Source organism: Streptomyces shaanxiensis, from assembly GCF_039537145.1.
GTDB lineage: Bacteria > Actinomycetota > Actinomycetes > Streptomycetales > Streptomycetaceae > Streptomyces > Streptomyces shaanxiensis.
In genome coordinates this window covers 187,560-243,004 of sequence record NZ_BAAAZY010000001.1, presented here as the reverse complement: position 1 = coordinate 243,004, position 55,445 = coordinate 187,560, and the positions used below count along the sequence as shown (strand labels likewise).

At 71.2% G+C, this 55,445-nt stretch carries 54 protein-coding genes and 5 tRNA genes (1 of these 59 only partly in view); 40 read left to right on the top strand and 19 right to left on the bottom strand.

The annotated features are described in order from the left end of the window. From ABD932_RS01105 to ABD932_RS01050, 12 genes are all read left to right on the top strand, one after another. Positions 1 to 2,442, top strand: partial view of an alpha-L-arabinofuranosidase C-terminal domain-containing protein gene (locus ABD932_RS01105; RefSeq protein WP_345008115.1) — the 3' portion only. It extends 36 nt beyond the left edge of the window; the window shows 2,442 of its 2,478 coding nt (coding positions 37-2,478); its start codon lies beyond the left edge, outside the window; it ends in the stop codon at positions 2,440 to 2,442. A gap of 193 nt (positions 2,443 to 2,635) precedes the next feature. Beyond that, positions 2,636 to 3,565, top strand: coding sequence for an ABC transporter ATP-binding protein (locus ABD932_RS01100; protein ID WP_345008113.1), 930 nt, complete (start codon positions 2,636 to 2,638; stop codon positions 3,563 to 3,565). Next, on the top strand, positions 3,565 to 4,401 hold the full coding sequence (locus ABD932_RS01095) for an ABC transporter permease (RefSeq protein ID WP_345008111.1): 837 nt from the start codon (positions 3,565 to 3,567) through the stop codon (positions 4,399 to 4,401). Before ABD932_RS01100 ends, ABD932_RS01095 begins: the two co-directional genes overlap by 1 nt. A gap of 25 nt (positions 4,402 to 4,426) precedes the next feature. Then, positions 4,427 to 5,773, top strand: a complete 1,347-nt coding sequence (locus tag ABD932_RS01090) for a sensor histidine kinase (RefSeq protein WP_345008109.1) — start codon at positions 4,427 to 4,429, stop codon at positions 5,771 to 5,773. Further along, positions 5,770 to 6,438: a response regulator gene (locus ABD932_RS01085; RefSeq protein WP_345008107.1), complete on the top strand. Its 669-nt coding sequence runs from the start codon at positions 5,770 to 5,772 to the stop codon at positions 6,436 to 6,438. The genes ABD932_RS01090 and ABD932_RS01085 overlap by 4 nt, the downstream gene beginning before the upstream one ends. Positions 6,439 to 6,539: 101 nt before the next feature. After that, positions 6,540 to 7,238 (top strand): LuxR C-terminal-related transcriptional regulator, encoded by a 699-nt coding sequence (locus tag ABD932_RS01080; protein ID WP_345008105.1) that lies wholly within the window; start codon positions 6,540 to 6,542, stop codon positions 7,236 to 7,238. Between the two features lie 117 nt (positions 7,239 to 7,355). After that, positions 7,356 to 8,900, top strand: coding sequence for a hypothetical protein (locus tag ABD932_RS01075; RefSeq protein ID WP_345008103.1), 1,545 nt, complete (start codon positions 7,356 to 7,358; stop codon positions 8,898 to 8,900). A 25-nt stretch (positions 8,901 to 8,925) separates the two neighbouring features. Continuing rightward, positions 8,926 to 9,954: an N-acetyl-gamma-glutamyl-phosphate reductase gene (gene argC / locus ABD932_RS01070; protein WP_345008101.1), complete on the top strand. Its 1,029-nt coding sequence runs from the start codon at positions 8,926 to 8,928 to the stop codon at positions 9,952 to 9,954. Then, positions 9,951 to 11,102 (top strand): bifunctional glutamate N-acetyltransferase/amino-acid acetyltransferase ArgJ, encoded by a 1,152-nt coding sequence (gene argJ, locus ABD932_RS01065; RefSeq protein WP_345008099.1) that lies wholly within the window; start codon positions 9,951 to 9,953, stop codon positions 11,100 to 11,102. Before argC ends, argJ begins: the two co-directional genes overlap by 4 nt. Beyond that, on the top strand, positions 11,099 to 12,013 hold the full coding sequence (gene argB, locus ABD932_RS01060; protein ID WP_345008097.1) for an acetylglutamate kinase: 915 nt from the start codon (positions 11,099 to 11,101) through the stop codon (positions 12,011 to 12,013). The genes argJ and argB overlap by 4 nt, the downstream gene beginning before the upstream one ends. After that, complete coding sequence (locus ABD932_RS01055) at positions 12,010 to 13,206, top strand: acetylornithine transaminase (RefSeq protein WP_345008095.1); 1,197 nt, start codon at positions 12,010 to 12,012, stop codon at positions 13,204 to 13,206. The genes argB and ABD932_RS01055 overlap by 4 nt, the downstream gene beginning before the upstream one ends. Before the next feature lie 19 nt (positions 13,207 to 13,225). Continuing rightward, positions 13,226 to 13,780, top strand: coding sequence for an arginine repressor (locus ABD932_RS01050; protein WP_126390278.1), 555 nt, complete (start codon positions 13,226 to 13,228; stop codon positions 13,778 to 13,780). A gap of 106 nt (positions 13,781 to 13,886) precedes the next feature. Here the strand turns inward: ABD932_RS01050 and ABD932_RS01045 are convergent, their stop codons facing one another. The 6 genes from ABD932_RS01045 to ABD932_RS01020 all read right to left on the bottom strand — a co-directional run bounded on the left by ABD932_RS01045 (position 13,887) and on the right by ABD932_RS01020 (position 19,597). Beyond that, a complete protein-coding gene (locus tag ABD932_RS01045) occupies positions 13,887 to 14,690 on the bottom strand; it encodes an FAD:protein FMN transferase (protein WP_345008093.1) in 804 nt (267 codons plus the stop codon). After that, entirely contained in the window at positions 14,683 to 15,774 is a 1,092-nt protein-coding gene (locus ABD932_RS01040; protein WP_345008091.1) for an FMN-binding protein, read from the bottom strand. Before ABD932_RS01040 ends, ABD932_RS01045 begins: the two co-directional genes overlap by 8 nt. 45 nt (positions 15,775 to 15,819) lie before the next feature. Continuing rightward, positions 15,820 to 17,202 carry a ferredoxin reductase family protein gene (locus ABD932_RS01035; protein WP_345008089.1) on the bottom strand — a complete coding sequence of 461 codons (1,383 nt, stop codon included), beginning with the start codon at positions 17,200 to 17,202 and terminating at the stop codon, positions 15,820 to 15,822. A gap of 120 nt (positions 17,203 to 17,322) precedes the next feature. Then, entirely contained in the window at positions 17,323 to 18,024 is a 702-nt protein-coding gene (locus ABD932_RS01030) for a L,D-transpeptidase family protein (RefSeq protein WP_345008087.1), read from the bottom strand. 3 nt (positions 18,025 to 18,027) lie between these two features. Next, positions 18,028 to 18,615 carry a pyridoxamine 5'-phosphate oxidase family protein gene (locus ABD932_RS01025; RefSeq protein WP_345008085.1) on the bottom strand — a complete coding sequence of 196 codons (588 nt, stop codon included), beginning with the start codon at positions 18,613 to 18,615 and terminating at the stop codon, positions 18,028 to 18,030. 115 nt (positions 18,616 to 18,730) lie between these two features. Next, positions 18,731 to 19,597 carry a hypothetical protein gene (locus ABD932_RS01020; protein ID WP_345008083.1) on the bottom strand — a complete coding sequence of 289 codons (867 nt, stop codon included), beginning with the start codon at positions 19,595 to 19,597 and terminating at the stop codon, positions 18,731 to 18,733. A 275-nt stretch (positions 19,598 to 19,872) separates the two neighbouring features. Between ABD932_RS01020 and argH the strand changes: the two genes are divergently transcribed. The 4 genes from argH (at position 19,873) to ABD932_RS01000 (ending at position 24,609) form a co-directional block, all read left to right on the top strand. After that, a complete protein-coding gene (argH, locus tag ABD932_RS01015; protein WP_345008082.1) occupies positions 19,873 to 21,303 on the top strand; it encodes an argininosuccinate lyase in 1,431 nt (476 codons plus the stop codon). A gap of 161 nt (positions 21,304 to 21,464) precedes the next feature. Then, on the top strand, positions 21,465 to 22,436 hold the full coding sequence (locus tag ABD932_RS01010) for an aldo/keto reductase (RefSeq protein WP_345008080.1): 972 nt from the start codon (positions 21,465 to 21,467) through the stop codon (positions 22,434 to 22,436). A gap of 83 nt (positions 22,437 to 22,519) precedes the next feature. Then, entirely contained in the window at positions 22,520 to 23,086 is a 567-nt protein-coding gene (locus tag ABD932_RS01005; RefSeq protein ID WP_345008078.1) for a TetR/AcrR family transcriptional regulator, read from the top strand. Further along, the gene (locus ABD932_RS01000) at positions 23,083 to 24,609 is read left to right on the top strand and encodes an MFS transporter (RefSeq protein ID WP_345008076.1); all 1,527 of its coding nucleotides are present in this window, start codon (positions 23,083 to 23,085) and stop codon (positions 24,607 to 24,609) included. The genes ABD932_RS01005 and ABD932_RS01000 overlap by 4 nt, the downstream gene beginning before the upstream one ends. Positions 24,610 to 24,814: 205 nt before the next feature. On the opposite strand, the gene ABD932_RS00995 is transcribed toward ABD932_RS01000, so the two are convergent. Next, complete coding sequence (locus tag ABD932_RS00995) at positions 24,815 to 25,489, bottom strand: lysophospholipid acyltransferase family protein (RefSeq protein WP_274237642.1); 675 nt, start codon at positions 25,487 to 25,489, stop codon at positions 24,815 to 24,817. 399 nt (positions 25,490 to 25,888) lie between these two features. Here ABD932_RS00995 and ABD932_RS00990 point away from each other — a divergent pair, with 399 nt between their 5' ends. The 3 genes from ABD932_RS00990 (at position 25,889) to ABD932_RS00980 (ending at position 28,176) form a co-directional block, all read left to right on the top strand. Further along, complete coding sequence (locus ABD932_RS00990; RefSeq protein ID WP_345008073.1) at positions 25,889 to 27,052, top strand: glycerophosphodiester phosphodiesterase; 1,164 nt, start codon at positions 25,889 to 25,891, stop codon at positions 27,050 to 27,052. A gap of 74 nt (positions 27,053 to 27,126) precedes the next feature. After that, positions 27,127 to 27,633, top strand: a complete 507-nt coding sequence (locus ABD932_RS00985; RefSeq protein WP_345008071.1) for a sigma-70 family RNA polymerase sigma factor — start codon at positions 27,127 to 27,129, stop codon at positions 27,631 to 27,633. Between the two features lie 45 nt (positions 27,634 to 27,678). Next, positions 27,679 to 28,176, top strand: coding sequence for a GNAT family N-acetyltransferase (locus tag ABD932_RS00980; RefSeq protein WP_345008330.1), 498 nt, complete (start codon positions 27,679 to 27,681; stop codon positions 28,174 to 28,176). Between the two features lie 5 nt (positions 28,177 to 28,181). Here the strand turns inward: ABD932_RS00980 and ABD932_RS00975 are convergent, their stop codons facing one another. The 3 genes from ABD932_RS00975 to ABD932_RS00965 are packed head-to-tail and all read right to left on the bottom strand — an operon-like array spanning position 28,182 to position 29,327. Beyond that, complete coding sequence (locus ABD932_RS00975) at positions 28,182 to 28,619, bottom strand: hypothetical protein (RefSeq protein WP_425587395.1); 438 nt, start codon at positions 28,617 to 28,619, stop codon at positions 28,182 to 28,184. Beyond that, positions 28,600 to 28,959, bottom strand: a complete 360-nt coding sequence (locus ABD932_RS00970) for a hypothetical protein (protein WP_345008067.1) — start codon at positions 28,957 to 28,959, stop codon at positions 28,600 to 28,602. Before ABD932_RS00970 ends, ABD932_RS00975 begins: the two co-directional genes overlap by 20 nt. A 50-nt stretch (positions 28,960 to 29,009) precedes the next feature. After that, positions 29,010 to 29,327, bottom strand: a complete 318-nt coding sequence (locus tag ABD932_RS00965) for a hypothetical protein (protein ID WP_345008065.1) — start codon at positions 29,325 to 29,327, stop codon at positions 29,010 to 29,012. A 64-nt stretch (positions 29,328 to 29,391) separates the two neighbouring features. On the opposite strand from ABD932_RS00965, the gene ABD932_RS00960 reads away from it, so the two are divergent. The 11 genes from ABD932_RS00960 (at position 29,392) to ABD932_RS00910 (ending at position 43,719) form a co-directional block, all read left to right on the top strand. Next, positions 29,392 to 30,042 (top strand): HAD-IA family hydrolase, encoded by a 651-nt coding sequence (locus ABD932_RS00960; protein ID WP_345008063.1) that lies wholly within the window; start codon positions 29,392 to 29,394, stop codon positions 30,040 to 30,042. A gap of 389 nt (positions 30,043 to 30,431) precedes the next feature. Beyond that, the gene (locus tag ABD932_RS00955) at positions 30,432 to 31,463 is read left to right on the top strand and encodes a methionine ABC transporter ATP-binding protein (RefSeq protein ID WP_345008061.1); all 1,032 of its coding nucleotides are present in this window, start codon (positions 30,432 to 30,434) and stop codon (positions 31,461 to 31,463) included. Next, positions 31,460 to 32,185, top strand: a complete 726-nt coding sequence (locus tag ABD932_RS00950; protein ID WP_345008059.1) for a methionine ABC transporter permease — start codon at positions 31,460 to 31,462, stop codon at positions 32,183 to 32,185. The genes ABD932_RS00955 and ABD932_RS00950 overlap by 4 nt, the downstream gene beginning before the upstream one ends. A gap of 68 nt (positions 32,186 to 32,253) precedes the next feature. Continuing rightward, positions 32,254 to 33,087 carry a MetQ/NlpA family ABC transporter substrate-binding protein gene (locus tag ABD932_RS00945; protein ID WP_345008057.1) on the top strand — a complete coding sequence of 278 codons (834 nt, stop codon included), beginning with the start codon at positions 32,254 to 32,256 and terminating at the stop codon, positions 33,085 to 33,087. 5 nt (positions 33,088 to 33,092) lie between these two features. Then, positions 33,093 to 33,914 carry a MetQ/NlpA family ABC transporter substrate-binding protein gene (locus tag ABD932_RS00940; RefSeq protein ID WP_345008055.1) on the top strand — a complete coding sequence of 274 codons (822 nt, stop codon included), beginning with the start codon at positions 33,093 to 33,095 and terminating at the stop codon, positions 33,912 to 33,914. Positions 33,915 to 34,055: 141 nt separating this feature from the next. Further along, positions 34,056 to 34,694, top strand: coding sequence for a GNAT family N-acetyltransferase (locus tag ABD932_RS00935; RefSeq protein WP_345008053.1), 639 nt, complete (start codon positions 34,056 to 34,058; stop codon positions 34,692 to 34,694). 114 nt (positions 34,695 to 34,808) lie between these two features. Then, positions 34,809 to 36,020: a precorrin-6y C5,15-methyltransferase (decarboxylating) subunit CbiE gene (gene cbiE, locus ABD932_RS00930; RefSeq protein WP_345008051.1), complete on the top strand. Its 1,212-nt coding sequence runs from the start codon at positions 34,809 to 34,811 to the stop codon at positions 36,018 to 36,020. A gap of 368 nt (positions 36,021 to 36,388) precedes the next feature. Further along, complete coding sequence (cobT, locus tag ABD932_RS00925) at positions 36,389 to 40,978, top strand: nicotinate-nucleotide--dimethylbenzimidazole phosphoribosyltransferase (protein ID WP_345008049.1); 4,590 nt, start codon at positions 36,389 to 36,391, stop codon at positions 40,976 to 40,978. Positions 40,979 to 41,173: 195 nt separating this feature from the next. Further along, positions 41,174 to 42,406, top strand: a complete 1,233-nt coding sequence (cobA, locus tag ABD932_RS00920) for a uroporphyrinogen-III C-methyltransferase (protein ID WP_345008047.1) — start codon at positions 41,174 to 41,176, stop codon at positions 42,404 to 42,406. A gap of 90 nt (positions 42,407 to 42,496) precedes the next feature. After that, positions 42,497 to 43,315, top strand: a complete 819-nt coding sequence (locus ABD932_RS00915; RefSeq protein WP_345008045.1) for a TrmH family RNA methyltransferase — start codon at positions 42,497 to 42,499, stop codon at positions 43,313 to 43,315. 11 nt (positions 43,316 to 43,326) lie between these two features. Beyond that, on the top strand, positions 43,327 to 43,719 hold the full coding sequence (locus tag ABD932_RS00910) for an NUDIX domain-containing protein (RefSeq protein ID WP_345008043.1): 393 nt from the start codon (positions 43,327 to 43,329) through the stop codon (positions 43,717 to 43,719). A 16-nt stretch (positions 43,720 to 43,735) separates the two neighbouring features. On the opposite strand, the gene ABD932_RS00905 is transcribed toward ABD932_RS00910, so the two are convergent. After that, positions 43,736 to 45,154, bottom strand: coding sequence for a protein kinase domain-containing protein (locus tag ABD932_RS00905; RefSeq protein WP_345008329.1), 1,419 nt, complete (start codon positions 45,152 to 45,154; stop codon positions 43,736 to 43,738). Positions 45,155 to 45,350: 196 nt separating this feature from the next. Between ABD932_RS00905 and ABD932_RS00900 the strand changes: the two genes are divergently transcribed. From ABD932_RS00900 to ABD932_RS00885, 4 genes are all read left to right on the top strand, one after another. Further along, positions 45,351 to 45,593, top strand: coding sequence for a hypothetical protein (locus ABD932_RS00900; protein ID WP_126390226.1), 243 nt, complete (start codon positions 45,351 to 45,353; stop codon positions 45,591 to 45,593). A gap of 268 nt (positions 45,594 to 45,861) precedes the next feature. Further along, positions 45,862 to 46,059 (top strand): hypothetical protein, encoded by a 198-nt coding sequence (locus tag ABD932_RS00895; protein ID WP_126390224.1) that lies wholly within the window; start codon positions 45,862 to 45,864, stop codon positions 46,057 to 46,059. An 802-nt stretch (positions 46,060 to 46,861) separates the two neighbouring features. Further along, positions 46,862 to 47,899 (top strand): phosphotransferase, encoded by a 1,038-nt coding sequence (locus ABD932_RS00890; RefSeq protein WP_345008039.1) that lies wholly within the window; start codon positions 46,862 to 46,864, stop codon positions 47,897 to 47,899. An 80-nt stretch (positions 47,900 to 47,979) separates the two neighbouring features. Continuing rightward, entirely contained in the window at positions 47,980 to 48,276 is a 297-nt protein-coding gene (locus tag ABD932_RS00885) for a TFIIB-type zinc ribbon-containing protein (protein ID WP_345008037.1), read from the top strand. A gap of 49 nt (positions 48,277 to 48,325) precedes the next feature. Here the strand turns inward: ABD932_RS00885 and ABD932_RS00880 are convergent. The 5 genes from ABD932_RS00880 to ABD932_RS00860 form a co-directional block, all read right to left on the bottom strand. Then, positions 48,326 to 48,397, bottom strand: a tRNA-Val gene (locus ABD932_RS00880). 46 nt (positions 48,398 to 48,443) lie between these two features. Further along, positions 48,444 to 48,515 (bottom strand) — tRNA-Val (locus tag ABD932_RS00875). A gap of 19 nt (positions 48,516 to 48,534) precedes the next feature. Further along, positions 48,535 to 48,606 (bottom strand) — tRNA-Val (locus ABD932_RS00870). 1 nt (position 48,607) lies between these two features. Continuing rightward, positions 48,608 to 48,681 (bottom strand) — tRNA-Cys (locus ABD932_RS00865). A gap of 40 nt (positions 48,682 to 48,721) precedes the next feature. Next, positions 48,722 to 48,794, bottom strand: a tRNA-Gly gene (locus ABD932_RS00860). A 178-nt stretch (positions 48,795 to 48,972) separates the two neighbouring features. On the opposite strand from ABD932_RS00860, the gene ABD932_RS00855 reads away from it, so the two are divergent. Genes ABD932_RS00855 through ABD932_RS00845 form a run of 3 tightly spaced genes read left to right on the top strand, consistent with a single transcriptional unit; the run spans position 48,973 to position 51,789 of the window. After that, positions 48,973 to 50,097, top strand: coding sequence for a chorismate-binding protein (locus ABD932_RS00855; protein ID WP_345008035.1), 1,125 nt, complete (start codon positions 48,973 to 48,975; stop codon positions 50,095 to 50,097). Further along, on the top strand, positions 50,094 to 50,915 hold the full coding sequence (locus ABD932_RS00850) for an aminotransferase class IV (protein WP_345008034.1): 822 nt from the start codon (positions 50,094 to 50,096) through the stop codon (positions 50,913 to 50,915). The genes ABD932_RS00855 and ABD932_RS00850 overlap by 4 nt, the downstream gene beginning before the upstream one ends. Positions 50,916 to 50,967: 52 nt before the next feature. Beyond that, positions 50,968 to 51,789, top strand: coding sequence for a GNAT family N-acetyltransferase (locus ABD932_RS00845; RefSeq protein ID WP_345008032.1), 822 nt, complete (start codon positions 50,968 to 50,970; stop codon positions 51,787 to 51,789). Between the two features lie 3 nt (positions 51,790 to 51,792). On the opposite strand, the gene ABD932_RS00840 is transcribed toward ABD932_RS00845, so the two are convergent. Beyond that, positions 51,793 to 52,314: a DsbA family protein gene (locus ABD932_RS00840; RefSeq protein ID WP_345008030.1), complete on the bottom strand. Its 522-nt coding sequence runs from the start codon at positions 52,312 to 52,314 to the stop codon at positions 51,793 to 51,795. Positions 52,315 to 52,548: 234 nt separating this feature from the next. Between ABD932_RS00840 and ABD932_RS00835 the strand changes: the two genes are divergently transcribed. Together ABD932_RS00835 and ABD932_RS00830 are read left to right on the top strand one after the other, a co-directional pair. After that, entirely contained in the window at positions 52,549 to 52,992 is a 444-nt protein-coding gene (locus ABD932_RS00835) for a hypothetical protein (protein WP_345008028.1), read from the top strand. A gap of 154 nt (positions 52,993 to 53,146) precedes the next feature. Beyond that, positions 53,147 to 53,299, top strand: coding sequence for a hypothetical protein (locus ABD932_RS00830; RefSeq protein ID WP_004002639.1), 153 nt, complete (start codon positions 53,147 to 53,149; stop codon positions 53,297 to 53,299). 80 nt (positions 53,300 to 53,379) lie between these two features. On the opposite strand, the gene ABD932_RS00825 is transcribed toward ABD932_RS00830, so the two are convergent. Then, entirely contained in the window at positions 53,380 to 53,940 is a 561-nt protein-coding gene (locus ABD932_RS00825) for a CGNR zinc finger domain-containing protein (protein WP_345008025.1), read from the bottom strand. A gap of 288 nt (positions 53,941 to 54,228) precedes the next feature. Further along, on the bottom strand, positions 54,229 to 54,642 hold the full coding sequence (locus ABD932_RS00820; RefSeq protein WP_004002642.1) for an SsgA family sporulation/cell division regulator: 414 nt from the start codon (positions 54,640 to 54,642) through the stop codon (positions 54,229 to 54,231). 191 nt (positions 54,643 to 54,833) lie between these two features. Between ABD932_RS00820 and ABD932_RS00815 the strand changes: the two genes are divergently transcribed. Next, positions 54,834 to 55,292, top strand: coding sequence for a TIGR02611 family protein (locus ABD932_RS00815; protein WP_345008023.1), 459 nt, complete (start codon positions 54,834 to 54,836; stop codon positions 55,290 to 55,292). Positions 55,293 to 55,445: the final 153 nt, after the last annotated feature.

Below are 55,445 nucleotides of genomic sequence, written 5' to 3'. Positions count from 1 at the left end.
ACTGCCTTCCTGGTGGCGGCCGGCCTGATCCCCGCCCCCGCCCACGCCGAGGACGTCACCGACTACGCGATCACCGTCGACCCCGCCGCCAAGGGCGCGAAGATCGACGACACGATGTACGGCGTCTTCTTCGAGGACATCAACCGGGCCGCGGACGGAGGTCTGTACGCCGAGCTCGTGCAGAACCGGTCCTTCGAGTACTCGAACGACGACAACCGGTCGTACACGCCCCTCACCTCCTGGACGGTCGAGGGCACCGGTCAGGTCGTGAACGACGCCGGCCGGCTCAACGAGCGCAACCGCAACTACCTGTCCCTTGCTGCCGGTTCGGCCGTCACGAACGCCGGCTACAACACCGGCATCCACGTCGAGGCGGGCAAGAAGTACGCCTTCTCGGTGTGGGCGCGCGCCGAGGACGGCACCGCCCTCACCGTCACCCTCCAGGACGCCGACGGTACGCTCGCCACCGCCCGGCAGGTGGCCGTACGCAAGGGCGGCTGGGCCAAGTACCGCGTCGCCTTCACCGCGACCCGCACCAGCAGCGACGGCCGCCTCACCGTCGCCTCGTCCGCCGCGGCGGCGCTGGACATGGTGTCCCTCTTCCCGCGCGACACCTACAAACACCAGGCCAACGGCCTGCGCAAGGACCTCGCCGAGAAGGTCGCGGCCCTGCACCCCGGCTTCCTGCGCTTCCCCGGCGGCTGCCTGGTCAACACCGGTTCGATGGAGGACTACAGCGAAGCCTCGAACTGGCAGCGCAAGCGGTCCTACCAGTGGAAGGACACCATCGGCCCGGTCGAGGAGCGCGCGACCAACTCCAACTTCTGGGGCTACAACCAGTCCTATGGCCTCGGCTACTACGAGTACTTCCGCTTCGCCGAGGACATCGGCGCCATGCCGCTGCCCGTCGTCCCGGCCCTGGTGACCGGCTGCGGCCAGAACAAGGCCGTCGACGACGAGGCGCTGCTCAAGCGGCACATCCAGGACACCCTCGACCTCATCGAGTTCGCCAACGGTCCGGTGACCTCGACCTGGGGCAAGAAGCGCGCGCAGATGGGCCACCCCAAGCCCTTCCACCTCACGCACCTCGGGGTCGGCAACGAGGAAAACCTGCCGGTCGAGTTCATGGCCCGGTTCAAGCAGTTCCGCGCCGCCATCGAGGCCGAGTACCCCGACATCACCGTCGTCTCCAACTCCGGCCCGGACGACGCCGGTCAGACCTTCGACACCGCCTGGCAGCTCAACCGCCAGGAGAAGGTCGACATGGTCGACGAGCACTACTACAACAGCCCGCAGTGGTTCCTGCAGAACAACGACCGCTACGACTCCTACGACCGCAGCGGCCCGAAGGTCTTCCTCGGTGAGTACGCCTCCCAGGGCAACGCCTTCAAGAACGGCCTGGCCGAAGCCGCGTTCATGACCGGCCTGGAGCGCAACGCGGACGTCGTCAAGCTGGCCTCGTACGCGCCGCTGTTCGCCAACGAGGACTATGTGCAGTGGCGCCCGGACCTGGTGTGGTTCAACAACCACGCCTCCTGGAACTCCGCCAACTACGAGGTCCAGAAGCTGTTCATGACCAACGTCGGCGACCGCGTCGTGCCCTCGACGGCCACCGGAACACCGTCGCTGCAGGGCCCCATCACCGGCGCGGTCGGCCTGTCGACCTGGGCGACCACGGCGGCGTACGACGATGTGCAGGTCACCGACGCGGACGGCAGGACGCTGCTCACCGACGACTTCAGCGGTGACGCCGCGCAGTGGAAGCACACGGGCGGCGGCAGCTGGAGCATCCAGGACGGCCAGTACGTGCAGAGCGACGTGGCCGCCGAGAACACCATGGTCTCGGCCGGTGACCCGACCTGGCACGACTACGACCTGAAGGTGAAGGCCACCAAGAAGTCCGGCAAGGAGGGCTTCCTCGTCGCCTTCGGCGTCAAGGACACCGGCAACTACTACTGGTGGAACCTGGGCGGCTGGAACAACACCCAGTCCGCCGTGGAGCAGGCCGTCGACGGCGGCAAGGGGACGCTGATCTCCAAGGCCGGGTCGATCGAAACGGGCCGTACCTACGACATCCAGGTCAAGGTGCGGGGCCGCCAGGTCACCCTCTACCTCGACGGCCAGGAGTGGGGCAGCTTCAAGGACGACAAGCCGGCCGAGCCGTTCCGCCAGGTCGTCACCAAGGACAAGAAGACCGGTGACCTGATCGTCAAGGTCGTCAACGCCCAGTCGACGGCGGCCCGTACGGCGATCGACCTGGGCGGCGCGAAGGTCGCGTCCAAGGCCCGGGTGATCAGCCTGGCGGCCGACCCGAACGCGGTGAACAGCGAGACGCAGACGCCGGTCGCACCGGTGACGTCCACCTTCTCGGGGGTCGCCGACAAGTTCACGTACACCTTCCCGGCGAACTCGGTCACCTTCCTGCGGATCAAGCAGAGGTAGTTCGCGCGGGGTTCCGCTGAGAGACGGCTCCGGTGCCGACGTACCGGAGCCGTCTCTCACGTCTTCAGGCCCGGGCGATCGCGGTGGTACCGCGGTACCACCGGGGCGCCGAAGATTCCCCTCCGGTCCCACAGCGTCGACCTGCCGCGCTCATAGATTCGAAGTCCAGCCCCAGGCAGGAAAGGCCATTCCCATGATCGAAGCGCGTGAGCTGACGAAGCGGTACGGCGACAAGACGGTCGTCGACCACCTGAGCTTCACCGTCAGGCCCGGTGAGGTCACCGGCTTCCTCGGGCCCAACGGCGCGGGCAAGTCCACGACCATGCGCATGATCGTCGGCCTGGACGCTCCCACCAACGGCTCGGTCACCGTGGGCGGCAAGTCCTACGCCCGGCACGCCGCGCCGTTGCAGGAGATCGGCACCCTGCTGGAGGCCAAGTCGGTCCACCCGGGGCGCAGCGCGTTCAACCACCTGATGGCGCTTGCGTACACCCACGGCATTCCGCGGCGCCGGGTCGACGAGGTCATCGAGCTGGCCGGGCTGACCAGCGTGGCCGGCAAGCGGGTCGGCGCCTTCTCGCTCGGCATGGGCCAGCGGCTCGGCATCGCCTCGGCCCTGCTCGGCGACCCGGCGATCGTCATGCTCGACGAACCGGTCAACGGCCTCGACCCCGAGGGCGTGTTGTGGGTGCGCAACCTGCTGCGCTCCCTGGCCGACGAGGGGCGGGCCGTGATGCTCTCCTCGCACCTGATGAGCGAGACCGCGCTGATCGCCGACCACCTGGTGATCATCGGGCGCGGCCGGCTGCTCGCCGACGCCACGGTCGAGGACTTCACCCACGAGGCCGGCGGCGGTGGCGTGAAGGTCGCCACCACCGAGGCCATGCGGTTGCGTTCGCTGCTGGCCGGACCGGACGTCACGATCAGTTCGTCCTCCGCCGAGGAACTGCTGGTCACCGGCCGCGACTCCCGAGAGATCGGGTCGATCGCCGCTCAGCACGGGGTGCCGCTGTACGAACTCACCCCGCAGGCCGTCTCCCTGGAGGCGGCGTTCATGGAACTCACCCGCGATGTCGTCGAGTACCAGAGTGCTCCGGCCGGCACCGAGCGAAAGGCCGCCTGATGACCGTCACCAGCCTTGCTCCCGTCCCCGCTCGTACGACCTACAAGGTGACCGCCCTGCGGGTCCTTCGCTCGGAGTGGGCCAAGTTCTGGTCGCTGCGCTCCAGTTGGATCACCCTGGGCGTCGCCGTGTTCCTGCTGGTCCTCTTCGGGGCGGTCGCCAGCTACACCTACAGCCCCGATGCCGTCGCAACCGGCGGGCCGCCCGGACCGGGCAGCGGCGACGGCGACAGCACCGCCGTCAGCCTGGCCCTGACCGGCGTGACCTTCGCGTCACTGGCCATCGGAGTGCTCGGGGTGCTGCTGTCCGCGGGCGAGTACAGCACCGGCATGATCCGCTCCACCCTCGCCGCCGTACCGCGCCGCTTGCCGGTCCTGTGGTCCAAGGCCCTCGTGATCGGGCCCATCGCCCTGGTCCTGGCCACCGTCGGCGCGCTGGCCGCGTTCCAGCTGGGCACCCCCGGTCTGGACGGCGAGCGGATCGCGCTCTCCCTGGGCGACGACGGCGTCCTGCGCAGCCTGGCCGGCGCCGGTGTCTACCTCGCCCTGGTGGCCGTGTTCGGCGTCGCCCTGGGTGTGCTGATCCGCTCCTCCGCCGGGGCCATCGCGGCGCTGGTCGGCGTGCTGCTGATCCTGCCCGGCCTGGCCTCGCTGCTGCCCGACTCCTGGTACGACACGCTCAGCCCCTACTTCCCGAGCAACGCGGGGTCGGCCGTGTACGCCCTGCACGAGACCTCGGGATCCCTCTCGCCCGGCGCGGGACTCGCGGTCTTCGCCGGCTGGGTGGCGCTGACCCTCGCAGGGGCGGCCGTCCGGCTGGTCCGGACCGACGCCTGACCTGGGCACGAGGACAATGGTGGCCATGAACCCGGAGCGCCCGGCAGCCGCCGCGCAGACCTCCCGGGGGTCGGCGCTGGAGCTGCCCCCCGGGTTCGACGCCGAGTGGGCGCACCCCGTGCTGGGCCGGATGTGGCGCGGTCAGCAGGACCGGCAGCGGCTGGACCGCCGGCATCCGTGGGTGCTCGACACCGCGGTGGTGCTGGTCGTCGCCCTCATCAGCCTGCCCGACCTGCTCGCCGGCACCAGCCACGGCCCGTTCGGGGAGGCGGTCCACCGCGGGCAGGTGCCCACCGCGGTGCTGTTCCTCTTCGCCGCGGCACTCATCGTGCCGCTGTGGTGGCGTCGCAGGGCCCCGGCCGTCACGTTCTTCGTGATCGCGCTGGTGTCCCTCGTCCAGTGGTCGTTCGGCGTGTGGCAGCAGGCCGGCATCAGCACGCTCGTCGCGCTGTACTCCCTGGCCCTGCACGGTTCGCTGCGGGTGCTGGGCTGGGCCGCCGCGGTGACCGTCGTCCAAATGAGCGTGGCGGTCTCCGTCCTGGTGGACGTCGGCAATCCGCTGCGCGGCCTCTTCTTCCTCCTGGGGACGGCGACGGCGGCGATGGCCATCGGCCTGACGCTGCGTATCCGCCGGATGTATCTGGCGGCGCTGGAGGACCGTGCCCGGCGCCTGGAGGTCGAGCGCGATCAACGCGTCCGGCTCACCGCCGCCGCCGAACGCTCCCGCGTCGCCCGCGAGATGCACGACATCGTCGGCCACAACCTCTCGGTCATGGTCACCGTCGCCGACGGCGCCGCGACCCTCGCCACGGGCCGGGGCGAGCAGTCCGCCGAGGCCCTGCGCATCCTCGGTGACACCGGCAGGCAGGCCATGAGCGAACTGCGCCGCGTCCTGGGTGTCCTGCGCGAGGACCAGGACGGTGAGCGGCGGATGCTCAGCCCGCAGCCCGGCATCCGGGACCTGGACGCCCTGCTGACGCGGGTACGCGCGGCCGGACTGCCGGTGACGTACCGGACCGTGGGCGGGCTCGACGCCCTGGGCGACGGCGTGCAGCTCACCGTGTACCGCATCGTCCAGGAATCCCTGACCAACACGCTCAAGCACGCGGGGCCCGGCGCGACCGCCGAGGTCACCGTCGCCGTCGAGGCGGGGGAGGTGCGCATCAGGGTCGCCGACACCGGCGCACCGCCGGAGGCACTTCCGCGCCCGCAGCCGGCGGCCCGGAAGGACGACGCGGGCCACGGCCTCGTCGGCATCCGGCAGCGGGCCGCCATGTACGGCGGCACCGTCGTCATCGGACCGCGCGACACCGGCCACGGCTGGCTCGTGGACGTCGTGCTCGACGTACCGCGAGGAGAACAACAGCCATGACCACCGTGCTGATCGCCGACGACCAGCCCCTCCAGCGCATGGGCGTCCGCATGCTCCTCGAAGGCACGCCCGGCCTGGAACCGGTCGGCGAGGCCGAGCACGGCGCCGAGGCCGTCCGCATGGCCGCCGAACTCCGCCCCGACGTCGTCCTCATGGACATCCGCATGCCCGGCATGGACGGCATCGAGGCCACCCGCCGCATCGTCTCGACCGGCGGCCGCACCCGCGTCCTCATCGTCACCACCTTCGACCTCGACGAGTACGCGTACGACGGACTGCGGGCCGGAGCCAGCGGCTTCCTGCTCAAGGACGCCCGCCCCGAGGAACTCGTCGCGGGCATCAACGCGGTCGCCAGCGGCGACGCCGTCGTCGCGCCCAGCCTGACCAGGCGTCTGTTGGACGCCTACGCCCACCAGGTCCTCGCACCGGCCGACGCCCCCGCCCCGCAGGACCCCAGGCTGGGGACCCTCAGCGAGCGCGAACGCGAGGTCCTGGTCGCCATCGGACAGGGCTGGACGAACTCGGAGATCGCCGAACGGTTCGTCCTGACCGAGTCCACGGTGAAGAAGCACGTCGGACGGGTCCTCGCCAAGATCGGGGCCCGCGACCGCATCCAGGCCGTGATCCTGGCGTACGACGCCGGGCTGGTGCGGGCGAAGTCGTAGCCGTTCATGTACGTCGGCTTTACAGAAGCGGCGCTAATCTGATGTACGAAACCGTTTCGTTCAGCACGGGTGGCCCCGGCTCCAGCAGGGAGAAGACAGGCATGGTCTCCGTACTCGTCGTCAACGACCAATCCCTCCAACGCCTCGCCCTGCGCATGCTCCTGGCCGCCGAGCCCGACCTGACCGTCGTCGGCGAGGCGGTCGACGGCGAGGCGGCGGTGCGCAGGGCCGCCGAGCTCCGCCCCGACATCGTCCTGTTGGACGCCCACCTGTCCAGGCCCGACAGCATCGACACGATCCGGCGCATCGCCCAGCCCCCACGCCTCCCGGGCACCCCCGAACCCGCCCACGCCCTGGCCCGCCCGCCCCGCGTCCTGGTGCTGACCCCGTCCGGCCAGGAGGGATACGCCTACGCCGCCCTGCGCGCCGGAGCCGGCGGGTTCCTCCTCAACGACGCCGCCCCGGACGAACTGACCGCGGCCGTCCGCATCGTCGCCGCCGGGGACGCCGCCATCACCCCGGCGCTCACCCGCGCGCTCATCGACGCCGTACGCCGACAGCGCACCCCCCGCCCCCTCCACGGGGCCACCGGCCTCGACACCCTCACCGGCCGCGAGCGCGACGTCCTCGTCGCCGTCGCCTCGGGCTGGTCCAACGCCGAGATCGCCGAGCGGCTGTCCATCGCCCCGACCACCGTCAAGACCCACGTCAGCAACCTCCTCACCAAGATCGGAGCCCGCGCCCGGGTGCAGGCGGTGACCTTCGCCTACGAGTCGGGCCTCGTGCGGCCGGCGGCCTGACGACGAGACGCCTTTGAACCCGACGCGCACCTGCACCCGGCGCGCACCCGGGGACGAGAACCTCACGCACGCAAAAAATCCCCGCCTCACTCCGCACGCTCAGGGCACGATGCCTGCGTGCATCACATCCTGTGCGGGCTCGCCGCCAATCCGGCCCTGCCGTCCGAGCTGGTCGACCGGCTGACAGCCGTCGCGGACGACGACATCGCCATAAACCTCGCCTATCGTCCGGACCTCAGCCGTGCTCAGGCGGTCGCGCTGGCCGAGCGCGTCGACGAGAGCGGCGCTGTGCTGCTCGCGTACGAAGGCCGGCTGACCGCCGCCGACATCGATCCCTCCGGCCGGCCGGACGCCGCCCTCGCCCTGCTCGACCAAGGTCTCGGCCGCCCGGAGTGGGCGCGTCTCCTCGCGGCGGACCCGGTCCGTGAGCGGCGGGAGAAGCTGGCGGCCTGCCCCGGCCTCCCGTCCGACGTGGTGGACATGCTCGCGGCGGACCCCGATGTGCGCGTCGTCGCCGAGCTCGCGTTGTGGACCACCTCGGAGGTGGCCGCGCGGCTCGCGGCGCATCCGCACGCCGAGGTCCGCCGCGCGGTGGCGGTCAACGAGGCGACGCCTCCGGCCCTGCTGGCGGCGCTGGTGACCGGGGAGGGGCTGCCCGTGGCACGACGCTGCCTGGTCTGTGACCGCGAGGAGACCCCTTTCGTTCACGCTCCGCAGTGCCCACGGCCCGACTGCGATCTGCCGCCGCGCGCCTCTTGCGACGGCTCCCACGAGTCCACCGTCCATGACATGTGGCAGGCGGCACTCCGTAACCCCGCCACCCCCGTCGAAGCCGTCGTCGGCTTCGTCGACCATCCGTCGATGCTGTTGCGCTGGGCGCTCGCCGCCCGCCAGGACCTGCCTCAGCAGGCGTGCGCGCGGCTCGCCCTGGACCCCACGCCCGGCATCCGAGCCGACCTCGCCGAGAATCCCGCGATCGACGACGCCCTGATCCGTGAGCTGGCCGACGACCGTGACCCCGACGTGCGCCGGAGCCTCGCGCACCATCCCCGCGTGCCGCTCGACGTGCTCACCCACCTGGCGCGAGCCGCCAAGATCGGTGCCACCCTGCTGCCCCGTATCGCCGCCGCCTCTCCCGCCGAGGTCGACGAGCTGGCCAAGTCGCCGGATCCGGCTGCCCGGATGCTCGTGGCCCAAAGGCGCGACCTGCCGTCCGGGATCCGCGACCGGTTGGCCGACGACCCCGACGCGAAGGTGGTCAAGGCCCTCGCGCCGCACCCCGGCCTCACCGAAGCGCAGCTGCGTGCCATGGTCGACCGGCACGGCGTCCGTGTCCTGGCCAAGGTGGCGACCAACCCGGACGCGCCCCCGGCGCTGCTGGAGGACCTGGTCCGGCACGAACCGGCGGTGCAGAAGGTGTTCCGTGAGGTCGCCCGGCATCGAGGGGCGACGGCCTCGGCGCTGCTCGCCTGCCTGGCGGACCGGCAGGCGAGACCCATAGCGGCGGGCCACCCGGCGCTCCCCCCACCGGTCATCGTGGAGCTGCTCGCCGACGCGGACCCGCGGGTGGGGGAGGCGGCAGCGGCCAATCCGTCCCTGCCTCCTGCCGTGGCAGCGGATCTGGTGATCAGAGATTGCATAAACGTGCATCGAAACGTATAGTCATGCCGTCTAGGAGGAGGATTCCATGGCGGTACGTGCGGCAGTGGCCGGAGCGAGCGGATATGCGGGCGGGGAACTGCTGCGTCTGCTCCTGGCGCACCCCGAGGTCGAGATAGGGGCCCTGACCGGCAACTCGAACGCGGGACAGAGGCTCGGATCACTGCAGCCGCATCTGCTGCCCCTCGCCGACCGCGTGCTCCAGGAGACCACGACCGAAGTGCTGGGCGGGCATGACGTCGTCTTCCTCGCCCTGCCGCACGGCCAGTCCGCCGCCGTCGCCGAGCAGCTCGGCCCGGACGTGCTGGTCGTCGACATGGGCGCCGACTTCCGGCTGGAGGACGCGGGCGACTGGGAGAAGTTCTACGGCTCCCCGCACGCCGGCACCTGGCCGTACGGCCTTCCCGAACTGCCGGGTGCACGCGCTGCGCTGGAGGGGTCCAAGCGCATCGCGGTGCCCGGTTGCTACCCGACCGCCGCCACGCTGGCCCTCTTCCCGGCGTATGCCGCCGGTCTCGCCGAGTCCGAGGCCGTGATCGTCGCCGCCTCCGGCACCTCCGGCGCGGGCAAGGCGCCCAAGCCGCATCTGCTGGGCAGCGAGGTCATGGGCTCCATGTCGCCGTACGGCGTCGGCGGTGGCCACCGGCACACCCCCGAGATGATCCAGAACCTCAGTGCGGCGGCGGGCGAGCGGGTCTCCGTCTCCTTCACACCGACCCTCGCGCCGATGCCCCGCGGCATCCTCGCCACGTGCAGCGCGAAGGCGAAGGACGGTGTCACCGTCGAGTCCGTGCGCGCCGCCTACGAGAAGGCCTTCGCCGACGAGCCCTTCGTCCACCTCCTCCCCGAGGGGCAGTGGCCCGCCACGGCGTCCGTCTACGGTTCGAACGCCGTTCAGGTGCAGGTCGCGTTCGACGCCGCCGCGAACCGCATCATCGCGATCAGCGCCATCGACAACCTGACCAAGGGCACGGCCGGTGGCGCCGTGCAGAGCATGAACATCGCCCTCGGGTTCCACGAGAACACCGGGCTTTCGACGATCGGAGTCGCACCGTGAGTGTCACGGCAGCCAAGGGATTCACGGCGGCGGGCATCGCCGCCGGGATCAAGGAGAACGGCAATCCGGACCTGGCCCTCGTGGTCAACAACGGTCCGCGCCGCTCCGCCGCGGGCGTCTTCACCTCCAACCGCGTCAAGGCCGCGCCGGTCCTGTGGTCCGAGCAGGTCCTCAAGAGCGGCGAGGTCTCCGCGGTCGTCCTCAACTCCGGTGGCGCCAACGCCTGTACGGGACCGAAGGGCTTCCAGGACACGCACGCCACCGCGGAGAAGGTGGCCGAGGTGCTCGGCCGCGGCGCCGTCGAGGTCGCCGTCTGCTCGACCGGCCTCATCGGAGTGCTGCTGCCCATGGACAAGCTGCTCCCGGGCGTCGAGACCGCCGCGGCGCAGCTCTCCGAGCACGGCGGCGAGAAGGCCGCCATCGCCATCAAGACCACCGACACCGTCCACAAGACGTCCGTCGTGACCAAGGACGGCTGGACCGTCGGCGGCATGGCGAAGGGCGCGGGCATGCTCGCCCCCGGCCTCGCCACCATGCTGGTCGTCCTCACCACCGACGCCGCCCTCGACAACGACGTACTGGACAAGGCCCTGCGCGCCGCGACCAAGGTCACCTTCGACCGCGTCGACTCCGACGGCTGCATGTCCACCAACGACACGGTGCTGCTGCTCGCCTCCGGAGCGGCCGAAGTCACCCCGGAGTACGAGGAGTTCGCCGAGGCCGTACGGGCCGTCTGCGACGACCTCGGCCAGCAGCTGATCCGGGACGCCGAGGGCGCCGGCAAGGACATCAAGGTCGAGGTGATCAACGCCGCGACCGAGGACGACGCCGTCGAGGTGGGCCGCTCCATCGCCCGCAACAACCTCCTCAAGTGCGCGATCCACGGCGAGGACCCCAACTGGGGCCGGGTGCTCTCCGCGATCGGCACGACCCAGGCCGTCTTCGAGCCCGACCGGCTCAACGTCGCCATCAACGGCGTCTGGGTGTGCAAGAACGGCAGTGTGGGCGAGGACCGCGAGAAGGTCGACATGCGCTACCGCGAGGTGCACATCGTCGCCGACCTCGCCGCCGGCTCCGAGACGGCCACCATCTGGACCAACGACCTGACCGCCGACTACGTCCACGAGAACAGCGCCTACTCCTCATGAGCAACGCACCCGCGCGGAAGCACACCGCTCTCCCCAAGGCCCAGATCCTCATCGAGGCGCTGCCCTGGCTGGTCCGGCACAACGGCAAGACCGTCGTCATCAAGTTCGGCGGCAACGCCATGATCGACGAGGAGCTGAAGGCCGCGTTCGCCCAGGACGTCGTGTTCCTGCACCACGCCGGCCTCAAGCCGGTCGTCGTGCACGGCGGCGGCCCGCAGATCAGCGCCGCCCTCGACCAGCACGGCATCGTCAGCGAGTTCAAGGCCGGCCTGCGCGTCACCACCGAGGACGCCATGGACGTCGTACGCATGGTGCTCGCCGGACAGGTGCAGCGCGAGCTGGTCGGGCTGCTCAACCAGCACGGGCCGCTCGCCGTCGGCCTGACCGGCGAGGACGCGCACACCATCACCGCCACCAAGCACCAGCCCGAGATCGACGGCGAGTTGGTCGACATCGGGCGGGTGGGCGAGATCACCGCGATCGACACGGGCGCGATCGAGGCGCTGCTCGCCGACGGCCGGATCCCGGTCGTCTCGTCGATCGCCCGTAGCCAGGACGACGGACATGTCTACAACGTCAATGCTGATACGGCGGCTGCGGCACTCGCTGCTGCTCTGGGCGCCGAAACCCTCATGGTCCTCACGGACGTCGAGGGTCTCTACGAGGACTGGCCCAACAGCGACGAGGTGATCAGCCGCCTCACGGCTTCCCAACTGGAGAAGCTGCTGCCCGAGTTGAGCTCCGGCATGGTGCCGAAGATGGAGGGCTGTCTGCACGCCGTGCGAGGCGGCGTCACCACCGCCCGGGTCATCGACGGCCGGGTCCAGCACTCGATCCTGCTGGAGATCTTCACCGACGAAGGAATCGGCACGATGGTCGTGCCGGACGCGCCCGAGGGGGACGCCGAATGACCGGGACCGCGGCAAACGCAGAGTACGCCCAGCGGTGGCAGGGCTCGCTCATGAACAACTACGGCACCCCGCGGCTCCCTCTCGTCCGCGGTGAGGGCGTGAAGGTCTGGGACGCCGAGGGCCGGCAGTACCTCGACTTCGTCGGCGGTATCGCGACCAACGCGCTCGGCCACGCCCACCCCGCGATCGTCGAGGCCGTGAGCACGCAGATCGGGTCCCTCGGCCACATCTCCAACTTCTTCATGGCCGAGCCCACCCTCGCGCTGGCCGAGCGGCTCCTGCAGCTCTTCGGCCGGGACGGCAGGGTCTTCTTCTGCAACTCCGGCGCCGAGGCCAACGAGGCCGCGTTCAAGATCGGCCGGCTGACCGGGCGGACCCACATCGTCGCCACCGAGGGCGGCTTCCACGGCCGCACCATGGGCGCCCTCGCGATGACGGGCCAGCCCGGCAAGCGCGAGCCGTTCCTGCCGCTGCCCGGTGACGTCACCCACGTGCCGTTCGGCGACGCGCAGGCGCTGGCCGCGGCGGTGACGGAGGAGACGGCTCTGGTGATCATCGAGCCGATCCAGGGCGAGCTCGGCGTGGTGGTCCCTCCTGCCGGCTACCTGAAGGCGGCGCGGGCGATCACGGCCTCGACGGGGGCGCTGCTCGTCCTCGACGAGGTGCAGACCGGCATCGGCCGTACCGGGCACTGGTTCGAGTACCAGGCCCACGAGGGCGTCCTGCCCGACGTCGTCACCCTCGCCAAGCAGCTGGGCGGCGGGTTGCCGCTGGGTGCGACGGTCGCCTTCGGGCGGGCCGCGGAGCTGCTCCAGCCCGGCCACCACGGGACCACCTTCGGCGGGAACCCCGTCGCGTGTGCCGCCGGGCTGGCCGTGCTGGACACCATCGCGAACGAGGGGTTGCTGGAGAACGTCAAGCGGCAGAGCGAGAAGTTGCGCGACGGGATCGAGGGTCTCGGCCACCCGTTGATCGGTCATGTCCGGGGCGCGGGCCTGCTCCTGGGTATCGTGCTCACCGAACCGCTCGCCGCGAAGGTGCAGCAGGCGGCTCAGGACGCCGGTTTCCTGGTGAACGCGCCCGCCCCCGATGTCGTACGGCTCATGCCGCCGCTGAATCTCGGTGACGACGAAGTGGAGGCGCTTCTTCAGGCCCTTCCCGGCATCCTGGACGAGGCCAACGGGGACGAATGATCCGGAGAATGAGACGACGATGAGTCATGCGCAGGAGCACGAGCACAACGGGGCGAACGGCGCCGCCGGGCCTGCCGTGCCGCAGACCCGCACCGCACGTCACCGCCGGATCGTGGACATCCTCAACCGGCAGCCGGTGCGGTCGCAGAGTCAGCTGGCGAAGCTGCTCGCGGACGACGGGCTGAGCGTCACGCAGGCGACGCTGTCCCGGGATCTGGACGAGCTGAACGCGGTGAAGATCCGGAACAACGACGGTGACCTGATCTACGCGGTGCCGAGCGAGGGGGGTTTTCGTACCCCTCGGGCGCCGCTGGGGGAGTCGGCGAAGGAAGAGCGGATGCGGCGGTTGTCGCAGGAGCTGCTCATCTCCGCGGAGGCTTCGGCGAACCTCGTGGTCCTGCGGACCCCTCCGGGGGCCGCGCAGTTCTTGGCCTCGGCGATCGATCAGGCCGAGCTGCAGGACATTCTGGGGACGATTGCCGGTGACGACACGTTGCTGTTGATCAGCCGGAATCCTACGGGTGGGCAGGCCTTGGCCGATCACTTGCTGCGGTTGGCTCAGAACGGCCACTGAGTGGGGTGGTGGCGGTTGTGTGCCGACTGCGGGTGGGTGGGGGCTGGTCGCGCCCACGCGGCGGAGCCGCACATCGACACAGCCCCGCGCCCCTTGGTGGGCCGACTCACCCGAGTCGAGCTGCCAAGCCTCCCGTGCACCGCACCTCGTCCCCCGCCGTGATCAGCAGCGCCTCCACCCCCGGCAGCGACTCCAGCCACCGCAACCCCTGTCGTGACCCCATCGCGAACGCCGCCGTAGCCCAGCAGTCCGCCCAGGTCACCGACGGGGCCACCACCGTCACCGCCACCAGGTCCGTCACCGCGGAGCGGCCCGTGCGCGGGTCGACGATATGCGCGCCCCGCTCCGCCGTGCCGGATGTGGCCACCGCCAGTTCGTCCAGCCCCGCCGCGGAGATCACCGCCGCCAGGCCGCCCGGGCGCAGGGGGTCGGACACGCCCACGCGCCAAGGGCGTTGGGGGCCGGGGACGCCCAGCAGCTGCACGTCGCCGCCGCCGTTGACGCTCACGCCGGTCACCCCGGGGACGTCCGCGAGGCGGCGGGCCGCGCGTTCGACGGACCAGCCCTTGACGATGCCGGTCGGGTCGAGGCGGCCCTCGTACCTCGTGCTGAACCAGCCCTCGCTGAGCCGTTCCGCCTCGGCGCCGAGGGCGAGCACCTCGGCCACGTCCGGGTCGCAGTCGTCGACGGTCAGCTCACCGCGTGCCAGCCGGGAGACCTGGCTGTCGTCGCGGTAGGTGCTGAACACCTCGTCGACCCGGTGCAGCCCGGCGACCGCCTCTTCCAGCGCCGACCGCACGGCACCGGGATCCCCGCCGCGGACGTCGAAGGAGAAGACCGTCCCCATGACCTCCTCGGCATGACGCACCGCGGCGGGAGCTTGTGTCGGTTCCGCCACCGTGTCAGCCACCGGCCTGGTCCACAGCCGACTGGAGGGATTCCTTGTAGCCGTTGCTGGTGTAGGTGGCTCCGGAGACGGCGTCGATGTCGGCGTTGCCGGCCGCCACGGCCGCCTGGTTGAGCTTGGGTACGGCGTTGGCGGTGATGTTGGTGCTCTGGCCGCCGCTGGGTGCCTGGACGGTCTCGGCCTTGGTGATCTTGCCGCCGCTGACGGTGATGCGGACCTGGACGGGGCCGTACTGGGTCTGGACGGCGTCGCCGGTGACCGTACTGGCCTGCGCGGCGCCCGACCCCTGCGAACCCGAACCCTGAGAACCGGAGCCCTGAGAACCGGAGCCCTGAGACGAACCCGCACTCGCCTTGTCGAGGGCCGACTGGAGGGATTCCTTGTAGCCGTTGCTGGTGTAGGTGGCTCCGGACACGGCGTCGATGTCGGCGTTACCGGCCGCCACGGCCGCCTGGTTGAGCTTGGGTACGGCGTTGGCGGTGATGTTGGTGCTCTGGCCGCCGCTGGGTGCCTGGACGGTCTCGGCCTTGGTGATCTTGCCGCCGCTGACGGTGACGCGGACCTGGACGGGGCCGTACTGGGTCTGGACGGCGTCGCCGGTGACCGTGCCCGCCTGGGCGGCGCCCGAACCCTGCGAACCGGCGCTCGCCTTCGCCTTGTCGATCGCCGACTGGAGGGACTTCTTGTAGCCGTTGCTGGTGTACGTCGCCCCGGACACCGAGTCGATGTCGGCGCTCTGCGCGGCGACCGCCGCCTGGTTGAGCTTGGGCACGGCGTTCGCGGTGATCTGGTCGCTCTGGCCGCCCTTGGGTGCCTGGACGGCCTCCGCCTGGGTGATCTTGCCGTTGCTGACGGTCAGCCGCACCTGCACGGCGCCGTACTGGGTCTGCGCCGCGTCACCGGTGACCGTGCCGTTCCCGGCCGCCTGGGCGCCACCCTGGGCCGAGGCCGCCGGCGGTGCCCCGACGCCCGCCGCCTGCGCGGAACCCGGGTCCGTCGCCGGTTTCAGCGACAGCAGCAGCACGATCCCGGACACGGTGGCGGCGCCGGCCAGCACGACACGCCGGATGGGGTGACTCTTCCTCATGGCTTCTACAGCTCCTGAAGTCTTGAAGTCTCGAAGTCCCGTCGCTCACATCTCGAACGACTCGTGATGGATGCGGCGGGCAGGCACACCCGCGCCGCGCAGTGCTTCGTAGACGCCCTGTGCGAAGCCGGCCGGCCCGCACATGAACACGTCGTGCTTGTCGATGTCGGGCAGCTTCTGCTGCAACCGCTCCGCCGAGATGTCGGGCCGTTCACCGTCCGGGCTGTTGACCGCGTACATCAGCCGGGCGCCGCGCTCGTCGGCGATGGCCGCGAGCTCGTCCCACAGCGCCAGGTCCTGAGTGCTGTTGGCCCGGTAGAGCAGGGTGATGTCGCCGGCCGCGCCGGGCAGCGTCTCGAACAGGGCCCGCATCGGCGTGATGCCGACGCCGCCCGCGACCAGCAGGACCTTGCCCCGGCTGCGCCGCTGGGCGGTCATGGCGCCGTACGGGCCCTCGGCCCACACCTTGGTGCCGGGCTTCAGATCGCGCAGTCGGGACGTGTGGTCGCCGATCGCCTTGACCGTGATCCGCAGCATGTCGGGGCGGGGCGCCGCCGACAGCGAGTACGGGTGGGAGCTGAACCGCATGCCCGGCGCCTTGAACCGCCAGCGGAAGAAGTGCCCCGCCTCCGCGCCCATGCGGTGCAGCTTGCGCCCGCCGATCAGGACCGACACGACGCCCGGGGTCTCCTCGATGACCGCCTCGACGTACATCCGGTGCCGCAGGTTGAGGCGGATCGGGGTGAGGATCCGGTACCAGACGACGGCCGCGGTCACGGCCGCGTACAGCCCGTACCAGAAGGTCTTCGCGGCGGGTGTGACGGCGAACTCGTTGCCGGTGGTGATCTGGTGCCAGAACGTCAGGTACACGGACGCGTAGGTGAGCAGGTGTACGTGGTACCAGGTGTCGTACGGGATGCGGCGGCGGATGCCCCCGATCGAGATGAACGCGATGAAGAACAGCAGACCGGTACCGATGGCCGCCTTGCCCATGTCCGGCAGGGTGTTGATCGAGTCGATCGTCTGCTGGACGACGTCACCGAGCGTCTTGCCTGCCTGGAGGGCGTACGCCCACATGGTGAGGAAGACGTGCGCGATGACCAGGCAGACGGTGTACCGGCCGCTCATCGCGTGCCAGCGCGCGACCCGGTCCGAGCCCACCCGCCGCTCCAGCGCGGGCACCCGCGCCATCTGCAGCACCACGAGCGCCATCAGATAGCCGGCGAGCAGACCGGTGATCCGGCCCGCGGCGAGGATCTTCGCGGTGTTGTCCGCGAGGGACGGAGTGTTGTCCCACCACAACCACAGCACGGCCGCCGCACCCGCCCATAGGGCGATCACCAACGGGACGGCCGGGGAGCGGCGCGGGCGGATGCGGCGCATCGTCTGGCGTCGGGCGGCACGGCCGCCCGCGAGCGTGGTGGTCACGGTTCCTCCGGGGACGGGAGCAAGGGGAGTGCGTGGTTGACGTGGTCCCTTGGCCCAGAGATACGTGCGGGGAGGTCCGTGTGTTCAGTCGTGCTCGGTCAGTACTTGCTCCGTACCGGCTCAGTACCGGGTGATCGCCGTGGGCCCGCCCGTCGTCCCGATCGCCATGTGCGGGTTCCGCCGCGGGTCGGCCCACTCGAGGATCCGCTTCATCGCGTCCTCGGACACCGACACACAACCGGCCGTCGCCCCACGCCCCTTCACATGGAGGAAGATCCCGGCCCCTCGGCCCTTCACCGGGCGGGCGTAGTTGAAGTCGATGACGAGGGCGTACGCGTACAGCGCGCCGTAGGAGAGCAGATGCTCGGACTCGGCGGCACGGCAGTCGCGCGCCAGCGGCTCGGTCCAGCGGTTGTACGCACGGGAGTCGTTGTCCTGGCACCACCAGGAGTCCCGGTGAACGCGGCGGTACTTGTACGCCGTACTGCGCGGCGCCGCCTTGCTGCCGAAGGCGTACGGCAGCCCGTACAGCCCCGTCGGCGTCGTGTTCGTGCCCTGCTTGCGCGAGGCCCCCTCGACCAGCCCCTTCGCCCCGAACCGGGCCGTCGCCGACCCGGCCTTCACCCACTGCCCGTCCACCCGGTCCCACCAGGTGACCGTCCCCGATGTGGAGCCGGCCTCGGGTGCCACGGCGGTGATCAGCTGGCTGCCGCCCCCGGTGTCGGCCATACGGGCGGGAAGCGGGTGTGGCGGGGCACCGCCGGGCGCGGCAGCGAGCACGAGGAGGGACGCGGACGCGAGGGCGACGACACCGGGGCGCATGGCTCAGACGCTAGACGGGGGCAGCGGCAACGGCAGCCCGGGTAGGCCGTCCAGGCTGGTCGCGATGTGCTCCTTCTTGGTGAAGTACGCGCTGAGCGAGTCGTCGTCCTCGCGCGCGAACCGCTTGCCGTGCAGCTCGCGGTCCTCGTCGTACGTCATGAGGGGGACGGCGTACCCGCAGGAGTCGCGAACGAGTTCGGCCCGCACCACGATGATCGCGCGCAGGCCGTGCAGGCTCGGGTCGATGTCCGGGAAGTGGCCGAGCAGTTCCTTGAACCGAGGGTCGTCGCGGAAGACGGCCTCACCGCGGCCGTGCACCCGGACGATGTTGGGCGGGCCCTGGAAGGCGCACCACATGAGGGTGATCCGGCCGTTCTCCCGCAGATGCGCGATCGTCTCGGCGTTGGAGCCGGCGAAGTCGAGGTAGGCCAGGGTGAGTTCGTCGAGGATCGCGAAGGAGCCCTTGAGGCCCTTGGGGGAGAGGTTGACCGTCCCGTCGGCGGACAGGGGCGCGGTCGCGGTGAAGAAGAGCGGCTGCTCCTCGATGAACGTGCGGAGCCTGCCGTCTATGCGTTCATAAGTTTTTCCCACGTCCACTGATTATGGACGGTGATCGTTCGCCTGTCTAAGGAATTGCGGCGTCCGGTTGGCACGTCCGTGGCCGCCCCGGCCGGCGTTCGGCGGGGCGGCCACGGCGCCTGTCACCTCACTTGATGAGCGTGCAGGCGGCCAGGGAATTCAGGCCCTGCGGCTTGGCCGCCGTACGGCCGATGGAGATGGCGATGCGGTCGATCGCCGCCACGCGCTTGTCCTTCAGGGGGCCGAGGATGGCGTTCTGGACGAAGTTGGGCCCGCCCTGGCCGACCGAGGACGCGAGCCGCTTGTTGGCCTCCTGGATCTGGGTGTTGAGCAGGGCGAGGTTGCGGTCGACCTCGGCCCTCGCGGTCGCCGGGACAGCCGGGAGCTTCGACCTCACGTCCGGGCAGGAGATGGTGCCGACGGCGTTGGTGTTCCCCGTGTTCCCTGTATTGCCGGTGTTCCCGCTGTTTCCGGTGTTGCCCGTGTTGCCGCCGGCCTGCTTGGTCGGGGTCGCGCTCGGGGTCGCGGCGGCCGCGTTCCCGTTCGCGTTGAGGGTGCACGGCGCCAGCGCGTCCAGGCCCTGCGGTCTGGCGGCCGTGCGGCCGATGGCCGTCGCGATGCGGTTGATCGTCGCCACGCGCTTGTCCTTCAGGGGGCCGACGATGGCGTTCTGGACGAAGTTGGGCCCACCCTGGCCCACGGTGTCGACCAACCGCTTGTTGGCCTCCTGGATCTGGGTGTTGAGCAGGGCGAGGTTGCGGTCGACCTCCGCCTTCGCGGTCGCCGGGACCGCGGGCAGCCGGGAAGCGACGTCCGGGCACGAGATGGTGCCGGGGCCGGCCAGCGTCCGGGCGTTCGTGCCGCTCTTCGAAGACGCTGTCGTCTCCCCGGCGAGGGCGAAGCCGGCGATCACCGTGCCGGACAGCGCCACCGCGGCGGCGCCGCCGATGAACGCGACGCGACGCTTGTTGTACTTCGGAAGAGCCCTGGACATGCGGATGCCTCACTCGGGTTCGGGGGTGTCGTCGGTGGTGAACGCGGCGCCTGCGTTCGGCGAGAGGTACGGGTAAGCGGTTTCTCGCGTTCAAAGGCGCCGCAAATTTTCCGCCGAGATCCTGCCGTCGTCGGTCGAGATTGACGAATCATGCATAACTCTGCATACTCATGCAGGTCACTGTGTGGTGAGTTCGCACTAACCTGACGACCGCCTCCCCGTTCACGCCACGGGGAGGCGGTGCCACACCCAGACCCTCCCGAGGAGCACAGCAAGTGAGCAGCAACAGCGGTGACGTACGGCTCTGGGGCGGCCGTTTCGCCGACGGTCCCGCCGAGGCCCTGGCCAAGCTGTCCGCGTCCGTCCACTTCGACTGGCGGCTGGCGCCGTACGACATCGCCGGTTCGCGCGCCCACGCGCGCGTGCTGCACAAGGCGGGGCTGCTCACGGAGGACGAGCTGACGCGGATGATCGCCGGCCTCGACCAGCTGGAAGCGGATGTCGCCGCGGGCGACTTCGTGGGCACCATCGCCGACGAGGACGTCCACACCGCCCTGGAGCGCGGCCTGCTGGAGCGCCTCGGCCCCGACCTCGGCGGAAAGCTGCGCGCCGGCCGCTCCCGCAACGACCAGGTCGCGACCCTCTTCCGGATGTACCTGCGCGACCACGCCCGGATCATCGGCGGCCTGATCGCCGACCTCCAGGACGCGCTCATCGGCCTCGCCGAGGCTCACCCGGACGTGGCCATGCCCGGCCGCACCCACCTCCAGCACGCCCAGCCGGTGCTCTTCGCCCACCACGTCCTCGCGCACGCGCAGTCCCTGTCCCGGGACGCCGAGCGGCTGCGTCAGTGGGACGAGCGCACGGCCGTGTCGCCGTACGGCTCGGGCGCCCTGGCCGGTTCCTCCCTCGGCCTGGACCCGGAGGCGGTGGCGAAGGACCTCGGCTTCGAGCACGGGTCGGCCGGCAACTCGATCGACGGCACGGCGTCGCGTGACTTCGTCGCCGAGTTCGCCTTCATCACCGCGATGATCGGTGTGAACCTCTCCCGGATCGCCGAGGAGGTCATCATCTGGAACACGAAGGAGTTCTCCTTCGTGACCCTGCACGACGCGTTCTCCACGGGCTCGTCGATCATGCCGCAGAAGAAGAACCCGGACATCGCGGAGCTGGCCCGCGGCAAGAGCGGCCGCCTGATCGGCAACCTCACCGGTCTCCTCGCGACCCTGAAGGCGCTGCCCCTCGCCTACAACCGCGACCTCCAGGAGGACAAGGAGCCGGTCTTCGACTCCTGTGACCAGCTGGAGGTCCTGCTCCCCGCCTTCACCGGCATGATGGCGACCCTCACCGTCCACCGCGAGCGCATGGAGGAACTGGCCCCGGCCGGCTTCTCCCTGGCCACCGACATCGCCGAGTGGCTCGTCAAGCAGGGCGTCCCGTTCCGCGTCGCCCACGAGGTCGCCGGCGAGTGCGTCAAGGTCGCCGAGGCCGAGGGCAAGGAACTGGACGGCCTGACGGACGAACAGTTCGCGAAGATCTCCGCTCACCTCACGCCGGAGGTGCGGACGGTGCTGAACGTGCCGGGGGCTCTCGCTTCCCGGAACGGCCGGGGTGGCACGGCGCCGAGTGCGGTGGCTGTGCAGCTGGCCGAGGTGAAGGCGGACGTGGCGGCGCAGCACGAGTGGGCGACTGCCAAGAAGCGGTAGGGCAACGCCCTTGAGGGGCGCGGGGAACCGCGCGACAAGCCACGGCGATCCCGCGCCCGCCATTGCACCGCATGAACCGGGCTCTGAGGCGCAATCCGAAGGTCATCGCGGGTTACGTTGGTCGGAAAGCCGTACCGGATCCGACCGAAACGGAGCCCGCGATGCCCTTCGCCCGCTTGGCCACAGCAACGACCCCTACCTGCCACATCGGCTTCGGTCTTGCCGCGGTCGGCCGCCCCGGCTACATCAATCTCGGCCGAGACGAAGACCTCGGAGAGACCCGCAGCGTCGACGCCCTGCGCACCCGCACCCACGAACTCCTCGACGCCGCCTACGCCCAGGGAGTCCGCTACTTCGACGCCGCCCGCTCCTACGGCCGCTCCGAGGAGTTCCTCGCCGACTGGCTGAACGCCCGCCCCGACATCGACGACATCGTCGTCGGCAGCAAATGGGGCTACACCTACACCGCCGCCTGGACCACCGACGCCGAGAAGCATGAGGTCAAGGACCACAGCCTCCAGACGTACGAGCGCCAGCGCGCCGAGACCGACGCCCTCCTCGGCGACCGCCTCGACCTCTACCAGATCCACTCGGTGACCCCGGACAGCCCCGCCCTCACCGACAAGGACCTCCACGCCAGGCTCGCCGAGGCCGCGGCCCAGGGGCTGACCGTCGGCTTCTCCACCAGCGGTCCCGCCCAGGCCGACGCGATCCGCGCCGCCCTCGCCGTGACGGTGGACGGTGAGCCCCTCTTCCGCACCGTCCAGTCGACGTACAACGCCCTGGAGACCTCGGCCGCCCCCGCCCTCGCCGAGGCCCACGACGCCGGGCTCACGGTGATCGTGAAGGAGGGCATGGCCAACGGGCGCCTCGCGGACCCGCACGCACCGGACGCGCTGAAGGCCGTGGCGGACGAAACGTCCCTGGGCTGCGACGCCGTCGCCCTCGCGCTGATCCTCCGGCAGCCCTGGGCCGGCGTGGTCCTCTCCGGCGCGGCGACGACCGTACAGCTCGCGTCCAACCTGCACGCCGCCGTGGTCGACCTCGACGAGGACCAGCTGGAGCGGCTCGCCGTGCTGGTGGAGGAGCCGGGCGCGTACTGGGAGCGGCGCGGGCAGCTGCCCTGGCACTGACGCACACCCCCGCTGATCGACAGCCATGAGTCACCCATGCCCACCGTGAGACAAAGATGTCTCACATGCGGTACTCTCGTCTCATGGCCGTCGATCGTGACCACGTACTGCGCACCGCCGCAGCCCTGCTGACCCGCAAATCCACCGCCACCATGGACGAGGTCGCCAAGGCCGCCGGGATCAGCCGTGCCACGCTGCACCGGAACTTCGCCGGGCGCGACGCCCTCGTACGGGCGCTGGAGTCGCTCGGCATCGCGGAGTGCGAGGCCGCGCTGGACGCGGCCCGCCTGGACGAGGGGGCGGCGCGCGACGCCGTGCACCGGCTGGTCCGCGAGATCGAGCCCGCGGCCGCACTGCTGGCGTTCCTCTACACGGAGAACCAGCTGTTCGAGGGCGAGGAGCAGAACGCGGGCTGGGCCCGCATCGACGACCGCATCGCCGCGCTGTTCCGGCGCGGCCAGCAGAGCGGTGAGTTCCGTATCGACCTCACCCCGGCCTGGCTCACCGAGGCGCTGTACGGCCTGCTGGCCTCCGGGGCCTGGGCGGTCTCGGAGGGCAGGGTCGCCCGCAACGACTTCACCCACATGATCGTCGAGCTGCTGCTCGGCGGCGCACTGCGTCAACCCGTACAACCGAGAGAGGAATCATGACCAGCACCCTGCAGCCGGCGTCCACGACCGAGGCGGTGACCAAGCGCCCCGGTCGTTGGCTGGCGCTGTCCGTCCTCGTCCTCGCCGTGCTGCTGGTGGCCGTCGACGCGACCGTCCTCGGCCTCGCGACCCCCTACATCAGCGAGGACCTGAAGCCCACCGGGAACCAGCTCCTCTGGATCGGCGACGTCTACTCCTTCGTGATCGCGGGCCTGCTCGTGTCGATGGGCAGCCTGGGTGACCGCATAGGCCGCAAGCGGATCCTGCTCGTCGGCGCCACGGCGTTCGGCGCGATATCCGTGCTCAACGCCTACGCGACGACGCCCGAGCTGATGATCCTGGCCCGGGCGTTGCTCGGTGTCGCGGGCGCGACCCTGATGCCCGCCACCCTCGCCCTGATCCGCAATCTCTTCCACGACCCGCGCGAGCGCAGCCTCGCCATCGGCATCTGGGGCGCGACCGCCTCCGCCGGTACGGCCGTCGGCCCGATCGTCGGTGGCTTCCTGCTCGAGCACTTCTGGTGGGGCTCGGTCTTCCTGATCAACCTGCCGGTCATGGTGGTCCTCGTCCTCGTCGGCATCAAGCTGCTGCCCGAGTCCCGGAACCCGAGTCCCGGTCCGTGGGACCTGAGCAGCGTCGCCCTGTCGCTCGTCGGCATGATCGGTGTGGTGTACGCCGTCAAGGAGGCGGCCTCCCACGGCTTCACCTGGGCCACGCTCGCCGCGGGCCTGCTGGGCGCGGCCGCGCTGTACGGCTTCGTACGCCGCCAACTCACCCTGCCGACCCCGCTGCTGGACATGCGGCTGTTCCGCCGCCGTGGCTTCAGCGGCGCCGTGCTCGCCGACCTGCTGACCATCCTCGGCCTGTCCGGCCTCGTGTTCTTCCTCTCCCAGTTCCTGCAACTCGTGCAGGGCCGGGGCCCGTTCGAGGCGGGCCTGGCCGAACTGCCCGCCGCGATCGGCGCGGTGGTGGCAGGCCTGATCGCCGGCCGCGCGGCCCGCCGCTTCTCGGTACGGGCCGTCGTCTCGGGCGGCCTCGCGGCGATCGGCCTCGCCCTGGCCGCGCTCACGGTGATCGACCAGTCGACGGGCTACCCCCTGCTCGGCGCCGCCCTGCTGGTGGTCGGCGTCGGCGCGGGGTTCTCCTTCACGGTGACGTCGGACGTGATCCTCTCCAGCGTGCCGAAGGAGCAGGCGGGCGCCGCGTCCGCGGTGTCGGAGACGGCGTACGAGCTGGGCGCGGCCATGGGAATCGCCGTACTGGGTTCCATCGTGACCGGCGTGTACCGCGACTTCTCCGGCCCGGCGGGCACTCCGGCGGAGGCGCACGAGTCGCTGGGAGGCGCGGTGGAGGCGGCGGCGGGTCTGCCGACGCAGACGTCCGAGGCGATGCTCGAAGCGGCCCGGAGTTCCTTCGTCGACGGCCTCGCACTCGCGGCGGGGGTCGGGGCAGCGGTGCTGCTCTCCGCGGCGGTGGCGGCATGGTTCCTCCTCCGCGGCCAACGGCTCGACAACGCCGCCTGAGGGGCGCGGGGCTGTATCGATGTGCGGCTCCGCCGCGTGGGCGGAGTCGCACGGCGGTCAGGCGCGGTTGTTCTCGCGGGTGGGGGAGGGCTCGACGTTCGTGTTGCGGTTCCCCGCGCCCGGGGCTGGACACACGAACGGCGGGCCACCTGAAGTGCAGCCCGCCGTCTGAAGCTCTTTGCCCCTGAAGCTCTGTGCCGAGGAGTTACGCCGCCTCTTTGGCCTTGCTGGCGTACATGTCCACGTACTCCTGCCCGGACAGCCGCATGACCTCCGCCATCACGGAGTCGGTGACGGCCCGCAGGACATAACGGTCCCGGTCCATCCCCTCGTACCGCGAGAACTCCATCGCCTCACCGAACCGCACCGTCACCTTGCGCGGCCGAGGCATACCCGCCCCACCCGGCTGGATCTTGTCCGTGCCGATCATGGCGAACGGGACGACCGGCGCCCCGGTCATGAGCGTGAGGCGCGCGATGCCGGTACGACCCCGGTACAGCCGCCCGTCGGGGGACCGCGTGCCCTCGGGGTAGATGCCGAAGACCTTGCCCTCCTCCAGGATCCGGCGTCCGGTCATCAGCGCCGCGACGCCGCCCCGGCCGCCGTCCCGGTCGACCGGGATCATGCCGACGCCGGTGAAGAACCAGGCCATGAGGCGGCCCTTGAGGCCCTTGCCGGTGACGTACTCGTCCTTGCCGATGAAGAGGACCTGACGGTCGCAGACCAGCGGCAGGATCATCGAGTCGATGAAGGTGAGGTGGTTGCCGGCCAGGATGACCGGACCGTCGCCCGGGATGTGCTCCGCGCCTTCCACCTGTGGGCGGAACATCAGGCGCATGATCGGTCCGAGCACTGCCTTGATGAGCGCGAAGCGGGACAACGGGCCCTCCGGTGTCAAGGGATTCGTAGAAGTCTGTGCAGGTGAGGACGATACTCGCGGTTCCCGGGATCCCGCACATCGGGTGCGCCGACTTCACCGACGTCTTACGCACTGTTGACGCTGGTTTACCTGCGGTGGCGCGCCGAGGGCGACTCGTAACGCGCTCGCCACGGTGTGACGGACATCGCCCTCGGGACATACCGGACGGGTTCCCCGTGTCCGGGAACCGAATCCGACGGGCCGTCATCACTCCCTTCACGTACGACATCCAGCGTCACCCGCGCGTTCCGCCGCAGGTCTCCCGTCCGTCATGTACACGCACCTAGGATCGGCCCGCACGGCGCGCCCCGGAGGCGGAGCCGAACGAAGAAGTCGAACGGACGGGCAGGAAGGGCGCTCATGGGAACGCAGGAGAACGAGCAGGCTGGCGGGACCGGACGGCGGATGCTTCTCGGCGCGGCCGTGCTCGGCGCGGGCGGCGCGGTCCTGGGGCTGTCCGGTACGGCGAAGGCCGCGGAGGCCCGGCACGGTGGCGGGGGCCTGAAGAGCCTGCCCAAGCCGACGATCATCGGCCATCGCGGGGCCAGCGGCTACCGGCCCGAGCACACCCTGGGCTCCTACCAGCTGGCCCTCGACATGGGCGCGGACATCGTCGAGGCGGGCGACCTCGTGCCCACCAAGGACGGCCACCTGGTCTGCCGGCACGAGCCGGAGATCGGCGGCACGACCGACGTCGCCGACCACCCCGAGTTCGCCGACCGCAAGAAGACGAAGCTCCTCGACGGCGTCTCCACCACCGGCTGGTTCACCGAGGACTTCACGCTCGCCGAGCTGAAGACGCTGCGCGCGACCGAGCGCATCCCGGCCAACCGCCCGCACAACACCCTCTACAACGGCCGCTGGGAGATCCCCACCTTCGAAGAGGTCCTGAAGTGGCAGGACGAGCAGACCCGTAAGCGCGGCAAGCAGGTCTGGATCTACCCCGAGCTCAAGCACCCCACCTACTTCCGCAAGCTGGGCCTCGGCCTGGAGGAGCGGATCGCCAAGGTGCTGCACAAGCACGGCAAGGACCGGCGCAGTTCCCCGGTCATCATCCAGTCCTTCGAGCCGACCAGCATCCAGCGCCTGAACAAGCTGGTCGACAACCCGCTGGTCGTCCTGCTCTCCGGCCCGGCCACCCGCCCCTGGGACTTCGTCGAGACGGGCGACCCGCGTACCGTCGCCGACCTGGTCAAGCCGGCCGGCCTGCGCGAGATCGCCTCCTACGCCCAGGGCATCGGCACCACCCTGGACCTGATCATCCCGAGGGACGCGAACGGCAACCTCACCACGCCCACCACGCTGGTGAACGACGCGCACAAGGTCGGCCTGCTCCTGCACCCCTGGACCATGCGCAACGAGAACCCCTTCCTGCCCGCGAACTTCCGCAAGGGCACCGACGCGGACGCCTACGGCGACGTCTTCGGCGCCTACAAGACGTACTTCGCGACCGGCATCGACGGCGTCTTCACCGACAACCCCGACACGGGCGTGCTGGCCCGCGAGGACTTCGTCAACGGCTGAGAGCCACGACCCGGTTGGGGTGACCGTCGGCCGCCCGGGCAACCTCGCGCCCGGGCGGCCGCGTCGTGCCGCATATGACGGACGACCTGCTTGCCGCGCTGCGCCCTCTGCTCACCGCCGAGGCCTCGGCCGAGGCACCCGCCTCCGGAGCGGAGCCCGCAGACCTGGAACAGGCGGTCTTGCTCCGCCTCCTCGAACGCCTCGACTCGCACGGCCCGCCCGTGGACCCGCCGGGCTGGCTGCGCAGGGCCGTTCGCGCCGAGGCGCGCCGCAGCCGCCGTACGACGCGCTTCGAACGGCCGTATGAGCACGAGCCGACGGACGAGAGTGCCCACGACCCGGAACACCTGGCGCTCACAGCCGCCCGCCACCGCGCCCTGCGCGAAGCGGTCCGCCGCCTCCCCGGGCGCTGCCCCGCCCTCGTGGAGGCCCTCCTCTCCCCGGACGACCTGACATACCGGGAAATCGCGGGGGAGTTGGGTATCTCACAGGGCAGTCTTGGTCCAGAACGTTCCAGATGCCTGGGATGTCTGCGTCGTTTGCTCACACCGGAGGTTGCGGCCCGCGGAGCGCGGGGATAGGAGTGAGGGACAACAGGCGATCAGGTGAGCGAGGGGCGTGCGCACATGGGCATGAGCGTGACCATCTCGGCGGCGACCGAGCAGGACGCGGAGCAGATCTTCAGGCTGCAGTACCTGTGCTTCCAGAGCGAGGCGGCGCTGTACGGCAATTACCGCATCGACCCGCTGGTCCAAACCCTGGACTCGGTCCGCGCGGAGGTCGGCGCGGACTGCGTCTTCGTGGCACGGCTGGGCGACGAGGTCGTCGGCTCGGTCCGCGGCAGCGTCACCGCGGACGGCGCCGCCGCCATCGGCAAGCTCTGCGTCCACCCCCGCCTCCAGGGCCACGGCATCGGCGCCAGGCTGCTGCGCGCCGCCGAAGCCGCCCTCACCGAACAGCGCGGCGCCAAGAGGTTCCGGCTGGAGGCAGGCCACCGCAGCGAGGGCAACCTCCGCCTGTACCGCAAGGTGGGCTACGAGGCGGTGGGCACGTCGAAGGGCGCGGACGGGGTACCGATGATCGTCCTGGAGAAGCCGGCGGGGGCGTACGCCGCTACTGCTTGAGTCTCTTACCGGGCGCGTGCCTTGCGGAGCCAGTACATGGCCGACAGGGGCAGCAGGACGGGGATGAACAGATACCCCATGCCGTAGTCGGACCAGACGGTCGCGTCGGGGAACGCCGAGGGATCCACCAGAGTCCAGGTACCGACGACCAGAACGCCCGCGAGCTCGGCGGCGCAGCAGACCAGCGCCGCCTTGCGGGCTCTTTCGCCGCCCCTGACAAGGGTGTACGTGATGAAGCCGTAGACGAGACCGGCGACCGCCGACAGCGAGTAGGCCAGCGGCGCCCGGTCGAACTCCGTCGCGATCTGGTACGCCGATCGCGACACGGCCCCGACGACCATCACGCCGTACAGCCAGACGAGCAACATCCCCGGCCCGCTGATCAGCCGCGTCCTGGTCGGCTTCTCCTCCGTCACGGCCACCTCAGCCTCCCCAGATGTCATAGAGCCGCACTTCCAGCACGGCCAGCACCACACCGCCGGCGGCGACCGTCACCGAACCCCACTTGCTGCGCTCGGCCAGCGACATGAACCCGGCGGCCGGAATGCACGCGAACGCGCCCAGCAGATACGCCACGAAGATCGTCGTGCCCTGCTCCGGCTTCTCGCCCTGCGCCAGCAGTACGATCCCGGCCACCAGTTGCACCAGGGCCAGCACCGTCACCACGGCCATCCCGATGAAGTGCCAGTCCTTCGTCGGCTGGTCACGGTATGCCGCCCACCCGCACCAGGCGGCGAGCAGCAGCGCGGCGACACCGGTCACCAGCGTCAGGGCATCAAGCATGCAGCGAGCCTATTACGGGCCAAAAGGCCTGATGCGGCCGCCCCCGCCCGTCAGCCGCTCGCACCGTCGGCGACGAGACCGCCGTTCACGGCCCGACGCCACAGCCGGTGCCGCCACTCGTTCGCGTCGGCGGCGGGGCGGACCCTGAGCACAGGGTTCGGGCCCGTCTCGATCAGATGCAGCAGCGTCCAGGCCACGCCGTAGCAGTCGTCGGGTCCGAAACAGTCGGTCAGCGCGCGGGCCTCCTCGGCCGTCACCGGCCTCGCGATCGCTCCCAACTGGTCCACCCGCCGGTCGATCTCTTCTTCCTCGGCGTCCTCGTCGGGCAGCGGTCCGTCGGCCACGAAGGCCTGTACCTCCGGTCTCATGCGGGCATGCTCGACGTCCGAGGCCGTGTCGGGCAAGCTCCGGCGGCCCCGTAGGGTCTAGACCATGACGATCCACGCACGCGCTCTCCTGTTCGACAACGACGGCACCCTCGTCTCCTCTCTCGCCTCCGTGGACCGCTGCTGGACACGCTGGGCCGAGGAGTACGGCATCACCGCCGAGGAGTTCGGGCGGATCGAGCTGCACGGGCGGCCCGCCGTCGAGATAGCCGCCGACCTGCTGCCCGCCGACATCGTGCCGGAGGCCCTCGCACGGATCGAGACGCTGGAGGTGGAGGACGTACCGAACGGCGGTGTGCATCTGCTGCCCGGCACCGAGGCCTTCCTCGGCTCGCTGCCCGCCGACCGCTGGGCCGTCGTCACCTCCGCCACCCGGCGGCTCGCCGAGGCCCGGCTCGACGCGGTCGGGATCCTCCCCAAGACCATGGTCACCGCCGACGACATCACCCGCGGCAAGCCCGACCCCGAGCCCTACCTCCTCGCCGCCCGCGAACTGGGCGTCGACCCGGCCCACTGCGTCGTCTTCGAGGACGCCCCCGCGGGCCTCGCGGCCGGTCGCGCCGCCGGCATGACCACCGTGGCGTTGACCACAACCCACCAGGCCCACGAGCTCGACGCCGACCTGGTCGTGCAGGACCTGTCCGCCCTGTCGGCGCTGGTCACCGACGGGGGCGTGGAGATCTCAGTCCGCGGCTGACGGCTGTCCGCCGCTGTCCAGCATGCGGACAGCGGCGGTCGGTAAGGACCGTACGTCTGGTTTACTGATCGCATGACCACGACGAGCTGCCGCACCACTGCGACCGAGGCGACCATGACGCCCGGTGCTCGTTGTATGTGTCGAATGTGCGCCTTCTAGAGGGCCCCTGCACCACCCTGAGCCTCGCGCCCCGAAGCGAGAGCCCGCTCGAGTCCGCCCGTACGTCCGCGTACGGGACCGATGACTGAGCACTGCCCCGCGCACACGATTCTCCACTCCGGTTCCACCGCGCCTGCGAGAACCGTGCTGCGTTCCGGCTGCCTTCGACCACGAATGCCCCGTGCCCGGCGCCCACGACGTGCCGCGCACTCGACAGTGACGGAATCCCAGTGATCACCACATCGGGCCTGACCAAGGTCTACCGCTCGCGCGGCCGCGAGGTCACCGCCCTCGACGGCGTCGATCTGCACGTCCGCGAAGGCGAGGTGTACGGCGTCATCGGCCAGTCCGGCGCCGGCAAGTCCTCGCTCATCCGCTGCGTCAACCTGCTGGAGCGCCCCACCTCCGGGACGGTGACCGTCGCCGGACAGGACCTCACCGCCCTCGCGGGGCGCGGTCCCCGGGCCGGCAAGGAACTCCGGCAGGCCCGCAGCCGTATCGGCATGGTCTTCCAGCACTTCAACCTGCTGTCCTCCCGGACGGTCCAGGACAACGTCGAGCTCCCGCTGGAAATCCTCGGCAAGTCCGGGAAGGAACGTTCCCGCAAGGCACTTGAGCTGCTCGACCTGGTGGGTCTCTCGGACAAGGCCAAGGCCTACCCCGCCCAGCTCTCCGGCGGTCAGAAGCAGCGGGTCGGCATCGCCCGCGCCCTGGCCGGCGACCCCAAGGTGCTGCTCTCCGACGAGGCGACCAGCGCCCTCGACCCGGAGACCACCCGCTCCATCCTCCAGCTGCTGCGCGACCTGAACCGGCAGCTGGGCCTGACCGTCCTGCTCATCACCCACGAGATGGACGTCGTGAAGTCGATCTGCGATTCGGCCGCGCTCATGGAGCAGGGCCGCATCGTCGAGTCCGGCACGGTCAGCGAGCTGCTCGCGACCCCCGGCTCGGAACTGGCCTCCGCCCTCTTCCCGGTGGGCGGCGAGGCCACCGGCGACGACCGCACCGTCGTCGACGTCACCTTCCAGGGCGAGGCCGCCACCCAGCCGGTCATCTCCCAGCTCTCGCGCACCTACAACATCGACATCTCGATCCTCGGCGCCGCCATCGACACCGTCGGCGGTCTCCAGGTCGGCCGGATGCGCATCGAACTGCCCGGCCGCTACGAGGACAACGTCGTACCGATCGGCTTCCTGCGCGAACAGGGCCTGCAGATCGACGTCGTCAATGAACCCCTGTTGGTGAAGGAAGGTGCCAAGTGACCTGGTCCGAGATGCAGCCCCTGCTGGAGCAGGCGTGTTGGGACACCCTCTACATGGTCGGCTGGTCCACCCTCATAGCCGTCGTCGGCGGCCTCCCGCTCGGCGTCCTCCTCGTCCTCACCGACCGGGGCGGGCTCCTTCAGAACGTCCTCGCCAACAAGGTCATCGGGCAGATCGTGAACGTCGCCCGGTCGATGCCGTTCATCATCCTGATGGTCGCCCTGATGAGCTTCACGCGCTGGGTCACGGGCACGACCATCGGCCGCGAGGCCGCCATCGTGCCGCTCGCGATCGGCGCGATCCCGTTCTTCGCGCGCCTCGTCGAGACGGCTGTCCGCGAGGTGGACGGCGGGCTCGTCGAGGCCGTGCAGTCGATGGGCGGCAACACCTGGACCGTCGTACGCAAGGTCCTGGTACCGGAGTCCCTGCCGTCCCTCATCGCCAGCACCACGACCACGATCGTCGCCCTGATCGGCTACTCGGCCATGGCCGGCACGGTCGGCGCCGGCGGCCTCGGCGACATCGCCATCCGCTACGGCTACCAGCGCTTCGAGACCGAGCTGATGTGGCTGACCGTCGCGATCCTCGCCGTCGTCATCTCGCTCATCCAGTTCGCCGGCGACTGCGCGGCCCGGTCCCTGCACCGCAGGGGTGGCCACTCGGGCGCGGCGCCGAAGCTGCGGCTGCTGAAGGCGTCCACGGCGACGAGCAAGACCGTCTGAGCCTCCCCCCTGATCTCCCCGTGGCACCCATCACGGGGTCGCACCACCCATAAGGAAAGGCACTTTTCGTGCGTAACACCGCCAAGTTCACCACTGCCGTCCTCGCCGCCGGAGCCCTCACCCTCGGGCTCACCGCTTGCGGCTCGGACAAGGACTCCGGTTCCGACGCGAGCGCCCCGCTGAAGGTCGCCGCCACGCCCACCCCGCAGGGCGAGATCCTCACGTACATCAAGGACAAGCTCGCGAAGAAGGCCGGCCTCGAGCTCGAGGTCAAGGAGTTCACCGACTACGTGACGCCGAACACGGCCGTCCAGCAGGGTGAGGTCGACGCCAACTACTTCCAGCACCAGCCGTACCTGGACGACTTCAACAAGAAGAACGGCACCGACATCGTGGCCGTCCCGAACGCCACGGTGCACCTGGAGCCGCTCGGCGTGTACTCCCAGGGCGTCAAGAAGCTCACGGACCTGAAGAAGGGCGCCACGGTCGCCGTCCCGAACGACACCACCAACGAGGCCCGCGCGCTGAAGCTGCTGGAAGCCAACGGCGTGATCAAGCTGAAGGCGGGCGTCGGCTACGAAGCGACCCCCAAGGACATCGCCTCCAACCCCAAGAACCTCCAGTTCAAGGAGCTCGAGGCGGCCCAGCTGCCGCGCTCCCTCGGCGACGTCGACGCCGCCGTCATCAACGGCAACTACGCCCTGGAGGCCGACCTCAGCCCGGCCGAGGACGCCATCGCCGCCGAGTCGCCCAAGGACAACCCCTACGGCAACTTCCTCGCCGTGAAGAAGGGCAACGAGGACGACCCGCGGGTGCAGAAGCTGGCGAAGCTGCTCACCTCGCCCGAGGTGAAGAAGTTCATCGAGGACAAGTACGACGGCGCCGTCGTCGCGGCCTTCTGACCGACATGAAGCGCCGCACCGTACCGCTGACGGCCACGCTGGCACTCGGCCTGACACTCACCGCCTGCGGCTCGGGCTCCTCCGGTGGCGCCGCCGACGACACCTTGGTCGTCGGCGCCACCGCGGTCCCGGCCGGCGAGGTCCTGACGTACATCAAGGGCGACCTCGCCGAGAAGGCGGGCCTCGACCTGGAGATCAGGGAGTTCACGGACTACGTCCTGCCGAACACCGCGCTCCAGGAGGGCTCGCTCGACGCGAACCTGTACCAGAACAAGCCCTACCTGGACGAGTTCAACCGGTCCAAGGGCACCGACCTGGTCCCGGTGGTCGACGCCTATCTGCCACCCATGGGCGTCTACTCGAACAAGGTCACCGACGTCACGAAGCTCGCCGACGGAGCCACCGTCGCCGTGCCGAACGACACCACCAACGAGGGCCGCGCCCTGAAACTCCTCGCCTCCAAGGGCGTCATCACGCTCAAGGAGGGCGCGGGCACGGACGCGTCCCCGGCGGACATCGCCGCCAACCCCCGGCACCTGAAGTTCAAGGAGCTGGAACCCGCCCAGCTGCCGCGCTCGCTCGACGACGTGGACGCGGCGGTCATCAACAACAACTACGCCCAGGACGCCGGCCTCAGCCCCACCGAGGACGCCATCCTGCTGGAGTCGGCGAAGGACAACCCCTACGCCAACCTCCTGGCCGTGAAGAAGGGCGGCGAGGACGACCCGCGGGTGCGCAAGCTCGCCAAGCTCCTCACGTCGGCCGAGGTGAAGAAGTTCATCGAGGACAAGTACAAGGGCTCGGTCCTGCCGGTCGCTTCGGGCTGACGGCGCGTATACGGCGTATCGGTACGCACAGGGTCCACTCGCTCACTTGGAGTGGACCCTGTCGTGCGGTTCAGTGCTTTCATGCTGCATGCTGGGCAGTTCAGCAGCCCTGAAGGTTTTCCGAAGGTTACGGAGCGGCGCATGACTAGCACCTTCCCCAACATCTCCATCAGCACGGAGCGGTTGGTGCTGCGCCCCCTCGACGAGGACGACGTGCCGGCCCTGGCCGAGATGATGAACGACGAGCAGGTCGGCGCCTGGACCGACGTCCCCCAGCCCTACACGGAGGACGGCGCCCGCACCTGGATCACCGAGTACGCCCCCGCCGAGCGGGCGGCCGGACGGGGGCTCGACCTCGCCGTCACCGAGTTCCTCACCCAGCGCCTGGTCGGCATCGTCCAGCTCGCCAAGACGAACTGGCACGTGCGGTCGACGGAACTGTCGTACATAGTCGCCCCCTGGGCCCGCGGTGAGGGCTACGCCTCCGAGGCCGCCCTGGCCACCGCCCAATGGCTGTTCAGCGACCAGAAGTTCGAACGCATCGAGCTGCGCACGGCCGCCGACAACACCGCCTCCCAGCAGGTGGCCCAGAAGATCGGCTGTATCAGCGAGGGCGTCCTGCGCAACGCGTGCATAGCGCACGTCCGCACGGACGACGGCACCTGGGCCGACGTACGCACCGACTTCATCGTGTGGAGCCTCCTCCCGGAGGATCTCGACGGAGCCGGGGAGCAACTGGCCGACACCGGAGGCTTCACCTCGTTCGGCGAGTGGAACTGACGGGAGACGGATCCGCGGGCACGGGTGGTGCCGTAACGGCGACCAGGTACCCTCACGGAGCCCGCCCCTCGGGCAGCCCACGACGACCTGCGCAAACCCTGGAGACTGACGACGATGGCCGACCGCGTCACGGTGATCGGCTGGGACGGTTCGCCGCTGACCGCCGCGGCACGCTCCGCCCTCGGTGCCGCCACGCTCGTGGCCGGTGCCGCCCACCACCTGTCGCTCCCCGAGGTGCCGCCCGCCGCCGAGCGCATCCGCCTCGGCAGCACCGCGCTCGCCGCCCGCCGCATCGCCGGCCACCGCGGCACCGCGGTCGTCTTCGCCGACGGAGACCCCGGCTTCTTCGGAGTCGTACGGACCCTGCGCGCGCCCGAGTTCGGCCTGGAGGTCGAGGTCGTCCCCGCCGTCTCCTCGGTCGCCGCCGCCTTCGCCCGGGCCGGCATGCCATGGGACGACGCACAGGTGGTCGTCGCACACCGTCGCACCCTGCGACGCGCGGTGAACGTGTGCCGCGCCCACACGAAGGTCGCCGTCCTGACCTCGCCCGGCGCCGGACCCGCCGAACTCGGCCTGCTCCTGGAGGGCGTCCACCGCACCTTCGTCATCTGCGAGGAACTGGGCACCGAACGCGAGCAGGTCACCGTCGTCACCTCCGACAAGGCCCCCGACCACGCCTGGCGCGACCCGAACGTCGTCATCGTCATCGGCGGCCGGGCCGGCGCGGGGGAGTCCGGGGGCTGGATCGCCGGACGCGACCCGTCCGCCGCGCCACGCGGCTGGACCCTGCCCGCCGAGTCCTACGGCGGACTCATGGGCGAGGGCGAGCTGGAACCGCTCCGCGCGGCCCAACTCGCCCGGCTCGGCCCGCGCGTCGGTGACCTCGTGTGGGACATCGGCTGCGGCAGCGGCGCCTTCGCCACCGAGGCCGCCCGGGCCGGCGCCGCCGTCATCGCCGTCGACCGCGACCCCCGCGCCTGCCAGCGCACCGAGGCCAACGCGCGCGGCTTCGGGGTCCAGCTGCAGATCGTCCACGGCATCGCCCCGCACGTCCTGGAGAACCTCCCCGAACCGGACGTCGTCCGCGTCGGCGGCGGGGGAGCCGCCGTCGTCTCCGCCGTCGCCGACCGGCGCCCACAGCGCATCGTCACGCACGCCGCGACCCGCGACGCCGCCGAGCTCGTCGGCCGCGATCTGACCGAGCACGGCTACGACGTGGAGTGCGCGCTCCTGCAGTCCGTGGACCTCGACACGCGGGCCTGGACGGAGCGGGAGCGCACGGTCGCGTTCCTGCTCAGCGGGGTTCTGCCCGACCGTGCGGTATGACCGCGTACCTGTCCCGGTGATCCTGTTGTCGTACCGCTCGCGGTAGGCTGGCCGATCGTTGTACCGCACTCGGTCGCCCGGCGCTTCGTCGGTCAATGTCCGGAAAACACGCCCCGTTTGGGGTGTGTGTGGTACGGCGGAACCGGTGGACGCGCAACGTGGCGCAGTCCACAGCGGCCTGTCGCGGATCAACCTGTCGCGACGGCCGAATGGCCAGGACAATGCCTCTCAATGGCTTTGTCGCCTTTTTTGGGCGGGTCGTTCGTGCCGCTGGGCACGCACGCTCGTTCTTCACTGCGGGGGCGGTCGGTGCGCCGTTCCCGGGTGAGCTGGTCGTAGAAGCACTAACCGATGGGCGAGGGGTACGCATGACCGACACCGGCCAGGTCCCGGGCGAGGGACTGCCGGAGAGCGCAGGCATGGTGGAGCAGCCGGGCGCCCCCGCGGGGCACGGTGCGTACACCTACCTCTCCGAGACCACCGCCGAGGACGAAGACCTGCTGCTGCCCGGTTCCCAGGGCGCCTGGGGCAACGAGGTCGCCCCGCCCGCGCCGGAGCCGGTCCTCGAGGCCGTCCACGAGCCGGGCCCGCACGAGATGTCCGGCCGCGACAGCGGCTCGGTCGACCTCAGCGGGGTCCGCCTGCCGAACCCGACGGCCCCGTCGACGCCGATCCCGCCCATCACACCCCGGCGTCCCCTCCACCTCGGTCCGCCCATCCCCGACGCCTCCGCCAGCCCGGTCCGCTCCCTGGCGGACCGCGGCGCCGTGGGCGTACCCGCACGCCACCCCGGCGCGACCGGTCCCGAGTACCTCGACCTCCCGCAGCACCGCGAGGCGTCGGCCCCACAGACGGCCGCCCCCTGGGGCGCGCCGGCCCCCGGGCCGGTGAGTGTCGAGGCGGCGGCTGCCGAAACGGTTGTCCCGGCCGGGCAGCCGGTGGGCGCGGCGCAGGCGGTGGTGGCGCGGGTGGCCACGGAGGCCGTGGGCGCGGAGGCTGCGCAGGCTGCCGCTTCGGACGCGCTGCCGGATGCGACGCAGGCCGCCGTTTCGGAAGTCCCGCAAGGCGCCGCGGTGGGTGCGGCCGTGCCGCAGGACGACATGCACGGCGGTCAGGTGCCGTCGGCCGGTGATGGCGTGCCGGGCGTTGAGGCGGAATCGGTCGTTGGTGTGGAGCCGGGCGCGGACGGCGGTCATGTTCCGGGAACCGGGCCGGTCGCGAGTGCCGGCGAGCCGGGCGTCGAAGCGCGGGTTCCGGGTGCCGAGGCCGCGCATGGCCAGGACGTCGCTCAGTCGGCGGGGACCGCGGATGCCCCGACCGTCGGGGCCGCCGCTCCGGCCGGGGCCGGGGATGACGCGGCAGCTGTGGCCGACGCCGATTCCGGTACCGGTTCGGTCGAGGTGACTTTGTCCGACGCCGGCGGCGGGGAGGTCCCGGTGAGCGGGGTCGAGCCGGATGCCGTACAGGGCCCGGGAGTTGGCGACGCGCCCGAGGACGGGCAGCGCGTCGAGCCCGAGCAGATTCCGGGCAGCGCGCCGGGCGCTGAGGGCGTGCCGGTTGCCGAGGGCACCGCGGGCGAGGGCGCGCAGACCGTCGATGCCGGAGCCCAGGCCCCCGAAGCCGAGGCCGCGGAGGTTCCCGGCGGGGCCGTGCCCGAGGCCGCGCCGCAGGGTGAGACTGCTGCGGCCGAGGCGGTGGACGTCGCCGAGGCGGCCGCGCCTGAGACTGCGCAGGTGGTCGCGGCGCCCGCTGCTGAAGACCAGCAGGTCGTCGCAGCGCCTCCCGCTGCAGTCGAGCAGCCCCTTGCAGTGCCCGCCGCTGAAGCTGACCAGGTCGTCGTAGCGCCCGCCGCTGAAAACGAGCAGGTTCTCGCAGCGCCCAACGCTGAAGCAGAGCAGGTGCTCGCGGCGCCCGCTGCCGAAGGCGAGCAGGCCCTCGCAGCACCCGCCCCTGAAGCCGTGCAGGTGCCTGAGACCTCCGGTGCCGATGCCGTGCAGGTGCCCGGGACACCCGGCGTCGATGCCGTGCAGGTTTCCGAGACGCCCGGCGTCGATGCCGTGCAGGTTTCCGAGACGCCCGTCGTCGATGCCGAGCAGACCCCCGGGGCTCCCTCCGCCGAGGCCGACCAGGTTGCTGCCGCCGTGCCCGAGACTCTCGCCCAGGGCAGCGAAGGGCCCGCTCTCGAGCAGGCCCCGGCCCCTGAGGCCGTCCCGGCGGTCGAGGTCGCCCAGGTCGCAGCCGAGGGTGGCGACCCGGCCCAGGTCCAGCCGACCCCCGCAGCCGTCCCCGACCCGACGGCAGCCGAAACGGCGCCGGCTCCCCGGCCCGCGGACGCCGAGCAGGTCGGCCAGGCGCCACAGCCCACCCACGTCGCCTCCGCGGCCGTAACCCCCGATCCGACCCTCCACCCTGCGGACGCCGAGCAGGCCCTCCAGCAGCAGACCGAGGCCTCCACCCCGGTCGCGGAACCCGCGGCGGACCCGAACCTCGCGCAGGTCCCGCAGCCGGCCCAGGACGGCACACCGGCGGAGGCCGACGCGGCCGCCGCCGCACAGGCCGTGGCCGCCCCCGAAGCGGACGCCGACTTCGTGGACCCGGCAGCCGGGATGCCCGCCGCCGAGCAGACCTCGGACATCCCCACCGAGTCGGCCGAGGCCCTCCAGCCTCTCGCCGCGGCCGCCGCCTCGACCACGACCCCCGACTCCGTCGCCCCGGATTCCGCCACCCAGCCGTCGGCGACCCCGGACGCGCCCGGTCCGCAGCCGTCCCCGACGGACGTCGCACCGGCCGAGGCCCCCGAGCCGTTCGTCGCGCAGCCCGCCGGACCGCAGCTCCAGCCCGCGGCCCACTCCGTGCAGGCGTCCCACGACCCTCAGGGTCCGGCCCAACAGCCCGTCGGGCCCGCGGAGTTCGGTGCCGACAGCGACGCCACGACCGTCCTCCCCTCCGGCACCTCCTTGGAACCCGCGCCCGACCAGCCTCTGGGCCAGTTCGTCCCCGTGGACGGCTCGGTGCCGACCACCCCGCACCTCGCGCCGACCCCGCCGCAGCCGATCGTCCTCCCCGTGGAGGAGGCAGCGGCGGTCGTCGCCACGGTCCCCGCACCCCGTGGGGGCGACCCCGACCTCGTACAGCACGCGGAGGACCTGGACACCCGGGCCGCCGACCAGGAAGACCCTCAGGAAGAGAGCACGGCCGCAGTGGAAGAAGTACGTCAGTCCACCGGCCCCGCCGCGCCCGCCTACGACGACGCCGAGCGCGAGGCCGTACTCAAGGTCATGCGCGAGCGCCGCGACATCCGTAACGGCTTCCGCAGCGACCCGATCCCGCACGAGGTCCTGCTGCGCGTCCTGGAGGCCGCCCACACCGCGCCCTCCGTGGGCCACTCGCAGCCCTGGGACTTCGTGGTCATCCGTTCCGCCGAGACCCGGCGCACGATGCACGAACTGGCCCAGCGCCAGCGCGAGGCGTACGCCAAGTCCCTCCCCAAGGGCCGGGCCAAGCAGTTCAAGGAACTGAAGATCGAGGCCATCCTCGACACCCCGGTGAACATCGTCGTCACCGCCGACCCGACCCGCGGCGGCCGACACACCCTCGGCCGCCACACCCAGCCGCAGATGGCGCCGTACTCCGCCGCGCTCGCCGTCGAGAACCTCTGGCTCGCCGCGCGCGCCGAGGGCCTCGGCGTCGGCTGGGTCAGCTTCTTCGACGAGCGTGAGATGGTCCGCGCCCTCGGCCTGCCCGAGCACCTGGAGGTCATCGCCTACCTCTGTGTCGGGTACGTCGACGAGTTCCCGGACGAGCCCGAGCTGATGCAGGCCGGCTGGTCCAAGCGCCGCCCGCTGTCGTGGGTCGTGCACGAGGAGACGTACGGCCGTCGCGCCCTGCCCGGCGAGGAGCCGCACGACCTGCTCGCCGAGACCGTCGCCCAGATCCGCCCGCTGGACGCCAAGGCGCTCGGCGAGGCCTGGGAACGGCAGAAGCGCATGACCAAGCCGGCCGGCGCGCTCGGCATGCTGGAGATCATCTCCGCCCAGCTGTCCGGCCTGTCCCGCCAGTGCCCGCCGCCCATCCCGGAGCCCGCGGCCGTCGCGATCTTCGCCGGTGACCACGGTGTGCACGCCCAGGGCGTCACCCCCTGGCCGCAGGAGGTGACGGCCCAGATGGTCGCCAACTTCCTCGGCGGCGGCGCGGTCTGCAACGCGTTCGCCGGCCAGGTGGGCGCCGAGGTCTGTGTCGTGGACGTCGGCGTGGCCGCGGACCTCCCGGCGACCCCGGGTCTCCTGCCCCGCAAGGTCCGCGCGGGCACCTCCGACATGACCACCGGCCCCGCGATGACCCGCGAGGAGGCCAAGCAGGCCATCGAGGTCGGTATCGAGACCGCCCGCGACCTGGTGGCGGCCGGCAACAAGGCCCTGCTCACGGGTGAGATGGGCATCGCCAACACGACCGCGTCGGCGGCCCTGATCTCCGTCTTCACGGACACCGACGCGGCCGAGGTGACCGGCCGTGGCACCGGCATCAACGACGAGACCCTCGCCCGCAAGACCGAGGTCGTCCGCCGCGCCATCGAGCTCCACCAGCCCGACCCCGCCGACCCCATCGGCGTCCTGGCGGCGATCGGCGGCTTCGAACACGCCGCCCTGGTCGGCCTCCTGCTCGGCGGCGCCTCCCTGCGCACCCCGGTGATCCTGGACGGCGTCAGCGCCGGCGCCGCGGCCCTGGTCGCCCGCGCGATCGCCCCCGAGGTCCTGGCCGCCTGCATCGCGGGCCACCGCAGCGCCGAGCCCGGCCACGTGGCAGCCCTCAACAAGCTGGGCCTGCGCCCCCTGGTCGACCTCGACCTCCGCCTGGGCGAGGGCACGGGTGCACTGCTGGCCCTGCCGTTGGTGCAGAGCACGGCCAGGGCGATGCACGAGGTGGCCACGTTCGATTCGGCGGGGGTAACTGAGAAGTAGCGGTCGCCGCAGTGCGGGAGGGGGACCCGGTACAACAGCGCCGGGTCCCTCGTCGATGCGCACCGCGGTTGGGGACCCACGCACCCGCACCGGTAACGACGCTCAGCCACCGGACACCTGCGCCGCCTTCCCCGCCCGCCCCGTAAAATCCGCACGTCAGGGCCACCGCACCGCCGTAAAGAGGAGCCGCACCTCATGGCCGAAAACCCCGCCTACCCGGTAGGCCTCCGCCTCACCGGCCGCAAGGTCGTCGTCCTCGGCGGCGGTCAGGTCGCCCAGCGCCGCCTCCCCGCCCTCATCGCGGCCGGCGCCGACACCGTCCTCGTATCCCCCGAAGCGACCCCTTCGGTCGAGGCGATGGCGGACGCGGGTGAACTCACCTGGCACAAGCGCCCCTACGAGGAAGGCGACCTCGCCGACGCCTGGTACGCCCTCATCGCCACCGGCGACAAGGAAGCGAACACCCGGGCCTCGGCCGAAGCGGAGCGCCACCGCGTCTGGTGCGTCCGCTCCGACGACGCCGACGCCGCCACCGCCTGGACCCCGGCGACGGGCCACAGCGAGGGCGTCACCATCGCCGTCCTCACCACCGACGCACGCGGCCGCGACCCCCGCCACACCGCCGCCATCCGCGACGCGGTCGTCGAGGGCCTGCGCGACGGCACCCTCGTGGCTCCCCACCACCGCACCCGCATTCCCGGCGTCGCCCTGGTCGGCGGCGGCCCCGGCGACCCCGACCTGATCACGGTGCGCGGCCGCCGCCTGCTCGCCGAGGCCGACGTGGTCATCGCCGACCGACTCGGCCCCCGCGACCTGCTCGCCGAACTCCCGCCGCACGTCGAGGTGATCGACGCGGCGAAGATCCCGTACGGCCGTTTCATGGCCCAGGAGGCCATCAACAACGCCCTGATCGAGCACGCCAAGCAAGGCAAGTCGGTCGTACGGCTGAAGGGCGGGGACCCGTATGTCTTCGGCCGCGGCATGGAGGAACTCCAGGCACTCGCGGAGGCCGGCATCCCCTGCACCGTCGTTCCCGGCATCTCCAGCTCGATCTCGGTGCCGGGCGCGGCCGGCATCCCGGTCACCCATCGTGGTGTCGCCCACGAGTTCACCGTGGTCAGCGGGCACGTGGCCCCCGACGACGAGCGCTCCCTCGTCGACTGGCCGTCCCTCGCCAAGCTGACCGGAACCCTCGTGATCCTCATGGGCGTCGACAAGATCGGCAAGATCGCGGAGACCCTCGTGGCGCACGGCAAGTCCCCGGACACGCCGGTCGCCCTGGTCCAGGAGGGCACGACGGCCGCCCAGCGCAGGGTCGACGCGACCCTCGCCACGGCCGCCGAAGCGGTGCTCGCCCACGAGGTGAAGCCTCCGGCGGTCATCGTCATCGGCGAGGTCGTGACCGTAGGACCGAACCCCTCCGCGTGACCCTTTCCCGCCAGCCCTTTCTCGTAACCGCGGGTAACCCAACCGTGCCAAGCCGTTGGCACCGCACCCAGGACAAGGCAGTATCACCCTGTGGCCGATCTCATCACCGTCGATGACCCCGACGACCCGCGCCTCTCCGACTACACGGGCCTGACCGACGTCGAACTGCGCCGCAAGCGCGAGCCGGCCGAGGGCCTCTTCATCGCCGAGGGCGAGAAGGTCATCAGACGGGCCAAGGAAGCCGGCTACGAGATGCGGTCGATGCTGCTCTCGGCCAAGTGGGTCGACGTCATGCGCGACGTCATCGACGAGCTCCCCGCCCCGGTCTACGCGGTCAGCCCGGAGCTCGCCGAACAGGTCACCGGCTACCACGTACACCGCGGCGCGCTCGCCTCCATGCAGCGCAAGCCGCTCCCGACCGCCACCGAACTCCTCCAGAGCGCCCGCCGGGTGGTGGTCATGGAGTCGGTCAACGACCACACCAACATCGGCGCCATATTCCGCTCGGCCGCCGCCCTCGGCATGGACGCGGTCCTGCTCTCACCGGACTGCGCCGACCCCCTCTACCGCCGCAGCGTCAAGGTCTCCATGGGCGCGGTCTTCTCGGTGCCGTACGCCCGCCTGGACACCTGGCCCAAGGGCCTGGAGTCGGTACGCGAGGCCGGCTTCACGCTGCTCGCCCTCACCCCGGACGAGAAGGCCAAGACCCTCGACGAGGCCGCCCCGCACAGGATGGAACGGGTCGCCCTCATGCTCGGCGCCGAGGGCGACGGCCTGTCCACGCAGGCCCTCGTCGCCGCCGACGAATGGGTCCGCATCCCCATGGCCCACGGCGTCGACTCCCTCAACGTCGGCGCGGCGGCCGCGGTCGCCTTCTACGCGGTGGCCACGGGCCGCCCGCAGGTCTAGGGCCCTCGGCGATGGCGCGGCGCGAGGCGGTCGTCGCGGTCCTGCTCCGCGGCGACCGCCTCCTCGCCATCCGCCGCGGCCCCGCCGTCGCGCGCCCCGGCTACTGGCAGCCCATCAGCGGCAAGGTCGAGCCGGGGGAGAGCCAGCGGGAGGCCGTCCTCCGGGAGGTCCGCGAGGAGGTCGGCCTCACCGTCGTACCCCTGGCGAAGGTCTGGGAGTCCGAGACCGACGACGGCCGCTTCCGGCTCCACTGGTGGACGGCACGGGCCGACACCGGCGACGTGGTCCCGGACCCGGACGAGGTCGGCGAGGCCCGCTGGGTCACATCGGAGGAGTTCCTGGCCCTGGACCCGGTCTTCCACGGCGACCGGGAGTTCTTCGAACGGATCCTGCCCGGCCTGTGACGCCCGCGAGGCACGGCTAATCGGAGATGTCGAACGTCGTCTCGTACCGCTCGGACATCTGGTCTCCGTCCAACGGCCGGTAGTCAGGATCCATGTTCTCCTGCCGCTGCCGTACGACGTCCCCGTCGTCGCCGAGCCCCCGCTGCGGGCCCTGGCAGCCCTGCGCGGCGGCGATGCCGAGCGCCACGAGCAGCGTCACCACGACGAACACGAACAGCCGCTGCCGCAGCAGCTGCGGGTTGGCGGGCCGCCGCCCCGTCCCCGTGTTCCGCGGCGCCGGACGGCCGGTGCCGCTGCGCTGGGCGGGCCGGGTGCCGTTGCCGGAGCGCGGGGCGTTCCGTGCGGAGGGCACCGGCCGGGCCCCGGACCGGGACGACGCCGTACCGCTGTGCGGGGCGCTGCCACCCCTCGACGCGCCCGCGTCCCGCGCGGGGCCGGGCACCCGCGGGACGCCGTTGCCGCGCGGCAGGCCGGTGCCGCGCGGCGGGGGAGCGCCCTGGGTGCGCCGCTGGGCGCGCTGCTGCTCCGAGTAGGTGTCGGCGAGCCGCCCGGTCGGACGGTCCCCCTCGGCGGAACGGGGCGCGGGCGGGCGTACGTCGGAGAAGCCCTGTGCCTCCCGGGCGGCGATCTCCTTGAGTCGCAGCGACAGCTGGAGCGTGCTGGGCCGCTCCTCCGGGTCCTTCGCCAGACACGCCCGAACGAGTGGCGCCAGGGCGTCGGGTACGCCGTGCAGCTGCGGCTCCTCGTGCACGACGCGGTACAGCATCACCTCGGAACTGCCGTGCCCGAAGGGCGAGTCGGCCATCGAGGCGTACGCCAGGGTGGCGCCGAGGGAGAAGACGTCGGTGGCCGGGGTGACGGCGGCGCCGCGCACCTGCTCCGGGGCGAGGAAGCCGGGCGAGCCGACCGCGGTGCCGACGTGGGTGAGCGTCGAGGCGCCCGTCGCCCAGGCGATGCCGAAGTCGATGATCCGGGGGCCCTTGGGGGACAGCAGGATGTTGGAGGGCTTGAGATCCCGGTGGACGACCCCGGCCTCGTGCACGGCGACCAGTCCCTCGGACAGGGCGGCACCGATGGCGGCGACCTCGGCCGCGCCGAGCCCGCCCGCGTCGGCGACCTTGTCGTGCAGGGAGGGGCCGGGCACGTACTGCGTGGCGAACCAGGGGCGCTCGGCCTCGAGGTCGGCGGCCACGAGCCGGGCCGTGCAGCCGCCGCGAATCCGCCGTGCCGCCGAGACCTCACGCGCGAACCGCGAGCGGAACTCCTGATCCTCCGCCAGGTCGGGCCGGATCACCTTCAGCGCGACCCGCTGCCCCTTCTTGTCGGAGCCCAGGTAGACGACGCCCATGCCACCCGCGCCGAGCCGTCTGTGAAGCCTGAACGAGCCGACGACGCGCGGGTCCTCGCGCCTCAGGCGCATCATCGCCATGTTCATCCCCGCTGCCCGGTCCGTCTGACGAGCCACAGCTTACGTTTCCGCGGGCCGCCGTGCGCAGAGGCCGCGCCCTCTCGGGGCGATGGATTGTCAGTGGTGGGTGGGAGACTTGAAAGGTGGTCAGGGGGCGGTTGAACAGGGCGACTTACGCCCTGCCGAGCTCCCAACCAGCCGTCGCAGAAGGGGGATTGAGCCCGTGAAGGGTGATCGCGTGGAGATAGTCGTGGACGCAGGGGACACGACGCGCACGTACGAGGTGGTGGCGAGCAGGGCCGGCCGCCGGGTGGAGACGGCGGTGCGCCGAGGTGTCGTGGAAGTGAGCGAAGTCACCAGGAACGGGTCGGTCGTGCGTACGGCCCGCTTCATGGCGAACCGGGTCCTTGCGCTGGTCGAACAGCCGGTGCCGCGCGAGGACAGCTCGGAGAAGGACCCGGCGTAAGGCCCGGAGCGAGGCCCGGAGAAAGCAGGGCACGCCGGACATCCCCTCCGGGAAGACCCCGAGACCTAGGACCTCGTCTCCACCCAGGGGAGTACTCCGCACGTCATGGCTCATCCTCCGGGAGGCCCGGCAATCGGTACGAGGGCATGACGTGCCGGGGGTGGTCGGACGCCTAGATTTGAGGTCAAGCGGCGGGTGCAGCACTCGTCCCCCGAGGTCAGACACCCGCCGCTGCCAACGACAACTGACACAGGTCAGGAGAGGGACCATGGCCCAGACGGCACCGCGGACACTGCTCCGCATGCAGGAGCGCACGATGCTGCGCCCCCGCCGTCAGGGCCGCCGCCACCCCCTGGTGGCGACGCTCATGGCCCTTCCCCTGGCGGTCCTGCTCCTGGTCGTCTTCGACGGCTGGGAGGCAGTGGCCACACAGGCGTCGTCCGTGGGCGTGATGCTGGGGCGCTGAGCGGCGACCCCAGGCCCGGAAGAGCGGTCCGGGCGGGGACATCCACCCATGAAACCCCGTGGGGACGGGGGTGCGGCGGACGGCACAAATGCCGGCGCAGCTGGGGAGCTGCGCCGGCATTGCTTTTGCGCGCGGGCCTGATGCCCCCGGCGCTTTGGCCGGGGGTGCTCGCGGCAGACCACCACCTCTCGACGCCGCCCAGGCCTTTCAGCCGGTCCGGCGCTCGAGGAGGAGACCCATACCGCCCCGAATCCCACCCACCCGAGAGGGACGCGGTCCCGATCCCCCACCCACGCGGGGGGACTCCGTCCCGAGCCCCCACCCACCCGCGGGGGCCGCACTTTTTCGACGCCGGCCCAGGCCATGTCAGCCCGCCCGGAGTTCGAGGACGAGGCCTCACCATCCCGAGCCCCCACCCACCCGCAGAGGGCCGCACCCTTTCGACGCCGGCCAGGGCATGTCAGCCCGCCCGGCGTTTGAGGACGAGGCCTCACCATCCCGAGCCCCCACCCACCCGCAGAGGGCCGCACCCTTTCGACGCCGGTCAGCGGTATGCAGCCCGTCCGGCGTTTGAGGACGAGGCCCTTTCGGGGCCGAAGCGGGGGTCTGGGGGCGGCAGCCCCCAGAAACGTTCCGGGGTCGAAGGGGCAGAGCCCCTGGAGGACGGGACGGGTAGGGGCGGCGGGGGCGAGAAAAAGCGCCAGACATGCCGCGCCGCCGGCCTGCACGACCCGCACGACCACACCTCTGCCGCCCCCCCCACGTACCCTCCCCCCAAAGCATCCGCACCCAAGGGACCCCAGTGACCCCCAACCCCCTCCTCCCCGCCCTCACCGCACAGGCCGAGGCCGCCGCCCACTCACGCGCAACCACCTGTCCCTGCGGAGCACCCGTCACGCTCGCCGACCGCCCCGACGCCACCGTCGTCCGCCACGCCGACACGGTCGCCAAGGCCCACGCCCCGGACCTCACCCTCACCGAGCTGACCCCCCGCCTCACCGCCGCCACCCACCTCCCCGACCTCCTCCTGCCCCCGCTCACCCCCACGCCCGTCGACCTGCACGGCAGACTCGTGACCTTCTGGCCGTACGGCACCCCGGTGGACCCGGCAGACCCCGACGCGGCCCCCTGGGAAGCAGCCGCCACCCTGCTCGCCCGCCTCCATCGCGCACCCGCACCCGCTCCGCTGCCTTCCATGCGCGGCCCAGCGAAAGCCGCCCGGGCGATATCCCGCCTCCGCGCAGTCGCCGCCGTAGAACGGGCTGCCGCCGCAGAACGGGCTGCCGCCGCAGAACGGGCTGCCGCCGCAGAACCGAGCACCGCCGCAGAACGGACCGCCGCCACAGAACCGAGCACCGCCACCCCATCCGTCCTCCGCGCCTGGGACACCCTCCCCGCCTGGGCCCGCGCCGAGGCCCCCCAGCCCGACAGCACCACCCTCTGCCACGGCGACCTCCACCTCGGCCAACTCGTCCGTCACCCGGCCCCGGACGGCCCTTGGCTGCTCATCGACGTCGACGACCTCGGCGTAGGCGTGCCGGCCTGGGACATGGGGCGGCCCGCCGCCTGGTACGCGTGCGGGCTGCTGTCCCCCGAGGAATGGACCCGGTTCCTGACCGCCTACCGCGCCGCCGGCGGCCCAGCCGTCCCCGCCGAGGGCGACCCCTGGCCCGCACTGGACGTCCCGGCCCGTGCCCTGACCGTGCAGACCGCCGCCCGGGCGATCACGAAAGCCCTGGCAGAGGGCCGATTCCTCGACGAGGTCGAGCAGTGCCTCGTCGACGCCTGTGACCGAATGGCGTCCGTCCCCCCTGAGTTGACCCACGGACACGCAAAGTAGGGTGCAACCGACCGCAGCCGGACAGAGTCTGTCCTGGCGATACGCGAAGCAGGACCGACCGGCGAGGAGTTGAGCCGACCATGCAGTGTCCGAAGTGTCATGCGCCGATGCACACCTACAACCGCAACGGCGTTCAGATTGAGCAGTGCAGCGGCTGCCGCGGGATCTTCCTCGACTACGGCGAGCTGGAGTCCCTGACCCGCCTGGAGTCCCAGTGGTCCCAGCCGGCCCCGCCGCCCCCGGCCGCGCCGCAGGCCTACCCGGCCGCCCCGCAGGCCCCGGCGTGGGGCGCTCCGCACGGCGGGCACCACGGCCACGGCGGTCACTACGGCCACAAGCGGCACAAGAGCTTCGGCCACATGCTGTTCTCCAGCTGAGCCGTACTACGAAGAAGCCCCCGGTCACAGGACCGGGGGCTTCGGTGTGTGGACGATACTGGGATTGAACCAGTGACCTCTTCCGTGTCAGGGAAGCGCTCTCCCGCTGAGCTAATCGTCCTCGGGACCGTGATCGACGATCGATCCGAAGATCACGGGCTACTGCGTGCGCGATACTGGGATTGAACCAGTGACCTCTTCCGTGTCAGGGAAGCGCTCTCCCGCTGAGCTAATCGCGCGGGGGATCCGAAGATCCAGTGGACGATACTGGGATTGAACCAGTGACCTCTTCCGTGTCAGGGAAGCGCTCTCCCGCTGAGCTAATCGTCCTTGGAGGTGGAGACGGGATTTGAACCCGTGTAGACGGCTTTGCAGGCCGTTGCCTCGCCTCTCGGCCACTCCACCAGGAGTGTAGGGGTTCGGGAAGATCCCCTATGTTCCTTCGAGCGGACGACGAGGCTCGAACTCGCGACCTCAACCTTGGCAAGGTTGCGCTCTACCAACTGAGCTACGTCCGCTTGTCGTTTCGTTCCGCTCCCGCGGCCCGGCGACGTGTTGAACTCTAGCGGATTCCGGGGCCAGTACAAAAACGCGTTTGTGCAGCGTGCTGCGCTGCACCTGCTCAGGGACCCGGGAACGCTCCCCGAAGGGACATGGCCAGGTCACCCGCAGGACACCGGCCATAGACTCGACTGCGTGCTCGACCTCGCTCCCCTCGCCCGCTTCGGCGCCCGCGTCGCCACCGGCCTCCTCGATGTCACCAGCGACCCCGCGGCCCTGGACTCCAGTGGTTTCTGGGCAGTCTGCGCCGACTTCGAGGGCGGACTGACCTGCGCCCGCTTCCGGGACGTACGCGAGGAGCCCGTGCCATCCCCGGTGCCGGGGGAGTGGCGGGGGCCGGCGACCGGTGACTGGACGTCCTCGCTCGACCGCGCCGCGTACACGGCGGGCGTACGGCGCATCCGCGAGCACATCGCGGCGGGCGAGGTCTATCAGGCGAATCTGTGCCGGGTGCTGACCGCGCCGATCGGTCCGGACGCCGATGTGGACTCCCTCACCGCCCTGTTGGCCCGTGGCAATCCGGCGCCGTACGCAGGAACGATCCGGCTGCCGGAGCACGGGGTCGAGATAGCCACCGCGTCTCCCGAACTCTTCCTGCGGCGCGACGGGCGTGTCGTCGAGTCCGGGCCGATCAAGGGCACCGGGCGCACCGAGGCGGACCTGCTGGAGAAGGACTACGCCGAGAACGTGATGATCGTGGACCTGGTGCGCAACGACATCGGCCGCGTGTGCGCCACCGGGACCGTGACCGTCCCCGACCTGTGTGCCGTCGAGAAGCATCCTGGGCTCGTCCATCTCGTGTCCACCGTCCGCGGCGAGCTGCGCGAGGGCGCCGGCTGGCCCGAGCTGCTCGACGCCGCCTTCCCGCCCGGCTCGGTCACCGGTGCGCCCAAGTCGAGTGCCCTGCGGATCATCGACGCGCTGGAGACGGCGCCCCGCGGGCCGTACTGCGGCGGCATCGGCTGGGTCGACGCCGACCGGGGCGTCGGCGAGCTGGCCGTGGGGATACGTACCTTCTGGAACGACCGGGCGGACGGTGTGCTGCGGTTCGGGACCGGGGCGGGGATCACCTGGGGGTCGGACCCCGAGGGGGAGTGGCGGGAGACCGAGCTGAAGGCGGCCCGGCTGCTCGCGGTAGCGTCGGGGGCGTACGCGGTGAGTGGAGAGGGAGTGCGCGCGAGCTTTGCGGGGCCGGAGGACACCCTCCAGGGCTCCGGTCGGCTCGACGCCTCCGGTGCGGACTTGCGAGGAGACCAGTGAAGCTTTGGCTCGACGGCGGGCTGCAGGACATCGAGTCCGCCCGTGTGTCCGTCTTCGACCACGGGCTGACCGTGGGCGACGGCATCTTCGAGACGGTGAAGGCGGTGGACGGCCGTCCGTTCGCGCTGACCCGGCACCTCGACCGGCTGACGCGCTCGGCGCGCGGTCTCGGCCTGCCCGAGCCGGACCACGACGAGGTCCGCCGCGCCTGCGCCGCCGTCCTGGCGGCCAACCCGATGCCGCTCGGCCGGCTGCGCATCACCTACACCGGCGGCCACGGTCCCCTCGGCTCCGACCGCGGCGAGCACGGCCCGACGCTCGTCGTCGCCCTCGGCGAGACCGCCCGTCGACCCGATTCCACGGCCGTGATCACGGTCCCCTGGACCCGCAACGAGCGCGGTGCGCTCACCGGCCTGAAGACCACCTCGTACGCCGAGAACGTCGTCGCCCTGGCCCGCGCCCACCAACACGGCGCCACCGAGGCCCTGTTCGGCAACACCGTCGGGCAGCTCTGTGAAGGCACCGGGTCGAACGTCTTCGTCGTCCTGGACGGCGAGATCCACACCCCGCCGATCGCCTCAGGCTGTCTCGCGGGCATCACGCGCGCGTTGACGGTCGAGTGGACCGGCGCCAAGGAGACCGACCTGCCGCTGGACGTGCTGGAGCGGGCCGATGAGGTCTTCCTCACCTCCACCCTGCGGGACGTCCAGGCCGTGCACCGCGTCGACGACCGCGAACTGCCGGGCACGCTGGGCCCGGTGACCGCCAAGGCCATGCGGATCTTCGCCGAGCGGTCCGGGGACGACCTGGATCCGTGAGGGCGGGGAAATTGGGCTGCCGTGGGGCGGCGCGGTGGGTAGAACACCCCTGATGACCACGACCCTGCGGCCGACCGAGCCGCTTCAGCGCAACGCCGACGGGACGCAGTCACGCCGCTATCAGGTGTGCGTGAACAGCCGTCCAGTGGGCGGGATCCGCCTCTCCACCGGCCCTGCCGGCCTGTCCGTGGCCTGTGTCACCGACCTGCACATCGAGGAGCCGGACCGCAGGCGAGGGCGCGGCACGGTGGCGGTGCTAGCCGCCGAGGAGATCGCACGGAGCTGGGGCTGCAAGAGCATCGACGCGCGCGTGCCCGGCGACGCCGAGACCGCGCTGCGGCTCGCCACGGCGCTCGGGTACGTCCTGCGCAGCCGGAACATGTCCAAGCCGCTGGACCCGTCCCCGCCCGAGCTGCCCGCCGGCACCACGGCACGCCCCATGACCGAGGCCGAGTACGGTCCCTGGCTGGCGCACGCGCGCGAGGGTTTCGCCCGCGACCTGATCGAACGGGGCGTGTCCGCCGACGAGGCCTACACCAGGGCGGACCAGGGGAACGCCAAGTTCCTGCCGGACGGCCTGGCCACGGAGAACACGCTGATCAGCGTGTTGGAGCACGAGGAGACGCCGGTCGGCACGCTCTGGCTCGGGCTGTGGCCCGAGACGGCCTACGTGCTCGATGTCGAGGCCGACGCCCGGTACCGCGGCCGGGGCCACGGCCGGGCGCTCATGCTGCTCGCCGAGGCCCAGGCGGTCGCCGGCGGGAAGGACCGTATCGCCCTGCACGTCTTCGCGGGCAACGCGCCGGCCGAGCGGCTCTACGAGTCGCTCGGCTACGCGACCACCCACTACAACCTTCACAAGCGACTGCTCTGAGGCTCAGGCACCGTCGGCCAGCAGCCGGTCGGCGATCTCCTCGATCCGCTCGCGCAGCCCCTCCTGGCTCTTGCCGCCGTCGAGGCGCTCGCCGCCGATGACATACGTCGGGGTGCCGGTCACGCCGATCGCCTTGCCCTCGGCCTGGTCGGCGTCGACGATCAGGATGTGCCGGCCGTCGATCAGCGCGGTGTCGAACTCCCCGGCGTCCAGGCCGAGTTCCCCGGCCACCTCGACCAGGAAGGGTTCTCCCCTACGGTCCAGCTCCTCGACCCGGCCCAGCACGGCCTCGACGTACGCCCAGCCCTGCCCCTGCTCCAACGCCTCCTCGGCGGCCTGTGCCGCGGCGAAGGCGTGCTTGTGCTTCTCCAGCGGGAAGTGCCGCAGCCGCAGCTCCAGCCGGTCGCCGTAACGGGCGCGCAGGGCACGGAGGTCGTCCAGGGCGGTGCGGCAGTCGGAGCACTGCAGCTCGCACCAGACGTCGAGGACGGGGGCGGCGGGACGGGCGGGGGAGGAGTCGCTCATGGCCCCAGTCTCCCAGCCCCGGGGCGGACGACCGAATCCGACCGGGTGCCTCGGTCCCGGCCGGCTCGGGTCCCGGCCGGCCCCGGGACGTGCGACTCCGTCCGGCACCTGCGGAGGAGACGACCCGGAGATGTCCCTGATGTCCGGCCCAGGCATGGCCGGGCAGGGTTGCCACGGTGCAGGATGGAAGGGACGAAGTGCCCTCACCTCGATGCAGCCTGCCTGGAGGACCGGATGATTGCCGAGACCGTCTGTTCCGCCGTCGCCGCGGCCGGCCTGGGCATCGCGGCGATCACGGCGTACCGCAAGCGGTTCCTCGCGGCCGCGCGGATGGCTGCGTACTCGCTGGTGCCCCTCGGCCTGGTGATGACCGGTGTCGTCGACTGGCTGGCGGACACCGCCTTCAGCCCGACCGCCTGGGCGGGCTTCGGGGTTCTCGGTGCCTCCTGGCTGCTGTTCGCGAGCACACGCGCGGTGGAGCGCCGACGCGGCGGCACCCGCAAGGAGCGCAAGGAGGCCCGCGCCGCCGGGCAGCGCGAGGCGGTTGCGCCGCAGGCCTCGGCGCCCTCGCTGGGCCCGGGCGCCCGTCAGGCGAGCCGACCCGCGACCGCACCCCGGGCCGCTGCCGGCGACGACTTCAGCGACATCGAGGCCATCCTGAAGAAGCACGGCATATGACCCCCGCAGGCGGGACTGAAACGACACAGTGGGTCGCCGCCCGCCCGTAAGCGATCAAGACTCGAACCGGACATCGCGGAATTCGGCGAACTCCCGCTCATTCCGGGCGTGTTGATCGCGCGATGCGGGGGAACTGCGTCATCATCGCCGCGAGATGCTGGACACGACTCAAAGCGAGGCCGCGCCCCCTCAGGACGAGCCTCGCGGGTGCCTCTTCGCCCTTTCCCAGCCACCGCTGATGATCTTCCTTGCGGTGATCGGGTGTCTGCTGCTCATGGCTGCGCTGCACGATCTGCTGCTGCTCTGAGCCGTACCCGCGGCCCCCGGCGCCACCCGCCGGGGTCCGCGTCGACGAAGATGCCCTGTCGGCCGGCGGACGATCGCCGCTCAGCCGGCCGCTTCCTTGCGGCGCGCCCGGTAGGCGGCCACATGCAGACGGTTTCCGCAGGTGCGGCTGTCGCAGTACCGCCGCGAACGGTTGCGGGACAGATCCACGAAGGCATGCCGGCAGTCCGGGGCCTCACAGCGCCGCAGCCGCTCCTGCTCCCCGGCCACCACGAAGAACGCCAGCGCCATGCCGCAGTCGGCCGCCAGGTGGTCGGCGACCGAGGCGCCGGGGGCGAAGTAGTGCACATGCCAGTCGTAGCCGTCATGGTCCGTGAGGCGGGGGGTGGTGCCTGCGGCAGCCACCAGCTCGTTGATCAGCGCGGACGCGCGCCGGGCATCCGGCTCCGCGAAGATCGCGGCGAACCGCCCGCGCACCTTGCGTACCGCCGACAGATCGAACTCCGAGAGGACCCCTACATCGCTGATTTCGTGCTTTTGTACGAAATCCTCGAGAGCTGCGACGTCAGGCAGCCCGTCCGGTGTCCCGTCGCCATCCGGCGCGGTGTTCACCAGATCCACCACGGCATCGAGCGCACACCGGGTGTCATGGGTGATCAGCACGTTTCGCTCCCTGGCCTGGGGTCGGGCGGGCGCCCGCCGATGCTGGCCGATGGTAGTGGCATCCGCCGGGATCCCACCGGCCCTGCCATTGCTGTGACGTCGATTACAACGCCGTGGGGACGCCGACGGTTCCCGCCGACTCGGCCTCGCCCCGGCCCCCGCCCACGCGCACACCAGCGCCGCCTCCGGCGATGCGGAGACGGCGCTGGTGCGTGCCGTATGCGGTTGTCTTGGCCCGCGCCGTCTCCCCGAGTCGACGGCGCCGGGCGGCTTGCGGGAGCCTCGCCCCTAGCTTTCCGCCAGGATGTGCGAGAGCTCCTGATCGAGATCGAAATGCCGATGCTCCGTGCCGGGAGGCACAGCGGCATCCGTTCGCTTCAGGAAGGACTCCAGAGCCCGTGCCGGGGCCTCGAGCAGCGCCTCGCCCTCCGGAGAGCTCAGGGCGATGCACACGACGCCCTGGCCATGGCTGCGCGACGGCCAGACGCGGACGTCGCCGGTTCCGGTGGGCCGGTGCAGGCCCTCCGCGAGGAGGTCGCGGGCGAACACCCACTCGACGGTCTCCTCGGCTCCGGTGTGGAAGGTGGCGTGCACGGCGTAGGGGTCGGCCGTGTCGTACCGCAGGCCTGCGGGGACAGGCAGGGATGACTCGCTCGACACAACGAGGCGCAGGTGCAGCTCGCAGCTGACCGTGGTGTTCATAAGCGCCAGGGCCTTTCGCTCAGTGTGCGCTCGGGGATTCGCACGTCGGCGAAATCGACATGCCACCTACGGTGCCGTTGTAAACCCCTCTGAGTGTTTTGCGTGTGTTTACGTAACTCTTCCGGCCGAGAACCCGTTCGCGAGGTACGACCATTCCGGTGACTGGTTTCGGTCCGGTAGGGTTTGGCCGTATGAATACGGGGAGTAACGGGCCGGGCGAAGTCGCCGTGGCTGCCGACAAGATCGAAGTGGATGGTGTGAAGGGCGACAGCGAGCAGGGGCTCGGCTCAAGAGCGCCGGAGTTCATCAAGGCGCGCCGTGCGCTGCACCTGAGCTGGCAGGTGGGCGTCTTCGTCATCGGCCTGGCGGTCGTCGTCGCCGGCATCATCATGCTGCCGCTGCCCGGGCCCGGCTGGGTCGTGATCTTCGGCGGCATGGCGATCTGGGCGACCGAGTTCGTCTGGGCCCAGCTGGTGCTGCGCTGGACCAAGCGCAAGGTCACCGAGGCGGCCCAGAAGGCCCTCGACCCGAAGGTGCGCCGCCGCAACATCATCCTGACGACGATCGGCCTCGTGATCGTGGGCGTGCTCGTCGGCATCTACGTGTGGAAGTTCGGCATCGTCATGCCCTGGAAGATCAAGGACCAGTGATCCGCGAGGGGGGTGCGGGTGTCGGCCGGGCGGGGTCCGCACTGGTCACACGCACCCCCTGACATGGGGTAATGTTCTTCCTGCGTCCGGGCGATTAGCTCAGTGGGAGAGCGCTTCGTTCACACCGAAGAGGTCACTGGTTCGAACCCAGTA

Excerpts from the sequence above, each read along its gene's own strand:
- ABD932_RS01100 (WP_345008113.1), top strand. The coding sequence starts at position 2,636 with ATGATCGAAGCGCGTGAGCTGACGAAGCGGTACGGCGACAAGACGGTC.
- ABD932_RS01095 (WP_345008111.1), top strand. The coding sequence starts at position 3,565 with ATGACCGTCACCAGCCTTGCTCCCGTCCCCGCTCGTACGACCTACAAG.
- ABD932_RS01090 (WP_345008109.1), top strand. The coding sequence starts at position 4,427 with ATGAACCCGGAGCGCCCGGCAGCCGCCGCGCAGACCTCCCGGGGGTCG.
- ABD932_RS01085 (WP_345008107.1), top strand. The coding sequence starts at position 5,770 with ATGACCACCGTGCTGATCGCCGACGACCAGCCCCTCCAGCGCATGGGC.
- ABD932_RS01080 (WP_345008105.1), top strand. The coding sequence starts at position 6,540 with ATGGTCTCCGTACTCGTCGTCAACGACCAATCCCTCCAACGCCTCGCC.
- argC (WP_345008101.1), top strand. The coding sequence starts at position 8,926 with ATGGCGGTACGTGCGGCAGTGGCCGGAGCGAGCGGATATGCGGGCGGG.
- argB (WP_345008097.1), top strand. The coding sequence starts at position 11,099 with ATGAGCAACGCACCCGCGCGGAAGCACACCGCTCTCCCCAAGGCCCAG.
- ABD932_RS01055 (WP_345008095.1), top strand. The coding sequence starts at position 12,010 with ATGACCGGGACCGCGGCAAACGCAGAGTACGCCCAGCGGTGGCAGGGC.
- ABD932_RS01050 (WP_126390278.1), top strand. The coding sequence starts at position 13,226 with ATGAGTCATGCGCAGGAGCACGAGCACAACGGGGCGAACGGCGCCGCC.
- ABD932_RS01040 (WP_345008091.1), bottom strand. The coding sequence starts at position 15,774 with ATGAGGAAGAGTCACCCCATCCGGCGTGTCGTGCTGGCCGGCGCCGCC.
- ABD932_RS01030 (WP_345008087.1), bottom strand. The coding sequence starts at position 18,024 with ATGCGCCCCGGTGTCGTCGCCCTCGCGTCCGCGTCCCTCCTCGTGCTC.
- ABD932_RS01020 (WP_345008083.1), bottom strand. The coding sequence starts at position 19,597 with ATGTCCAGGGCTCTTCCGAAGTACAACAAGCGTCGCGTCGCGTTCATC.
- ABD932_RS01010 (WP_345008080.1), top strand. The coding sequence starts at position 21,465 with ATGCCCTTCGCCCGCTTGGCCACAGCAACGACCCCTACCTGCCACATC.
- ABD932_RS01005 (WP_345008078.1), top strand. The coding sequence starts at position 22,520 with ATGGCCGTCGATCGTGACCACGTACTGCGCACCGCCGCAGCCCTGCTG.
- ABD932_RS01000 (WP_345008076.1), top strand. The coding sequence starts at position 23,083 with ATGACCAGCACCCTGCAGCCGGCGTCCACGACCGAGGCGGTGACCAAG.
- ABD932_RS00990 (WP_345008073.1), top strand. The coding sequence starts at position 25,889 with ATGGGAACGCAGGAGAACGAGCAGGCTGGCGGGACCGGACGGCGGATG.
- ABD932_RS00985 (WP_345008071.1), top strand. The coding sequence starts at position 27,127 with ATGACGGACGACCTGCTTGCCGCGCTGCGCCCTCTGCTCACCGCCGAG.
- ABD932_RS00980 (WP_345008330.1), top strand. The coding sequence starts at position 27,679 with ATGGGCATGAGCGTGACCATCTCGGCGGCGACCGAGCAGGACGCGGAG.
- ABD932_RS00975 (WP_425587395.1), bottom strand. The coding sequence starts at position 28,619 with ATGACATCTGGGGAGGCTGAGGTGGCCGTGACGGAGGAGAAGCCGACC.
- ABD932_RS00970 (WP_345008067.1), bottom strand. The coding sequence starts at position 28,959 with ATGCTTGATGCCCTGACGCTGGTGACCGGTGTCGCCGCGCTGCTGCTC.
- ABD932_RS00965 (WP_345008065.1), bottom strand. The coding sequence starts at position 29,327 with ATGAGACCGGAGGTACAGGCCTTCGTGGCCGACGGACCGCTGCCCGAC.
- ABD932_RS00960 (WP_345008063.1), top strand. The coding sequence starts at position 29,392 with ATGACGATCCACGCACGCGCTCTCCTGTTCGACAACGACGGCACCCTC.
- ABD932_RS00940 (WP_345008055.1), top strand. The coding sequence starts at position 33,093 with ATGAAGCGCCGCACCGTACCGCTGACGGCCACGCTGGCACTCGGCCTG.
- ABD932_RS00935 (WP_345008053.1), top strand. The coding sequence starts at position 34,056 with ATGACTAGCACCTTCCCCAACATCTCCATCAGCACGGAGCGGTTGGTG.
- cbiE (WP_345008051.1), top strand. The coding sequence starts at position 34,809 with ATGGCCGACCGCGTCACGGTGATCGGCTGGGACGGTTCGCCGCTGACC.
- cobT (WP_345008049.1), top strand. The coding sequence starts at position 36,389 with ATGACCGACACCGGCCAGGTCCCGGGCGAGGGACTGCCGGAGAGCGCA.
- cobA (WP_345008047.1), top strand. The coding sequence starts at position 41,174 with ATGGCCGAAAACCCCGCCTACCCGGTAGGCCTCCGCCTCACCGGCCGC.
- ABD932_RS00910 (WP_345008043.1), top strand. The coding sequence starts at position 43,327 with ATGGCGCGGCGCGAGGCGGTCGTCGCGGTCCTGCTCCGCGGCGACCGC.
- ABD932_RS00905 (WP_345008329.1), bottom strand. The coding sequence starts at position 45,154 with ATGAACATGGCGATGATGCGCCTGAGGCGCGAGGACCCGCGCGTCGTC.
- ABD932_RS00895 (WP_126390224.1), top strand. The coding sequence starts at position 45,862 with ATGGCCCAGACGGCACCGCGGACACTGCTCCGCATGCAGGAGCGCACG.
- ABD932_RS00885 (WP_345008037.1), top strand. The coding sequence starts at position 47,980 with ATGCAGTGTCCGAAGTGTCATGCGCCGATGCACACCTACAACCGCAAC.
- ABD932_RS00845 (WP_345008032.1), top strand. The coding sequence starts at position 50,968 with ATGACCACGACCCTGCGGCCGACCGAGCCGCTTCAGCGCAACGCCGAC.
- ABD932_RS00840 (WP_345008030.1), bottom strand. The coding sequence starts at position 52,314 with ATGAGCGACTCCTCCCCCGCCCGTCCCGCCGCCCCCGTCCTCGACGTC.
- ABD932_RS00835 (WP_345008028.1), top strand. The coding sequence starts at position 52,549 with ATGATTGCCGAGACCGTCTGTTCCGCCGTCGCCGCGGCCGGCCTGGGC.
- ABD932_RS00830 (WP_004002639.1), top strand. The coding sequence starts at position 53,147 with ATGCTGGACACGACTCAAAGCGAGGCCGCGCCCCCTCAGGACGAGCCT.
- ABD932_RS00820 (WP_004002642.1), bottom strand. The coding sequence starts at position 54,642 with ATGAACACCACGGTCAGCTGCGAGCTGCACCTGCGCCTCGTTGTGTCG.
- ABD932_RS00815 (WP_345008023.1), top strand. The coding sequence starts at position 54,834 with ATGAATACGGGGAGTAACGGGCCGGGCGAAGTCGCCGTGGCTGCCGAC.